The sequence below is a fragment of the Clostridium sp. UBA1056 genome (genome assembly GCA_002316385.1).
GTDB lineage: Bacteria > Bacillota > Clostridia > Clostridiales > Clostridiaceae > Clostridium_J.
Genome location: DCDL01000060.1, coordinates 57,672 through 109,426, shown reverse-complemented (window position 1 = coordinate 109,426; position 51,755 = coordinate 57,672). Strand labels below are relative to the sequence as shown.

Here is a 51,755-nt window from a genome sequence, read left to right as displayed (position 1 = left end):
ATAACACAAAATAGACGAGCATTCTGGCTTATTAATTTTTTGAAGATGCCTAAATTAATTTCAACTATAGACCTTGCACAAAACTGTACAAGGTCCACATTTTTTATTAGTCTATATTACCTGCTTTTTTATGAATTTCTATAAACTCATCAGCATTATCCTTTGTGATTAATGGACAATCTACCATTATAGTATCACGCTCTATTTTACCAGTCATAACATCATATGTTAGCTTAACAGCTTTTTCTGCAAGCTCGTAAGCACTTTGAAGAGTTGTTGATGTCATTTCACCATTTTTTATAGCTAAGCAAGCTTCAGCTGTTCCATCAACACCATAAGATAATATATTTGTCTTTCCAGCTGCTTTAGCTGCTTCAAGAGCTCCTACACACATGTTATCATTCATAGATATTATTGCATCAATTTCTCCATGAGTTTGAATCCAGTCTTCCATTAATCTCATTGCTTCATCTTTGTTCCAGTTTGCAATTTGTTCATCTAAGATTTTAACGTCTGGTCTCTTAGCAAAGAACTCTTTTTCCCATCCTTCACGTCTCTTATCAGAATGCATGTTACCTGCTGGTCCCATAAGAACTACAACTTTTCCATTTTGAGGAACTTGCTCTAAAGCAAGCTTTGCATTTTTAGCAGCCTGATCAACTGGATCTGCATCTACTGCTGCTGCTCTATCATTATCATTAATACGATTATTTACGGTAATAACCTTAACACCTTTATCCATAGCTGCCATAGCTGGTGCTACTTGTGCTTCAGAATCAAATGGTTGAAGAAGAATTGCATCATATTTCTTTGTAACTGCATTCTCAATATGAGCTGCTATAACTTCATTCTTACTATCTCCATCAAATATATCTACCTTTACATCTTTATAGTTTTCACCTACTTCATCCTTTACTGCATTTGCAAGCCAAGCAGCAAAAGAATCTCCTTGAGCTCTTGCAATATATGCAATTTTATAAGTCTTTTCACCTTCTGCAGATGAATCCTCCTTTGAAGTATTAGAACATCCTACAGTAAGTGATAATGCCAATATTGATGACATGGCTAAAGCTAGTATTTTTTTTGTTTTCATAGCAATTGTCTCTCCCTAATAATATTATTTTTGATTTTAATTTGATTTTTACTTTAACTTGATTTAGATTAAACAGAAGTTGCTTTGCTTTCTACTACGTTTTTACCTTTGGTTTTATCATCAATACTGCCTAGTTTTCTGCTTTCTCTTTTGTTTTTAGATTTTATATCGTAAATTACTGCAAAAGCAATAATTACTCCCTTTACTACTTGTTGCATATAAGATTGTATTCCTACTAGGTTCATTATATTGTTTAAGAATCCCATAATGAATGCCCCTGCAAGAGTTCCACCTGCAGTTCCTATTCCCCCAGTGAAGCTTGTTCCACCAATTATTGCAGCTGTCATTCCTTCAAATTCTGCTCCTATACCTGCATTAGGAAGTCCAGCATTAACACGAGACATAAATAATACTCCTGCAATTCCAACAAATATACCATTTATAAGATAAGCTTTCATCTTAGTTTTATTTACATCTATTCCTGAAGCTCTTGAAGCCTCTTCACTACCACCTACAGCATAAACACATCTGCCTAGCTTTGTATGTTTTAAAATGTACCAAGTTAAAAGAGTAATTCCAGCCATAAATATTACAGGAATTGGAATAAATCCTATAGAATTTTGTCCTAGGACAATAAAGTCTCCTATTTGATAAATATTTTGTCCATTAGTAAATAACAGAGCTGCACCTCTTGCTACAGTTTGCATAGCTAATGTGGCAATAAATGGAGGTGCTTTAAACTTAGTTACCATTATCCCATTGATAAAGTTACAAAGAACACCTACAAGTACTCCAACTAGCACTGCTATTTCTAATGAACCTGTAGCTTTAAAAGCAGCAACGGAAAGCAGACCTGACAAAGCCAGAACTGAACCTGCTGATAAATCTATAAGACCACATATAATTAGAATTGTTTCACCAAAAGCAATAATAGTTGTTATAGATATTTGTCTTGATATATTTGTTAAGTTTTCTGTTGATAAAAATACAGGACTGATTAAAGAACATGCCATAAACATAGCAAGTAATACAACGTAAATACTATATTTACTTGAGGTTTTTGACCATTTATGTCTAATATCTATCATCTTCATCCTTCTATTCCCCCCTTGTAGCTAATTTCATAATAGCTTCTTGTGTTGCGTTCTCTCTATCTACTTCTCCAGTTATTTTTCCAGATGCCATAACATAGATTCTATCGCACATACCTATAAGTTCTGGCAATTCGGAACTTATTATTAATACTGCTCTATTTTCTTTTGCAAGTTCTGTTATTAGTTTATATATTTCGTACTTTGCTCCTACATCGATTCCTCTTGTTGGTTCATCAAGTATAAGAACATCTGGATTTCTAAGCATCCACTTTGCAAATATTACCTTTTGCTGATTTCCTCCACTTAGAGAATCAATGGAGGTTTCTAAATTAGGACTTTTAACCTTCATTCTTTCACATATATTTGATACACTACTAATCTCTTTTTTACTATGGAGATGACCCTTATAAAAGAATTTCTCTAAATTAGATATGGATACATTTTCTGTTATACTTCTAATTCCTACAATTCCATATCTCTTACGATCTTCTGACAGCATAACAATGCCATTATTAATACTGTCTTTTACATTTTTAACTTTTATTTTCTTACCCTTGACTTTAATCTCACCTGACAGGTATGGATCTAGTCCAAATATTGTTCTAGCCACTTCACTTCTACCTGCTCCCATAAGACCTGCGAAACCTACGATTTCTCCTCTTTTTACATGGAAATTGATATCATCAAAGTGCTTACCATCAGTTAATCCTTTAACCTCTAACATGGTTTCTCCAATTTTAATATCTTCCTTAGGATAAGCATTAGTAATTTTACGACCTACCATAAGAGAAATAACCTTGTCTATATCTAGCTCACTGGCTGGCTTAGTATCAATAACAACTCCATCTCTTATAACTGTTATTTCATCAGCTATTTTAAAGATTTCTTCCATTTTATGGGATATGTATATTATACTAACACCTTTACTTTTTAATTCAGCAATTTTTTCAAACAGAACTCCTACCTCTTTTCTAGTAATTGCAGATGTAGGCTCATCCATAATAATAACCTCTGAATTATAAGACATAGCCTTTAGTATCTCTAGCATCTGTATATCTGACACTGTAAGATCTTTAAACTGAGTTGTTGGAGAATAGGGTAAATTTTCTTGTTTTAGAAGCTCTTCTGTATCTTTTCTAATCTTCTTCCAATTGATTTTCCCTAGTTTATTTACTGGCTCTCTTCCCAAAAATATACTTTCTTCTATGGTGATTTCAGGTATATAATTTAACTCTTGAAATATCATAGAAATACCATGCTTACGAGCTTCAATAGGATTCTGTATCTTAACTTCTTTACCATCTATATGAATGCTTCCACCATCAGGCTGGTGCATTCCATTTATTATCTTCATAAGTGTAGATTTTCCTGCTCCATTTTCTCCACAAAGCACATGAACTGTTCCCTTTTTAACAGAAAAACTTACATCAGCTAATGCAGTTACCCCTGGGAAAAATTTTTGTATACCTTTTAATTCTAGCTTTGGTATATTGCTCTCCACCTTTATCCCCCCTTGTGAACTTTTAATTTCAATCTATGGCTTAATTATAATAAAAAAGTTATTAACCCATAATGGAAAATAACCTTGGTTTTGTGTAAATTATTCTTACCTAATTTTTCACAAAGTTTTTTGTGTAATATATTAATTTTTTTGTGTAATATATTAATATATTTGTGTAACATATTTATATATTTTTCAACATTTTTCTCACCAATACTAATATTTTATAAAAAAAATACTACTTAACATAGTTAAATAGTATTTATGTGCTACACTTTATTTATTTTTGTATGCTGTCTTTGTATTGACCTACAGTTAATCCTGTTACCTTTTTAAAAGTCTTATAAAAATATTGTTGATCCGTAAATCCTACTCTTTGATAAATCACTTTCATACTATCTTCACCTTTAATAATCATTTCCTTTGCCTTATCTATACGAAGATTGATAATATAAGAAGAAATATTTACCCCTGTCTCCTTTTTAAATAAAAATGATATATATTGTTTAGATAGATTAATATGAACAGCTATATCTTCTAATGTAACTTTGCTTGAATAATTTTTCTCAATATACTCAACAACTTTATTTATTATATATTTAGAGTTCTGATCATCCCTTATTCGTAAAACTAACTGAGATATCTCATCTATAAACTTACACATTAATTCTGATATAAACATAATTTTAGTAGAATTCATAATTTTATTGTAATACCCCTGATATAAAGTCTCATAATCATTTCCTTCAAAGTACTCCTCATACTTCTCTAGTATACTAATAACAATATTACAGTACATAAGCTTGCATGATAACTCTGATATTTTACAACCTTTTATTTCCTTCTCTATATAAAAAATATAACTTTTACCTTCCTCTATGTTTCCTTCTTCTATAAAATTTATAAGAACACTCTTGGAATGCTTTTCGAATTTTAACATATTTATATCCTTTAGTTCTCTATTTGGTCTTGCTTCTAGTGTAGAACTTAAGGGTAAATAGAATATGTCTTTACTTCTTTCCACAGATTCCTTAAATTTATTTGGAAATTCCCTAAGATTATCAAATATAGGTGTATAGATTACATCTAACTTAATATTAAAGTATTGAATTACAGTGGCTTTTATATATTTAATTACCTCCTGTACCTCACTATTTTTAATATTTTCCTTAGAAATAAAATATAAAAGCCCATCTCCCTGTCCCTTCACAAGACATTGTATTTTCTCTTTAGAAAATATCCATGCTATAATCTCTACCATAGCATTTTTCACATTTTTACTTTCTTTTCCTTCAATAGAAATAGCCATATCCGTTGATTCGGGAAACAAACCTAAAATAGAATATTTCCCTCCATTAATACTAAAATCTACCTGTTTAAACCCCTCAAGGTCTATCTCTTCAAAGGAACTTGAACCATCTATAAGATAATCTATAAGCTGATTTTTAGTCTTCATTAAAGTTTCACTAGCCTTATCCTTACCTAACTCTTCCTTATCCATATCATCTAAATTTCTCTTTACCTCTAGCATGGTACTTATTAGTTCCTCATCCTCTACCTCTGACTTAAGAATATAATTATTAGCTCCGCACTTTAATGCTTGTCTTACATTTGTAAAATCATCATAGCAGGTCAACACAAGTATTTGAGTTAAGCTATCTTCTTTCCTTACTTCTTTGGTTAACCATAAACCATCCTTCTTAGGCATTTTTATATCTGTTATAATTACATCTGGGTTATATAGCTTATACATCTCATAGGCCTTTTCACCATTTGGAGCCTCACCTATAACTGTAAAGCCTATGCTATTCCAATCTATTGTGGATTTTAACCCTACTCTCACAAGAACCTCATCATCTACAATTAAAACCTTATATACTTTCATCACCCTCTTTATCTATTAAAAAGTCATCAGCAGGTTTACTCATTATAATTCTAGGAACCTCTACCTTAACGTAAGTACCTAGTTTACTTCTATTTCCTATGTTAATTCCATATTCTTCGCCACAATAGAGCTTTATTCTTTGATTTACATTATTTAATCCAACTTTACTAAATTTGTTTACATCCTTTTCTTTACTAAAAATTTTTTCTATATCCTCATCACTAATTCCTGGTCCATTATCTTTTACAAGAATAATTAAATTATCCTCTTCTATACATGCCTTTATAGATATTTCTAATGGTTCCTCTTCTTCATCTTCCCTAATACCATATATCAAGGAATTTTCTACAATGGGCTGTAAAATTAGTTTAGGTATTGTACACTTAAGGCATTCTTCATCAATGTTATAAATAATGTTAACTTTTTCATTAAACCTTAAGTTTTGTATATTTATATAATTTCTAACATAATCTATCTCATCCTCTAAAGTAATCATTTCCTTTCCTAAGTTTATACTTACCCTTAAGAGTTTTATTAGAGAAGTTACTGCATTACTTACAGATTTATCACCCTGTATCTTAGCCATCCATTTTATAGTATTTAAAGTGTTATATAAGAAATGTGGATTAATTTGTGCATGCAATGTCTCAAGTTCTAATTCTTTTTTAAATCTTTCCTCTTCCACTAGCTTATCAACAACTTCATTCATCTTTCCAATCATATTATTAAAACTATTTCCAAGTTCCCCTAGCTCATCAATTCTATCCACATTTATACGTACATCTAGATCTCCCTCTTCAGCCTTCTTCATCATATTTTTCATACTCACCATAGGCCTTGAAATTTGTGACGAAAAGAATAAACAAATTAGTATAGTTATAATTACATAAATTGTTCCACCTATAAACATATATCGCTGCATATTTGTAATTTCTTTGTATAGATATTCCTTAGATACAATCTTTACAATTTTCCAATTAGGCAAAGTAATATTTGAATATATACATACCTTTTCAACATCATCATCGGTAAACTCTATTGAACCCGCATCTTTATTGGATGATAGCACTTCTAATGCATAATTTTTATCTCCTATATTCTTCCCTATGATTTCCTTATTAGAATGACTAATAATCTGACCTTTGGAATTACAAATAAATAATTCGCTACTTTCCTCTGTGATAAGATTTTTATAAGAATCCTCTAATATTGTTTCATCCACATCTATAAATATTGTTCCCATGTCCATTAAGCTATTTAAATCTATTACCTTTCTTCCTAAAGAAAAATAATTCTTAGTAATTTCTCCTGACAATATCTTAACCTTAACAGGAATTGTGTCAATCCAAACTAACTCTCCATGGGTTTTATTAATATTTCTAATATCCCTTCCTTCTTCCACATAAGTTTTAATAGTTCCCACATCATAAATCTTACCTTTAGCTATAAGGGACATACTGTCTACCTGCTCATTTGTAGTAGAAAAATTTCTCAGTATATTATTTAATTCCTCATGACTTTCCAATGATGAATCTTTCAAGTTTTCTATAAAATCTCTATTAGTTACAACCATATCTGATAGGTCTGCAATGCTATCAATTATGAAATCAATATTATTTCCTGCTTCGTATACAGATTGCTTTGCAGATTCACTATATTTTGTAGTAATAATAGATTTCATCACATTGTTGTAAATAATATATATAAATCCAATAGGTATAAATACTAACAAAATAAAAGTAACTAACAACTTATTTTTAAAGCTCTTTCTAATCCATGTAGCTTTCATTTTATCCCCACTATTCATTGTAGCAAATTCAATTCTTCAAAGATTTTATCTGATACCACCTTAGGATCTAAATCATTGTTCATCATATCTCTTACATTATTAATAATTATTTGTTCTACAAAATAAAAGTTACTTATCTTAGATCTAAAATATACATTATCTACTTCCCAAACCTCTAACAATGTAGGTAAGTGGTTTAAATTGTTTATTTCATTTGTATTGTTTTCTACATTTTCTATGATATTTTGTACCTCCATACTATTGTACACAGATTTTCTCGGTGGCATACTTCCACCCTCTGGTTCCCCTAAAACCATAATTTGTGTCTGAGGTGCTGTAGCCCAAACTATGAATAACCAGGCAGCCTTCTTTTCAATTTCTGTAGCATCGCTATTAATTCCTATGCCTGCCCCTCCATATATATTGGCACTTCTCGCATCCCCATATGGTAATATGCTATACCCTACATTACCTACAACCTTAGATATATTAGGATTTTCTACTACAGCCACATTCTCATCCCAGTTTGCCATCATTGCAATTTCACCATTTTTAAATGCTTCTGCAGTATCTGTCCAATTCCAATTAATGCTATCCGGCGCTCCCACCTCTACCATCTTCTTGTACATACTTAATCCATCTTCAAATTTATCATTTTGTACTGAAATCATCTTAGGTTCTTCTACGCCTAATGTATTGACATAAGAATCATCAAAATAATTTCCCCCATAGGATGCAAGAACATTTGAAAAATCACAATATAATGAATTATGCAATTGAGCCATTTGTGCGCTTCCATATTTAACTTCTTCATCTGGAACATTTTCATCAATCCACTTGGAAACAATACAATACCTTTCCCAAGTGAAATTCTTATCTCCTGGAGTCCAATCAAATCCATTGTCCGCCATAAACTGTTCCTTATATTTTTCAAAAATATCTTTTCTATAGAAAAAAATCATAGTTGTAGTATCAAAAGGTATTGTACATAGCTTAGTTTTATCTCCAAAATAGGATAGAATATTTACCTGATCATCAAAGAAGTCATCAATTCCACCCGGTATATGGGGCATATTAGGATCATTATTATATAAATTTAAATCTTCTAGACTGTTATAAAATCTGTTAAGAGTTTGGTATGGATCTACATAAACAAGTTGAAACTTCCCTCTTTCAGATATAAAATCATTGTTTATCTTATTTATCATTGTAGTGTAATCCATTGGTCTAATATTTACTCTAATACCTGTTTTCTCTGTAAACTTTCTACATTCCCTAGAAAGAATATTAGCATTTATATTATTTTCTACTACAAAATTAAGGGTAGTGCCTTGAAATTCTCTCCAATCAAATCCCTCTGGTGTCTCTATATTAGGCAATTCATTATCCCATGGATAAAAAGGTGCTTTAAGCTTATTATTAATTAATTCATTATCTTCAGCCTTAGCCACTATTATATTTTCGCTATATGTAGCTAAACAAATTATTGTTGCAACCACAATTATAATTAAAGTATATATCCATTTAGTTCTAATAATAATCACCTTCTCCTTCATTTTTATATGAAATATTATTTCATTTAGCTACATTATACATAATAATTCTACATATTTAAATGATTAAATCATTATTTTTCGATAAAAATGCTACTCTATTAAAAAATATTAAGAAAAATAATTATTGCTTAAATAGAATTTATTTGTTAATATAATCTCCAATTGGAATATTATTTATTTTTATGTAAATGTGTACATCCAAAATAAAAAATTCCCTCACACCATAGTCTGAGGGAACATTAAAATAGTTTTAGTGTTTAATAATTAAATCTCCTTATCCATTGGGATGGAGTGCAATTAAGTTTCTCTATTAATAACTTAGTAGAAAAAAATACGTATAACTCTATTAATTTAGTTATCATACAAAACTATAGGAGCTACTGAATAAGCTTAATATAATACATTCCTTTAGTAAAAGTAGTGCACTTATGTTAATACCTATATAATATATTTGTGTTTAACTTAAATAAAAATGTAGGATTTTATCCTACATTTTTATACTATGAATAAGTATTATTTTATACCATCATCTTGATTTCATTGAACTTATCAAGGTCAGTGTAGAGTTCTTCCTTATATGGATTTCTCTTTGTTTTATTTACTTTATATATCATATAAATAAATACAGCTATATTACCTCCAAGCGATAGAGCACTTAAAGCTGTGTAAATAGTAGGGTTGTAGGTTGATTTAACTACAAACATTCCTGCATCTTGGAAATTCGTAAAAGTCTGAGCAAACATACACCATATAGCCAAGGTCTGAGCTCTATGCTGTAGCCAAGCCCCCTTTCCAACAGTAAAAGCACAAATGGTTGGTGCAAGAAGCAATGCAAAACCTGCGTACCATGAATGAGTAGGTATGCAATTATAAGTGTATACAAAATTCCATAAATCATATGCAATGATCCAGAACCAAAGCATATCTGGCCATAACATATCTCTGCTTCTATCCTTTTTAGTTTCTTTTCTAATTACTATTCCAAACCAACCAGTTATGGCAATTATATTTAGTATCCCTGCAGCTGCATTCATATAGTTCCAAGGACCGCCCATTACACCTATTACTTCCCCTTCAATGGCACCTGAATTCATCATCCAATATGTGGATCCTACCTCAATATCCCTTACAACTGCCTCTAGGATATTAATGGCAAGAATCAGTGGTGGAAAACATAGTGCAATTTTATTATCAGCTAGTCTCCAAACCACCTCCCCAGTGATTTTGTCCTTTTTCTCAATATGACGAATGCACCAAAAACCAATACATCCTGCTGTTGCAGAATAAACTTTAGCTAAGTGAAACCAGTCAGTATACGTAACATCCTTTAAAACAGTAAACCAAATAATTGTTAAAATAATTGGTAAAATAACAAAGCTAAAAAATCCTGCCCATTTCTGTCTTCTAGAAAATTCATTAAATAGAAACAACCCTGCAAAAACAACAAACCACATTCCCCACGCAGTGAACATTGTTGCCCCTTCAACATAATTAAATTCAAACATTTTATTCACCCTCTACCCCTTTTTAAATCTTAAAATTACTTTATAAAATTTTCATTTATTTTAATAAGCAACTATTTCCTTAATTAAAAACTCTTTTCCACATAATAATTCCCAGCTTTTATTTTTACAATAAGGACATTCCTTGCTATTTTGAATAAGATTATAGACCTTATTACAGTTTTTACATATTACATTCCCTGGAAGTATCTCAACCTTCAATTTTGTAGCTTCTAGCATTGTACCGTCAATTGCTACCGGATAACACGCTTCTATATATTTAGGAACCATGGAGGATAGCTCTCCAATTTGCAAAACAACTGTATCAATTTTTGTCAGCTTGTTTTTTCGAGCGAAATTTTCCACAGTCTTCACTACTTCAATTACAACTCCAAGTTCATGCAAAGAAACACACCTCCAATAGTACAATTCAAAATATAAAACTACCTACTTCTAATACCCCTAAATTATTTAAAGAGTTTTTTTACCTTTTTAGTTGTAATTTTCACCTTACGTTTAAGAATTTGTTTTATAACTACTGGTTTTATATCCTCATAGGCTACACCCTCACCGTCATATTTTCTTACAAGAGAAATAGCATCAAACTTACATTTAGTTGTACATTGACCACATCCTACACAGAGAAATTCATCTACAACCGTTGCACCACAGCTAAGACAGCGTTCTGTTTCCTTTTTAATCTGCTCTTCAGTAAAAGTTCCACGTAAGTCTTTGAAGGTTTTTCTTGATTTACTTCCATCCACATGACCAATACTTTGTCTTGAACTACAATCATATCCTTGAAGTTCTAAGTTTCCCTTATCTAAAGCATGATACTCTTTTCTGTCACGACCAATAATCAAACTTTGTCCTGGTTGGACATAACGATGAATTGAAATTGCACCTTCTTTACCTAAGGCAATAGCATCAATGGCAAATTTAGGACCTGTTAATGCATCACCACCAGCAAAAACATCAGCTTCCCCTGTCTGTAATGTAACTAGATCTGCCTTAATGGTGTTATTTCTATTAAGCTCAATTTTGCTATCTGCTAAAAGTTTACCCCAATCCATTCCCTGACCTATTGAAAGCAATATAGTATCTGCCTTAACTATTACTGTATTATTTTCGTCATATGTTGGATTAAATTTTCCGTTCTCATTAAATACAGAAAGACATTTCTTAAACTCTACCCCTGTAGCACGTCCATTTTCAACAATAATTCTCTTTGGTCCCCAAGAATTATTAATTTCAATATCCTCTGATAATGCTTCTTCAATTTCCTCTGGAAGCGCAGGCATTTGTTCACAACTTTCTAGGCAGTACATTTTAACTTGTGTATCCCCAATTCTTGTAGCTGTTCTTGCAACATCTATAGCAACGTTACCTCCACCGATTACGATTACATTACCTTCAAGTTTTAAATCCTTACCCAAGTTTACATCTCTCATGAAATCGATACCTGTAATAACATTTTCTACATTTTCACCTTCTATACCAAGCTTCCTTCCTGTGCAAGCACCAATTGCAATATAAAAGGCTTTAAATCCTTGGCCTCTTAACTCTTTAAGAGGCACATCTTTCCCTACCTCAATACCTGTCTTAAATTCAACACCTAATTCTTTCAATATGTTGATTTCCGCATTTATAACTTCTTTTTCAAGTCTAAAAGCAGGTATTCCCAAGGTCAACATTCCACCAAGAACATCTTCTTTCTCAAACACTGTTACTTTATAACCGTCGATGGCTAAGAAATAAGCACAGCTAAGACCTGAAGGACCAGCTCCTACAACAGCAATTTTTTTACCGTATTCATGTCTACGCTTAGGCACATATCGGTGATTAACATTTAAATCTTGTTCAGCAATAAATTTTTTGATTTCATCAATAGCAACCGGCTCATCGATATCCCCTCTAGTACAATCTGATTCACATTTTCTTGGACAAATACGTCCACATACTGCAGGAAATGGATTTTCATGTTTGATAAGCTCAAGAGCTTCCCTATACCTTCTCTGAGATGCAAGTTTAATATAACCTTGAACAGCAATATGAGCTGGACAATTGGTTTTACAAGGACTTGTACCAGTATCAACTACATCTTTTCTATTTGTTCGATAATCAGGATTCCATTTATCAGGACCCCACTCTGTATCCCTTGGAGTTTCTGTTCTTTTTATCTCAGTAGTAACTGGTGTTTTTGAACATAATTTTTGGCCTAATTGTAATGCATTAACAGGGCAATTTTGAACGCATTCACCACAAGCAACACATTTATCTTTGTCAACTTTAGAAACATAGTTTGAGCGTACCATATCTGCATTAATGAACATACTAGCAGTTCTTAAAGATAGACAGGAACATCCACAGCAGTTACAAATAGCATGAGTTTTACCTGAACCATCCAAATTAGGTATCTGATGCATTAAACCATTTTCTTCTGCTCTTTTAATAATTTCAAAGGCTTCTTCCCGAGTAATCTGCCTACCTCTCTTTGTACGTATATAATATTCTGCAGCATGCCCCATCTGAATACAGATATCTTCCTTCAGGTGACCACACCCTTCTCCCATGGCTTCTCTTGCTGTACGGCAAGAACAATCTGAAACTGAGAAAATATCATTGTCATTAAGATACTTAGAAACTTCTTCATAGGATGCTCTTCTTGTTTCACCTTCAATAGCATGTTCTATAGGAATAACACGCATAAGACCTACACCTACAGGAAAGCTACCTGCTGTCTTAGGTCCTCTTACTCTTCCATAAGCTTCAAAAGCTCTAGGAATTTGGGGATACTTTTTAACATTCTTCTTATTATTAACCATCATTTCCATGATACCAGGAACCCAGGTCTCATACCAAAATGTATCCACTCCATCAATTTCATTTACAAAACAAACACCTGCATCTGCTAATTCTAACAAGAGTTTTGTTGTTATTTCCACAGATTTACCGCATAAAGGAGCAACCTCTTTAGCTGTAACCTTCTTACGTATTTCCATACAAAGTACTACTTCGGCCATTTCCTCTGTAACAACAGGTTCAAGAATCATATACTCCGGATCTGTCGCTTTGATTTCATTTTTCGAGCCACGTTTCTTATTGCTGATGTGATTTGCAAGATCAAGTACCTTTTCCTTAACCATATATTATCCCCCCAAAAATAATTATATGTTAGATATAAGTAAATCCATAAATTTTAATGTATATTTATAGTAGGTTATAAAAACAGTAAACTCTTTACTAATAGATAAAACATAAAAAATAATCAGCACTTTAGGATATATTAAGTTATTAAAACAAAAATAACCGAAAGAAGCTGATTATTATATACGTCAATTTTATATAAAACTATTTTAATCAGCTATTACTTTTAGAATCTTCTAATTATTTTACATGTTATTCTTCTTATTTTACTTTCCATAAGTTTACTTCTGTACGTATCCAATCAATCCATTCTTTAATTCCTTCTCCAGTTTTCGCTGAAATTGGAATAACTTTAATATTAGGATTCAATTTTTTTACTCGCTCTTTTACTGCCTCCAGATCAAATTCAAAATAGTCTGCTGCATCTATTTTATTAACAAGTAAAACATCAACTATTGAAAACATTAAAGGATATTTTAAAGGTTTGTCATCTCCCTCTGGTATGCTTAAAATCATAGCATTCTTTGATGCACCAGTATCAAACTCCGCAGGACACACCAAATTTCCAACGTTCTCTAGTATTGCAAAATCAACATTTTCAGTTCCAAGCCCCTCTAAACCTTGTCTTGTCATATCTGCATCCAGATGACACATTCCTCCTGTATGCAGCTGAATTACTTTGACACCAGACTGTGAAACCTTATGTGCATCCACCTCTGAATCAATATCTGCTTCCAAAACACCAATATTCATTTCATTTTTCAAGGCTTCAATTGTTCTTAAAACAGTTGTTGTTTTTCCTGAACCAGGTGATGACATAAGATTTAATAAAAAGACTCCTTCCTTTTTTAAATCCCCTCTAAGTAGTTCTGCCTGACGGTCATTGTTTTCGAAAACACTTTGCTTAATCTCTAAAACTTTGTATGCCTCCATATATCCCCTCTCCCATTTCATATATAATTTTAATCATGTTACATAATTAGTATATTATATGCAACCAAACCATAATATAACATAACAACTGTTATGTTTATGATATAACACTTAATTTTCTTTGTCAATAGATTAACACTCTAAATAGTATTTATATTCTGAAAACAAATAATAATATGGTTTTTAACTTCTCATCTCTTAACAATTCACCTCCACTACTGTAAAAATATGATATACTATCTATAAATGAGGTGAATAATATGACCGCTATTCAACAAAATCAAAAAAAACAACGTATTTTAGACGCCGCGATTAGCGTATTTATAGAAAATGGCTTTGAAGAAACAAGCATGCGCCAAATAGCATCAGCTGCAGGTCTTACTACTGGTGCCATCTATCATCATTTTAAGAACAAGGATGAGCTATTCTACCATGCAGTAAGGGAGGCTATGTACTTTGCTCAAAAGCTTTCTGAAAGAGATGAATGCAGTAATCTTAAGAGCACTGAAAATATGTTAAATGAGATTAGCACTAAAATTAGAGAACGTATGTCAAAGGTTAATGAGCAACGTCTTTTAGTTTTATTGATAGGTTATGTTTTATCAAAGGGTGGATCACTTAGTGAAAGTCTTAAACAAGATTATAATGAAATAATCAACAAAGTAGCAGACATGTACTTTTTTGCATTTGGCATTGAAAATGAAGACTGTAAAAAAAGCCTTGCTTCTATTTTAATAGCCGCCCTAGATGGCGTTGCAATGCAATATTCTCTTGGAGTTTTAAAACAAGAAGACCAAAAATTTAAAGATATCTTTGTTAATTTTTTTGCAGAAAGTATTCCTGCATTTATGCAGAAAAATAAGCTCTAGGTTAAATTATGTAACTACTTCCAAGTAAATTTAGAAGTGGTAATACTATAGTATAATATTTTTTGTAGCTGGTATCATAAAATGAATTCAAAATCAACGTTAATGACAGAAGGTCCAATCTATAAACAAATTACTGTTGTTTTATATAATACAGCAAGTGGTATATTTCAAGCAGTTGGTAACAGTAAATCTCCTCTGTATTATCTCATAACATCTTCTATAATAAATGTTATTCTCGATTTATTATTTGTTGTTGTATTTAAAATGGGAGTAGCTGGAGCTGCCATTGCCACTGTTATAGCTCAAGGAGTAAGTGTATGTCTTGCCTTCTCACATTGTCTAGCATGTATTTTAAGAGGAGCAGGAAAATCTACTGTACCAATGTTAGTTATGTTATCTTGTTGGTGTATTATACGAGTACTCTACATAACTATAGTTACACACTTAATACCAGAAATATATGTGATTTTCTGGGCTTATCCTTTAACTTGGTCACTAATCTCAATAATCTTTTTAATATATTATCTTAAATCTAACTGGCTTTACGGCTTTGAGAAATAGGATAAATATAAATGATGCATTATAGGCTTACAAACTTTACAAGTATGCATTATCATTATCTTTAAATTATACTCCAAATACAATCCAGTATGAGCTGAATAATTATTTTATTCAGCGACCTCTCACACCACCGTGTATACCGTTCGATACACTGCGGTTCAATAAGAATTACCTAACTCTTAAATAACTTTCAGTTAATGTTATAAACCCTTGTTCTTTAAGGTGATTATTAGATAATGTTGTTGCTAAAATAGGGCTATTGGAAATTTAAAATGGAATCTATTATAAATTTTAAAGCCTCCTAAGGTAGCTTATGAACTGCCCTAGGAGGCCTTAAAACTTTATAAACAATTTAAAAATATAAAATTTCACTTTACAAATCATTGATATACAAAAGGTGATGAAAATATTCATCACCTAAATATTACTTCTTAAATATTCCAAAAGGTTTTCCAACAGGTAAAAATACTCTTCCAAAATGAGTATTTAATACTGCAGCTGCTGAACCATAGAATGATACTATAGCTATTCCTAACTCAGAATAAGCAGCTAGCATATGTGTTCCATGCTCCATTATTCCAAAAGTTGTTAGTGTCAATCCTAAGAATAGGAAATCTATCAGCATAAATATTGTAAATAATACCTTATGAGTTTCCATAGCTCCTATAGTCATAAATATTGTAAATATTAAATATCCTAAATAAGCAACTCCTAATTGATTTATGTCAGCTTTAGCTGCTAGCTCTGGTCCAAATACTCCATTTTGAATTAACCAAGTAAACCCTACTGCATACCAAAAAAATGCATAAGCTCCAAAAGCTGTTGCTCCAAAAGTATTGTTATGCTTAAAATCATTTATACAAGCAAATAATTGTGCTGTTGCTCCTAAAAATATTGCCCATGGTAATACTAAAGATACTCCCTCTGTTAATCCTAACTTTTGAGATGATGCTACTAATGTTACCATAGCTAGTCCAAATAAACCTAATGCCGACGGATCAGCTACTACTACTTTAACCTTTGTTTCCTGCATAATGCCCTCCTAATTAATGTTCACGCAAATTTCATACTTTAAAACAATAGCAAATATATTGCATATTGTCAATAAAAATAATTGATTACCGATAGTTTTTCAATTAAAATTGTTTTATTTGCTCTTACTTGTGTAATGGCATTATGAGGAACTAAAATCTGTACATACTTATTTTCTATTCATTTAAGCTTAAATTAATTCTTCATAATAATAGTATTTCTATTTAATAGCAACGGCTTCAAAGGTAATGATCTGTTCAGAATTTGATGGATACTGACCAAATTTATAATCTGAAGAAATTACTATATTTTTAAATCCTATACTTTCAAGTATTAGTCTAAACTCTTCTACCCCATACCATCTTAGTGGAAAACGCTCTAATTCAGTTTGTAAAAGTACACCTTCACGCCACTTTTCATATCTCCCATGAGAAATAGTATATTGATTTATATAGTCAATCTCTACAATTTTGTTTTCTAATGTAATTATATCTCCATTAGAACATTCCCAGGTTCTTGTAGTTACTGTACCTATTGAAATATCTGTTTGCAAAAATATATCAACAATTAATCTACCACCATTAGATAAATGATTATAAAAGTTTTGTAATGCTTTTATTGAATATTCTCTTTTATGCAGTAGAAGGAACGTTCCTGTTGGCACTATAATAGCATCATATTTTGTATCTTGTGAAAAAGACTCCATCTTTGCCTCAAAAAGTTTAGGATTCAAAACTCTTTTTTTACAATTATTCTCACATATATTTAACATATCTTTTGAACTGTCAAATCCATCAACATTTAATCCTTTTTCTAAAAGAGGAATTAATATACGACCAGTTCCTGTTCCTGGTTCAAGAATAGGTCCTCTGCATGACTCTAATCTATTCATATAAAATTCTACATCTCCAAAAGAATGACCTATAGGCTTATCCATATCATATACTTCTGAAGATAATCTACTATAATAACTTAGCATCCTTTATCACCTTTCTTCCTTTATTTATTCTAAATATTTATTTTAGGCTATATCATACATCTGTCTTTCACTGATATATGCCTCAACATATTTCCTATAATTCAATGTAACCTCCACCTCCCTTCCTCCATATGGTAATTTTATTATAACAACAACTTTAAGAGGAAGCTGTTCCTGTTTTGCTAAATATTGATAATATAACCCCTCTTTAATTTTATTCCCATTTGAAAAATCTAAGGGCTACCCCTGTACCTATTACTGCAATAGCACTGATTACAATAATAGGTATCATCACACTATCTATCATCAAGTTAAGAGAAGCCGACTTTAGAAGTTTTATTCCCTGTGTTAAGGGTAAAATATCTGCAATTTTTTGAAGTTCTGTTGGCATAATCTCATAAGGTAGCGTTGCTCCTGAAAAAATCAACATAGGAAAATATAATACACTTGCTACAATACTTGCTGTCTTTATATTTGGAGCAATGCCGCCTACCATCATACCTATGCTAAACATTGATACCATTACTAAGAAGTATGAACTTAAAAACTGAAGCCACGAACCTTTAAATTGAAAATCAAAGAAAATCCTTGCTGTAGCATAAACAAGTATAAGGGAAGCAATAGAGTAAAGTGCATAAATAACTACCTGCACCACTAAAATCATAGCAGGACTTATAGGTGTTACCTGAAATCTCTTTAGAATTTTTTTGTGACGATAATCAGATACTACTAAAGGTAATCCCATCACGCCCTCTGCACATATTGCAATGATGGTAATGGCTCCGAATGACTGCTCTAAAAATGTATATTCAGCACCATGAAATGCAGGCTTATTTCCATAAATAATACCACGTAGAATTGTTACAACTATGGGCATACAAGTTACAAATATAAACATCTCCATACCTCGCAGTGACAATTTCAACTCAGTTTTTAGCATTGTTCTAAATACTTTTATCATGAACTTCCTCCTCATCTGCATACCCCAAAAGGGACTGCCTTTAATTGCTTCCTGTACTGTTCCACAGAAAATGCATGTTCCCTTTTTTAGAATACAAATCCTATCCCATAATGTTTCTACCTCATCCATAAAATGAGAGGTCAAAAAAATTGTAAGCCCTTTTTCTTTTAAGTCTAATAAACACTTCCATACATCTCTCCTTGCTTTTGCATCCAACCCTGTTGTCAGTTCATCTAAGAACACAACTTCTGGATTAGAAATTAAAGCAAGTATAATGAATAATCGTTGTTTTTGTCCTCCTGAAAGCTCACTCACTTGGCTTTTACATTTATCCGAAATACCAAATTGTTTTAATAATTCTGTGTACTCTAAAGGGTGTTTGTAAAGAGCCTGTGTAACTTCACAAAGTTCTTCCACTGTTATCTTGTCTTGATAATTTGATTCTTGAAATTGAACTCCAACTCGCTGAAATAATTCTTTTCGATCCCTTTGAGGATTCATTCCTAAAATCGAAATGGATCCATAATCAAATTTCTTTGTACCTAAAATACATTCAATAGTTGTGCTTTTCCCAGCTCCATTTGCACCAAGCAATCCAAACACTTCGCCACGTTTCACTGATAAGCTCACATTATTTATAGCTTGCACATTTCCATATGCTTTGCATAAAGCATCAATTTTAATTGTTTCCATGTCTATAAACCTCCTATTCTTTACTACACAAAAAGAATAACACCAGAAAAAAGTCTGGTGTTAAACTGTAGAGTTCATATTAAGTTTTTCTTGCATTACTTTTAATTGACTTAGAATGCAATTTGCATTTGATTCTGCATTACTTAGTGAAGTAAGAAGCTTATCGCAGGCTGTTACAATATCTTCATCTCTTTGGGGCGTATTAATAACTTCTCGTATATCAATTTCTGAGTTACTGTATGTTGCATTTATCATACGTAAAATTGCTGCAAGTGAGTAATTGGCACATCGCAAAGAACGTATTATCTTCAATATTTGAATATGATTTTTCGTATATATCCTATATCCATTCTGTTTTCTTTTTACAGAAAGTAGTCCATTCATTTCCCAGTTTCTTAACGTATCCATGGTAACTTGAAGATACTCTGCTGTTTGCTTTCTTGTCATAAAAATATCATTTTCTTCACTTTCTATGCCTAAAAGTAGTTTTTTGTAATTTCAATAGCTTATTCTGCGCTTTTATAAATTTATTTAAATATTAAGAGCCGATACTTTGTTTGTATCTGCTCTCTTCTATAGTGTTACACAATATTTTTCTTCTAATTTATTTAGTATTATGTAAATTATGATAGTTTAAGCTATTAAAAATGCCTTAAATCCATAGTGTGTCTTTGAAAAAAGGCACTACAAATTAAGACGCTTTTCTTTTCATTTTTTCTATCCTATTAACCTAAAAATTCAGGGTTTTCTATATAGTCTGAACGAATTGCCTTTTGTAGAATAGTAAAGTCAATTTCATTCTTCAACTCATCCAGGGACAGTGGATATTTTATTCCACAGGTTTCACATTCTATATATTCCTTGGATATCTCTTTTTCTCGATTATCAAATAAAAAGGGCACTGTTTTCGCCCTTTTAGTAGTTTCATCGAAATTTTGCGAATTAATTTTATAGGTATATAAATAAGTTGCTTCCCGTTTAATAATGAAGTTTTCCCCATTACATTTCGGACAAGTTAACGATTTTTTTAAATCCATTAAAAAACTTCCTTCCATATGGTTATCTAAATTCATCTAACTATTTAATAGTATTTGAAATAATATGATAACTATTCATAAAAGGTATATAAAAAAGCAAAGGGGTTATTTTTTAAATGGTAAAGGAAAAATCTTAAGGATGTTGTCCAAGCTAATAGTGGACAAGTAACAAGTATTGTTATGCAATTTAAAGAACACACTGACGATTATGTATGAAACTTAATGCTTTATTTAATTTATCAGGCAAGTCTTGTGGAACAGCATGTCCTATTCCTTTATTAACATAGAATTCATATGGGAGATCAACTTCTTCAAATACTTTAATCATTTCTTCTTGCTCTTCCAATGGTATTAAAATTTCTCCTTCCATAAATATACCCCTAACCCCTCTTTCAGCTGCAAGCTTAACATTCTCCTTCGTAAATGATTCTGGAAAATCTGGACCCATGGCAATAAATCCTTTTATAGGAATAACATTAGCAAATGTAATATCTAAAGATGTTATTGCTCCCCCAGAAAATCCTCCAATTATTACACACTCCTCATCAATGGAATATTCTTGTAATACAATATAACACCAAATCAACAACACCTCTACACTTCCAAAAATATCCTTGTCTTATTGTCCCTTCCTCTATAAAATTGTTTCTTAAAAGTACATTGCGAGATTTCACATTTTCTGGTATTACAAAAGCCTGAATTCTATTTACGTCAATTTCATTAAAAAGAAAATTCAAAAGCAACTTTGTAGTTTTAGTTGCTATACCTTTCCCCCAATAATTATAATTCAATGTATATCCTATAGTAACATAACTAACTTTTGAATCAAAATCAAAAATTTCAGCTACACCAATCATTTTATTATTCTCTTCTTTAGAATATATTCCAAGATTAATTATTTGTCTTTTTAAAAAATCTCTTTCATGATGTCCTATTATGTTTTTAACTGCAGAAGCCGTTTTTCTAGGCTCTCCTGGTTTATATTGGTACAGTCTCTCATCCATATTTATTTCTACATAATCATTTAAATCATATTTTTCAATTTGCTTTAGTAGAATTTCTTCGCTTTCGATTTTGGGATAACGTTCAAACAACTTATTAAAATTCACCTTGTGTTCCTCCTTGTATAATCGTTTATCCAATAACTCCATCTATTTAATAACAATACATGGAAGTATTTCTTTAACAATCATATCTCCAAAGATATCATCACAACTTAATTCTTTATCTCTCATTCCTATTAATCCAAACAAAAGTAACTAAACTATTTTCTAAATCACCATCTATTTTCTCTATTAACGGAGCATTATCTTTCTCAATGTTATTCCAAAACACTTGTACAACTTCAGTGTTTCCTAATTCAATCTTTTCTTTGAATCTCATAATTACTGAACTTTCTAGCATTGTTCTTTCCGTATTCTTACACTCATCTACTTCTTATAACTCTCTATATATAAATAGCTCCCTTTTCATCTATATATAAACCAAAGTACATGTTAAACTTATTAGCCATCAAAGCTACTCCATTGCCTATAACATCAGTTGTATGCATGCTTAAAATCCTCTTGATATATGTTTCTATAGCTTACTTATTGCTCAATATGCACATGCTATAGTACCACAATATATTACCCGAGTTGTAGAGCCAACCTTATGCTATTTCAGATCAATAAAATTATATCTTCAAAAGCATTTCATACTGACCAACACTATATTCAAAACCTAATTTGAGTAAAAAATCTTTAGTAAATTTAGATTCATCATCTACATTAAGAACGCTGATTTTATATGATTCTGTATTTTTTATCATATCTGTCATTATACTTCTTGCAATTCCATTTCCTCTATAATCCTTATTTACTGCTATTTGGGGAATATCTCCTGTTCTTTTATCAATAATGCCATAGCCAACAATGGTATTATCAAAACGTACAATAGAATATAGGAATGCTTCTGGTATAGCGCTAATAGAATCAATAGAATTCTGCCAAGATGGCTTAAAATCCCAAAATTCTGTTAATTGTCTTAAGTTAATTCTGTCAACATGTTCAACCTTATAGGTTGTTATTGGGTTATATTTATTTTTATCTAGTTGAAAACATTGGAACTCTCTTTGAATCTCAAAGCCTTGTTTTTTATAAAGTTCAACTGCAGATGTATTAGATTTAATTACTTCAAGCAAATATTGCTCCACTTGCTTTTGTTTAAGTGCTTCTTTGATATTTAGAAGCATATTGCTTGTGATACCTTGTCTTCTATATTCAGCTGTAACGCCTGTACCAAGGTCATATACTGTTGATTTTTCATTCCAATTTCGAAATCCATTTAAAACGAATCCAACTAACATTTCATTTTTAAATGCACCTATGGACATTTCGGGGTTATACCCTCTTCTTTGAAGCATTTGTTTAAACTTCCAAATGGGCAAATCCATCTTAACTTGATAATCAGAAAATGCATCTAAAAATGTTTTATGAAGTGTTTCAGTACTTGTTTTATCTAATATTTTATAACTAAACATTTATTATCTTCTCCTTTCCATTACATCATCTTTTAGTTCGCGATAAATTTGTCAATATTCTTCAAAATATATTCCCCTTTCTCCTAAGACTTATTTAAAAGCTTCTATCTTATCATTATTGCTTTTATTTTTAATAAATTCCCTTAAGTAATTTGTATTGTAAAATAAATATTCTATAAACTTATAAACAGCCTCCACTAAAACTAACCCAGCTAACAAATCTATAATTACATGTTGTTTTACAAATTGAGTTGAGACTATAACTAACCTTCCAACTACATTAAATCCAATCTTATATTTTACTGGCATATTTTTAAGCTTATTTATCCCCTTTAAAGCTGAAAAGGTTGCTGCTACATGAATACTAGGAAAACAATTATAAGGGTTGTCCCTACAATAAATAAACTTAACAAAATTGCACAGCAAATCATCATGAACTATTATCGGCCTTGAAACATAGGTTTGAAAATTCAAATAAATTATAAGACAAATACAATTAACTATATTTAAAGTTAAAAGTGAAATGAAATATCTTTCCTCATCACAATAACACATTATTATAAGTGAGATTATTAAATTTGGCATATACATCATATATGGAATAATGAATACACTTACAAAAGGAATTAAATCATCTATTTCTGTATATAACGAATGTAATTTTTGATTCTGAGAATGGTTTATAAGAAAATAGCATATACTAATTATTCCAATGGAAAATATCCATAAATATGGTTTTATAGTTTTGACATTATATTTTTCTAGTAACCACTTCACAAATTTCACCTTCCATACGAAAATATTATATATTAATATTATAATATTTGTATTTTTTTCTTTTGTCTACCATAATCTTTCGCAATCTATCAGATATTTAACTATAAAATCTTCCCTTTTATTGCATTCATAAACAGATTTCTTAGCTTCTTCGAAGCTTAGAAATCGTTATCCAGGGACGTAGCAGCTCTTTGCTCCCACTTTGAAGAAGATGGGAGTATTAGAGCTGGTAATCATTGGATAAAATTGACAAAAACCTTCAAACCCGCATGAACAGAACAACTAGTTTACTAGTTTTATAGTTTTATAGTTAAATATATCCCTATTTCTCTATGTAAATATTTATATAGAGAAATAGGGATATTTATCTTTTAAATTGGTCATATTATAACTTTTTATCATCGTCTATGCATTACCATCACTATGATTTCATTTTAATGAAAGTTAGATTTTTAGATTAAATGCTATTATAATTATGGCAAGCCACTAAGTGATTTGGTGAAACCTCTACAAGCTCTGGTATTTCTTCCTTACATCTATCCGTTGCATATTTGCATCTAGTGTTAAATTTACAACCTGAAGGAATTTTTCCTTCACTAGGTATACTCCCTTTTAGTAGAACCCTGTTATTCTCTTGAAGTGGATGACTAATGGGCATTGAAGATATTAATACTTTTGTATAAGGATGAAGAGGATGATTATAAATCTCCCCGGAAGATCCCCTCTCTACTATTACTCCTAAATACATTACACATATTTCATCACAAAAATATCTTACAACACTTAAATTATGAGATATAAATAAATAGGTTAAAGAAAGGTCTTCTTTTAAATCTAACATTAAATTTAGAATTTGTGATTGAATTGACACATCTAAAGCTGCTGTAGGCTCATCACAAACAATAAATTGTGGACTTAGAGATAGTGCTCTTGCAATACCAATCCTTTGTCTTTGTCCTCCACTAAATTCATGGGGATATCTATTTAAACAAGTTTTATCCATTCCGCAAAGATTTAAAAGACTTTCACACCTTTCCTTTATTTCTGCCTTACTTCCCATTTTATGTTTCACCATTCCCTCAGAAACAATTGATTCTATGTTCTTCCTTGGATTTAATGATGAGTATGGATCTTGAAATATTAACTGCATATCTTTTCTTATTTCATTCATTCTTTTTTTAGGTATATAAGTATTTTTCTCTACATTAAATATAGTTTCATCATTAAACTTAACACTTCCCCCTGTGGGTTCTATCAAGTTTAATATGGTTTTTCCTACCGTTGATTTACCACAGCCTGATTCTCCAACTAAGCCCATTATTTTAGTTTTATGTATTTTAAAGGACACTCCATCCACTGATTTTGTATAGGATTTAATATTAGAAAAAAGTTCATTTTTTAATGGAAAGTACTTTTTCAGATCCTTTACCTCTAATAAAATATCTTTATTATTTTCCTTCATCAGCTATAGTCCTCCTTTAACATCATTAAATAACCAACAGCAAACCTTATGGCCATCTTTTAATTCTTTTGTACAAGGCTCTTTTTCTCTACATATATCCATAGCCTGTGAACATCTAGATACATAAGGACAACCTTCAATATTTTCATATAAACTTGGTACATTTCCACTAATAGTATTAAACCTTCCATTAAAATTATCAGGCATTGAGTTAATTAATCCCTTAGAATATGGATGCATAGGGTTATCAAAAAACTCTAATACAGTACATTCTTCTAATATTTTTCCTCTGTACATGACAACAACTCTTTGGGCAAGTTCTGCTATAATTCCTAAATCATGAGTAATAAACATAATTGAAGTTTCACTTCTCTTAGTAATATCCTTTAGTAGTGATAATATTTCCCCTTGGGTTGTAACATCAAGGGCAGTGGTTGGTTCATCAGCAATAATAATCTTAGGATTATTTGCAATTGCCATAGCTATCATAATTCTTTGGCGCATACCCCCACTTAGTTGGAAGGGATATTTATTAATAACTTCTTCAGGGCTTGCAATATTTAGCTGTTCTAAAATCTTAATAATTTCTTTTTTATTGTCCTTTTTGGGCTCTTTACTATGTATCTTATAAACTTCATTTATTTGTTTATAAACCGTAAATACAGGATTTAAAGATGTCATTGGTTCCTGAAAAATCATAGAAATTTTACTTCCTCTAATTTTACACATTTCTTTATCCTTAAGTTTAAGAATATCCTTATCTTCAAAAATAATCTCTCCTGACTCAATCTTTCCATGAGGACCTTCAATTAAATTCATAACGGATAAGGAGGTAACACTCTTTCCACTTCCTGACTCTCCAACAATCCCTAAGACCTCACCTTTTTTAAGGGAAAAACTAACATTGTCTACTGCATTAACCTTTCCAAACATAGTTTTAAAGCTTACTTTTAAATTTTTTACTTGTAATATGTCCATGGAATCCTCCTTCACTAAGCCTTAATCTTTGGGTCTAAGGCATCTCTAAGTCCATCCCCTACAAAGTTAATAGATAATACTATTAGTATCACCATAACTCCTGCTGGAATCCACAGCCACCATTCCTTCTGTAAAACGGCCATGTTCTGTGCTGAAACAAGCATATTTCCCCAACTAGGCTGAGGTAGTTTTACTCCCATTCCCAAGAAACTTAAGGAAGCTTCTGTTAAAATCCCATTTGCAATGGAAAGAGTAGCTGCCACCAGTATTGGAGACATAACATTAGGTAATAAATGCTTAACTATTATCTCTCTCCTATTTAAACCTAGTAACCTAGCAGCCATGATATACTCCTCTTCCTTTAAAGATAATATCTCAGCTCGAACAATTCTTGCAATGTTTGGCCACATTAAAACTCCAATGATAAATATTAAATTATAGACACTTGGACCTACAATTGCAGCTATGGATATTGCAATAACAAAGAATGGGAAACACATTATAATATCAATAATTCTCATAATTATTTTATCTATAATTCCTCCATAAAAACCTGCAATTGCTCCTAATGTAACTCCAATGACAAGCTGAACTACCATGGATGTAACTCCAACTAAAATTGATACCCTTCCACCATATAATAATCTAGCAAATACATCTCTTCCCACCTCATCTGTTCCTAGTATATGCTCAGTACTAGGTGCAGAACGTATATTATATAAATCCGTTGCACTTATATCATATTTAGTTAAGAAAGGAGCTAAAATAGAGATTAGTATTAGAGTTATAATTATAATAAGACCCATTAGGGCTAATTTATTCTTCATAAATTTCTTCATTGATATATTGTTTAAAGAGTTTAAGTTTTTTAACCTATCTTCATCTTTTTTTAAAAACATTTATTTTTTCTCCTTTCAATTAATCTACTACCCTTATTCTTGGATCTACCACAGCATATAAAAGGTCTGCAAGTAAGTTAGATAAAACTATAATTACAGCCAATAGCATAGTTATCCCCATAATTAAAGGATAATCTCTATTTAGTATAGCTTCATAATTTAACATCCCAATTCCCGGCCATACAAAAACTGTTTCTGTAATTAATGCTCCAGAAAACATGGCAGGAATTTGCATACATATAACAGTAACAATGGATATTAATGAATTTCTAAATCCATGGGTCCAGATAGTTTTATTTCTACTTAAACCCTTTGCTCTTGCCGTTCTTATATAATCTTTGCTCATAACCTCTAGCATAGATGATCTTGTGTATCTAAGTAAGGATGCTGCTTGAGTTATCGACAGTACTATGACAAGCATAATCATATGTTTTCCTACATCCATAATTTTTTTAATACCTGTATAATTTTCTCCCAATGTCATCATTCCTGAGGCTGGAAGAACCCCTAAATCAAAAGCTAACCACTTTACCAGTAATAATCCTAGAAAGAATGTTGGTACAGAAACTCCAACAAAGGATACAAAAGTGAAACCATAATCTAGAATGGATTTAGGCTTAGATGCAGACAAAACTCCAATGAGTATTGCAATAAAAGTACTTATAACCAGGGAAATAACTGAAATTAAAAGTGTATTTCCAAGACGTGACATAATTATATTAAAAACAGGGGTTTTATAATTAATAGAATATCCAAAATCTCCAGTAATAGCTCTCCCTACCCACTTAACATATTTAACTGGAATAGGATCATAATATCCTAACTTTTCTAGCTTCTGTTCAATTACTTGTGGAGAAACCGATGGATCAATCATTGTTGAATAAGGATTTCCAGGTTGCATATGAACCAATGTGAAAACAATTATAGAAACCCCAAATAGAACAGTTATAGCAGATCCAATTCTTTTTAGCATAAACTTCAACATAAGTATTTTCTCCTTTTTATCTATAAGCATTTTAAAGGGGCTGCATCAAAAATATTGACCTATGTTTTATCCTAATGTTGAATTAACCTTAAATACTATTGATTCACTGCAATAATATAATGGCTATTTCAACGTGGGTTTAAAACATACTCTACTTTGAGGCATCCCCTTGAATCATATTTTACTATAACTTGATTATTCTATAACCCAGTTATGTATGTTATTAAAGTTATTAAAAGTAGATGGCTCATATCCCTTTAATTTTCCATTGTACATCATTTCATTTTTTTGTAAAAATAGATATACTTGAGCCACATCTTCATTTAGAATTTTACCAATTTCTTCATAGTAACCTTGACGTTCTTCCTGATTTAAAGTACTAAGACCTTTTTCAATTAATTCATCAACTTTATCATTTTTATAAGATACTATGTTATATCCTTCAACACCCTTCTCATCTGTAGCTGCACTTGAATGCCAGAATGGTTTTGGATCTGGATCTAGAGATAAAGTATTACCCATCATATATAAATCAAATTCATGATTTGAAACAACTTCATCCATTAATGTAGAGAATTCCATAGTTAATATCTCTATTTCTACACCAATTTGTTTTAAGCTTTCTTGGATAATAACAGCACTTTGCTCTCTTGTTTTAGATCCTACAGGACATTTTAATGTAAGATGCATTTTTTCTCTAGCTGCATTTTCAACAACACCATCATTATTTCTATCTTCCCAACCTGCTTCTTTTAATAAGTTCTTAGCAGTATCTATATTAAAAGCATAATCCTTTATATCAGAAGCTTTTGGATATCCCCAACGATTTGGAAGCATTGGAGTATTTACAACTTCTCCTCTTCCTTCTAACAATTTATCAACCATTAAGTTTCTATCTATAGCATACATAAATGCTTGTCTTACTTTTACATCTTGGAATATAGGTAATCTTAAGTTTATACCCATATATTGGAACATAAAATCTGAGAACTCTACACTTTTAAGTCCTTCTGTCTTTAACCCTTCAATATCACTTTTTCTCATATCCTTCACACTAGCAATATCAATATTACCACTTTTTAACTCAGCTTGAATTGTATCTGGATTTACAACTTTAAAGATTAATTTAGAAGTCTTAGGTTTACCTTCAAAGAAATCCTCTGCTGCTTCAAATTCTACATATTGGCCTGATTCAAACTTAGTTACTTTATATGGTCCACATCCTACAGGATTATTAAGAGCTGCTGTTTCTTTCTCCCAATTCTCAATAGGAATTTGTGACCAAATATGTTTAGGAATGATTCCTAAAGTACTTAAATTTGTTAGTGCTGGTGCATAAGTTTCTTCAAACTCAATGGTAATAGTTGTATCATCCTCAACCTTAATACCTTCTATTGAATCTGATTTTCCCTCATGATAAGCTTTAGCACCTTTAATTTTTTCAACGTCATCATAGTTGTTACCAGTGTATTTTCCATTAGCCATGGATTGTAAAGTGAATGCCATATCTTCTGCTGTAACAGGTTTTCCATCATGCCATTTTGCATTAGATTTCAATTTGAAAGTTATTATTTTTTGATCTTCAGAAATTAAATAGTCCTCTGCTAAATAATTCTTTAAATCACCTTTATCATCAACGTTCATTAAAGATGCATATACAACACTATTAACATTTCCATCATATCTAGTGCTAGATAACAAAGGATTAAATACTCCTGTAGGTGCAGTATCTAATGCATAAACAATCTTATCCTTAGATGTGCTTTGTTCTTGTGCTCCACTTGAGCTTTCATTTGAACTACCTTTAGCACCACACCCAACCAGCATGGTTAAAGTCAAAACTGCTGCTGTGATAATACTAATTATTTTTTTCTTCATAATTTATTTTCCCCTATCTATATGTATTTTTTAACATACATGTATTTTAAAAAATATATATGTTTTAATTGATCATTGAAATTGTTTTCAATTCTATATGCATTTTACTTAACTATATCTGTCATAGTTAAAATATCTATTTCCGATAAAATTAGTCCGAGGTTATTACTTGTTGAAATGTGTATTTTTATGAACTTTAATGTAACTTTAAGTTAAAAACCTATTTCAGTTTATCATGAAACAAAATTTTACACACCATATATTTAAATTTTCCATGAATACTCCTTCATGTATTATTTTTTCTAATAGACTCTTTTCTGTTTATTTCAGTTGTCACTATATAAGAAGTAAAAACTATTCTATACACTTGATACATTTATATATAATTTTTTATATCATCTACACAAAACCTATACTTTTGCGTATTTGTTCAACCCCCTAAAAAAACTGTTCCTGTTTTGCTAAGTATTTATAATAAAATATGATTGCATCTCGTAAACTAAGCTTTTATCATATACTTCTATGATGACATTGACTGTCAGTATGAATTATAAAACTAATTTATCCTATAAAAAAAGCCTAAGGTTTACCTTAAGCTTATTTCTATAATTATAAAAATATTGTATTATTGATGTCTTTATAAATTTATACATTCAACAATATATTCATCACTAGCATAAAATCTAGCCATTAATCAGTGATATTTTCAAATTTTAATACTTTTATAGCTTCTGTTTGATTTTTAGTTTTAAGTAAGGTATAAATACAATTGCTATAAGTGCACTTATCCCCATTAAATATGGGTAATAAAGATATTTCATTATGCTAAATGGTGACAATTTAGCTAATGCTGATGCTGATAAAAGCTGAGCACCATAAGGAATAATTCCTTGAGCCACACAAGAAAACATATCTAATATACCCGCTACTCTTTTAGGTTCAATATCATATTGATTCGATATATCTTTAGCAATAGGTCCTACAGTAACTATAGCTATAGTGTTGTTAGCTGTACATATATCAACTAAACTAACTAATGTGGCAATTCCAACTTCTGCTCCTATTTTACTGTTAACTCTTTTTTTAATAAATCCTAGTATAAACTCAATTCCCCCATTGAATTTTATAATTTCAACCATTCCCCCAATTATGATTGAAATTATTACAAGCTCAGACATTCCACCAATTCCTTTGCCTATAGCCTGCAATAGACCTATTATATCAAATGCCCCCGTAAATATTCCTATGCTTCCTGCAAATAAGATTCCACCAACTAGCACCACTAACACATTAACCCCTAAAAGAGCCCCTAGTAATACTCCTACATAAGGTAAAACTTTAACTAAACTATATGAATAATCTGCTACTACCTTAGAGTCTTGTCCCAGTGTTATAAAAGTAAATATTAAAGTTGTTATTATTGCTGCTGGCAATACAACTATAAAATTCATTCTAAATTTATCTCTCATCTCACAGCCTTGAGTCCTCGTAGCTGCTATAGTGGTATCAGAGATCATAGAAAGGTTGTCCCCAAACATTGCTCCACTAACAACAGCTCCAACCACTAAAGCTATAGGTATACCTGTCTTAGCCGCAATTCCAGTAGCTATAGGAACTAATGCTACTATTGTTCCCATGGATGTACCTATAGATATTGCTATAAAACATGCAATTATAAAAACCCCTGATACTAGTATGTTACTTGGTAAAAATGTTAGTCCTAAATTAACAGTAGATTCTACAGCCCCCATAGTTTTAGCAACTTCTGCAAAAGCCCCTGCCAGTATAAATATAAGACACATTAAAATAATGTTGGGTTCTCCTGCTCCCTTGCAGAATACATCTAACTTTTTATCTAGTGATACTTCTCTATTCATAAATAATGCTACCAATGCCGCTAATAAAAATGGTACAGTTACAGGCATAGCATAAAAATCCTTTGTAACTAAAGATATCCCCATAAAAACTACTATAAAAATAAATAATGGTAACAAAGCAATAGCACTGCCCTTTTTCAAGTTATCTTTCATTTCTTCCTCCTTAGTTTAATTAATACTTTAATTCTTTATATAAGATTTAGTGATCTTAGGCATCTAAAAATAAATAATAAGTCAAAGANNAAGTATATTTTGAGTTAGACAAGGAAACAGGTTCCTTAGATAGTAGCACTATCTAAGGGTTTTGTTGACGCAGTGTAACACAAAATTGACGAGTATTCTGACTTATTTATTTTTTGAAGATACCTTAAATGGATTATCTGGAAATAAAAAAACTTCCTGCCTTACCTAAAAGATAATGCAAGAAGTTATGTTCTTCCGATTCTTATCTTCCAGGTTAATCCTGCTGGATTTAGCACCATAAAGTTTAAAATAACTACCTTTGGTTGCCGGGCTTCATAGGGCCAGTCCCTCAGCCTCTCTTGATAAGATACTATATTCTATTATTAAATTCTTAATAAGAATAGCATTTGTTTATTATTATGTCAATATAATTTATCAAAAGCATTTTAACCCATATTTTATCAAGTAAATGCTCAATTTCTTTTTCTCTTTATTTTTGAACCTCTTCTTTATTATTAATTAACCCAAATTATTCATCAAATTTATTTATTAGTGCCTATTTTGAAGATTATGGCATTCTAAGTAGGCTTGGTGACTATTTTTTGTTTCAATTCAGAATTTCTATATACAAATAGTTTGATATATAACTATTTCTCTTTGTAAATATTTATATATCAAGCTAGATCATCTATACTTTTCCTTTTTCATTATTAAAAAGCTCACAGACAAAGTCTGTGAGCCGTGAAATCAAAACTTTATTTAACCTAAGTCAATTCTTTTTTATAAAAGGTAGAGGTTTATTGTTTAGTTACATTTACTAGCCTCACAACAGTTTCGATATGAGGCTTATCCTGTAATTTGAAATTAAAATATATTAATATAAATAAAGATGGATACTTATGATACATCCTGGACTTGGCTAACTTATTGTTTCTTTTCAATAATATATATTGTTTCGATAGCTTCTATGAATATCTCTACACCTCTTTATTTGCATTGTAGAAATAAAACTATCATATTTATCAAATATTTGCTTAGAATTTAACCGCGTTGCAGAGTCTGTTAAAAAAGCCGATTCTGTAGCTCCTCTTTTCCTATTCTCATTTAATGCTCTTATTATTCCATTAGCACTTTTTATACCTATACCATGACCAAAATAAGTTCCATTACCTAAATTAATAACATTTTCTCCCTGCCATTCAGGTGTTGCCGGGTTTACATCAGGATTTTTAAAATATTGACAATCTCCAGGGAGGAACTCTGTTACATTGTCATATTGTTCTATATAAAGGTTTTCATTTATATATTGCCAATCTAATAAATATATACTTGGAAACATTTCATTAAAAAGTTCTTCAGGAAGTATGTTAACAAGTGCCCTATAATAAATAATAACTATTGCAGTGGCACATTCAGTGCCATATTCTGAACTATTAATAAAGATATCCTTTATAGCATCAGATGGCTTTACACCTTCTTTTAATAAAAAACCACCTTCATCAGTACGCTGCCAGTAATCTGTATTACATTTTGATTCACGGAAGGTTGTAAAGCTCATATCATTTCCATCTAATTCCCTAGCTGCTCCAACAATATTTGCTCGTAGTTTTATGGCAAAATTTAATTGATTTAATGAGTCATATCTATAAACATCTTTACTTGATGCTAACTGCTCGACAATCTTTCTTTCAAGGCTATTTGGTGGATACTCAGCAACAATTTTATCTCTGGTAACTATATTACCTGAAATTATACTCATCGTATTCCTCCTATTCTAGCAAATTTTATTTGTTCCTCTATTGGATACTCTAGCCACTCCTGCCACTTACATATGTTATTATGATGTAACATAACAGAAAACTCTGAAAGTAATTTTTGAGTATTCTTATCTAAACTTTTAAACTCATCTATCAATTTAAACTCTTTTTCGCTTAAAGTTCTTAATATTTTCCCTGTGTCAATTGATATCGGTTCACATAAATACTTTGCTTCTAAAACTACCCTATAAATTACAGGGTTTTTGGTTTGTTGAAAGCTTTCCCCTGTGAAGCGCAGAAACAGATTATTTTTTCCGAACCAATCAAGAAAAGACAGGTATTGTTTTTTGATATCTACGTTTTCTCGTATACCTATGCCTGGCACAAAACTCAAAAGCTCCTGTGCTAATTCAACATCTTTCAACTCTTTTGATTGTAATCTTTCTGAAATAATGCTTAAACTTCTAGGATCGCGTGATTCAAAAAAAGCCCAAGCTAAATCATGTATTAGTAATCCTTGTTTATATCTCCTAAAAATCATTTCTGATATTATCGGCAGTACCGTTTTATCCCTATATATTTTTATTAGGAATATTGCAGTTATATCTAAAACTTCATCATATTGATCATTCAATCCATCTTTATTGCACCCTGTTTCTAGCATCCACTTTAAAACAGAATGAACTGCTTGTATATCGCCGAAGGAAAGATATTCAACATCTGAAATATTCTTTTTACTTAATAATATTTCACTTGTAATTCTCAAAGCAATTCTATTTCGTATATTTAACTTCTGAAAAAGCTTTAGTTCTTCAATTTCATGTTTAAGCACAAAAAGTGAAGTAAAATGCAAGTTTTCATCATTAATTAAGTTTAGAGCTTCTTTCTCATTGGCTTTGGATAGTTGATAAAAAAAGGATTTAATACTATCCTCTCCACTATCATCCATTCTTTTATCTAAGAGATTTATGGTGTTTAAATCATAGATATACACATATTCTCCTCCTTCATTTTTATAGTGCTAAACCATATCACTATTTACACTTGCTAGAAATTATAATTTACTAGCTGAAATGATTCTTATATCTTACCACTTACAAAACATTTGAATATCTAGGTCTGAGAATCTTATGATGTGCTCCATTTTTATTACATACATAAATATATATGCCACCATTTTAAGAAAAATCACTGTTTTACTTATTTTCAACAAACCTTACCAAACTAGGCATAACAAACCGCAGTATTTTTTACTTTTTTCTTAATATCTTTCTTTACCACTACTCATGACTATAAGCCTTCTGCATTATAGTCCATCGAGATTCTCCAACAAAGTATCCCTTTAAGCGGCTTTTTGTCTTTTTTACATCCTCAAAACCAAATCTACAATAAAGGTGTTTTGCAGGATTCGCCCCCGCAACTGCCAATGTATAGGATGTATATCCTCTATCTAATAATGCCTGCTCTCCATACTGAAGAAGTAACATGCCAATTCCTTTTCCACGACATGTTCCATCAACCGCAATATGTTCTATATAGCATTCTCCTTCATTTAGTTTGTGAGCTTCTAACAGTGCCATTTTGGTACACATCATTATAATATTGTAGACACCATATCGTTTACATAGCGATATAATAGGAATGTTTTCATTTGTATTTTCTGTTTTTCTACGACGTATTAGAATTACGCCAACTACCTTTTCATTTTGTTTAGCTACAAAATGAAGATACGCGGGATCATCCGCTTTGAGATGCCAAGAGGTGTATAAAATATTTTCTATATCATTATTGCTTAGCTTTTGATGTTGGCAAAACTTGCTTTTAAAAGATTGTACTAATAAAGCAATTACATCTCTGAAATCGGTATTTTGATACTTCTCAATATAAACATTGTCCATAAGCATATTGCCCCTTTACAAATTAGATTTTTTCAGTTACTATACTTAAAATAAACCATTGAGTTGCTCAATGGTCAATGGCTGTTGTTAAATTTTTTTAAGGAGGATAAAATGCAGGGATTACTACGGATTGGACAAGTAAGTAAATTGTATGGTGTATCACTTGATACTTTACGTCACTACGACCGAAAGGGATTGTTAAAGCCAATTGTTGATTCTCAAAATGATTATCGCTACTATTCCTTAGAACATCTTGATATCCTAGAAATGATTTTAGTTGGAAAATATATAAAAATACCCCTAGATCAAATGAAAGAAAAAATAGATTCGGAAAGTATTGATGGATATCTATCAATGGTAAAAGAACAAAAGGAACGTATAAACGAAGAAAAAAGGTTATTAAATCAACTTGATCAATATGCTAAGGATATGTTAGAGATGCTTACGACTATTTCTAGATTTAAAAACGATCACACATTTTCTACTGCTTCAGTTTGTAAAGAAATTGATATTACCATCTATAGAATAGATTTGGGAACATTACTGCAGGAAGACGCTAAATCACAGCAAACAGAAGGGATAGAATCTTTGGAGCAATGGGCTTTCTATCATGGTAATCTGGATGGAAAAATAGTAGAGAATGATGAGGTAATTGGTTTCTCATTTCCTAGCGGTACAATAAATACAACTATACTTCAAAAGCAATTTATGTTTGCAGCTGAACATAACGTTGTGGCTCAACATCATGTAACAGGCCATTATGCCAATATTATGTTCTGGGGTATAAAAAAGAATTTAATGGAATATCTGTATAAATTATGCCGTCATTTTGGCTTGCATGGTTCTACCCTATTAGTAAAATACAAGTTTGCGCTACTTCATAAAAGTATGGAACACGAATATTTTGTAGAAATATATTTTCCCCAAAACCCAGTTTGAGAACCAACCCATTCTCTAGACCAGAGAGAGTAAACATATAGACACAGAAAAGAGGCTGTGTTTGGAACTGTCAACAAAAAGTAGACACAAAGTTAAGTTTTTCTCTTAAATTTGTGTCTAATTTATTTTACCATGTCCAAAATTGTTCGGTAAAAATATGTTCCCAAAAGTGACTTTGGAGATATTATCTCTTATAAATTGATGGATTAACATGCGAGTTGGATTTTACGCTTGCTCAACTAATTATTAAAAATAGACTGCATATTTTTTCTTACTGCCTTTATCAGTTCTTCTGGTAGTTTTTCTACTTGTTCTCCAATCATTACTCCATGTGGTTGTTTATATCCTTCATTCCATACGAAGTTAAAGATTTTTTCATTTGTTTCGCTATTTTTTCCTATTTGAAATGCATAGACCTCAACATTTTTAGATAATAATTCTTGTACAGCTTCTTTTGATGATCCTGGAAAACTTGATGCACCATCTGTAACTTCAAAGACTATCTTTATTTGTTTCCCTTTCTTAAGTTGACTTTCCTGTATGGGCGTAATTTTATTAGATATTTCCCTAAGGCAGCTTGCATCATCTGTTGCCCCATCTGTTGCATTTAGCTTTACGATTGAGCGAATTATATCGCTTTTCTCTTTTTCACTCACATTTTTATCATTAAATTCTTTAACATTATAATACTTACTGCCAAAAAACCAAGTTTCGCTTAAAACTTCTACTTTCTGATTCAATTGCTCTGCATTACTTTTCAAATATCTATTAAAATCATCTATAGACAGCAAGGTCACTGCCAAAGCTTTTCTAGCTGCCTCAATTTTTGACGGATTCATTGATCCTGAATTATCTATCACAAAGGAAATCTCTATTCTTTCAGGCAATATATCTGCTCGAGTCTCTAGTAAGTATCTATTGAAAATTGGAAGATTTTTATAATTTGCCTTTTTTTCAGCTTCTACAAAATCTGGATAAAAACTAATAAAACTATCCACATCTAGTTTTCCCTTTATTTGGCCATCTTTTTTTACGCTTACTTCTTTTTTTGCGTCCCCTATTAACTTTTTCCAAAATTGACGCATTTGTTCTCTTTCTAATTTCATTTTATTTGAATAAAATTCAAACAATTCTTGATCTGATTGGCTAATCCCATAGGTCTCTAAATCTACCTTGCCTTGCATGGCATTTTGTATACTCTCACTTATTTGATCTTGCTGATGCATCATTTCTTCTAAAATCTTTTCTACTTCTTCTTGAGTAGATTCTAGTGAATCTGGCATCTCATCTGACTTTGACTGTTCAAAATGATTTTCACTTCCTTTAACCTGCTCTTCTTTCTGTCCTTTTGATTTATAAAACATCATTTCATCAATTTCTTGTTTCCATAACTGCTCAAAAGTTGGATAGATAAAGGAACGAATGAATGGATCTCTCTCTCTAATTCCTTGATCATTATTTATCTGTCTAATTAATTGATAATGAATAAAATCAAAAAAAGGCTGATTAAAAATTTTTCTATCAAAGGGATTTTCAACACATTCTTCAATTTTAGGCTCTATTTTATATAATTCAATAATAAAAAAGCTATTTGAAAAAGCTCTATGCCTAGGCATTTGAGAAATTGACTCAATAGTCTTACCTGTTTTTTTCATATATGAAACAATTTTTTTAAAGTTTTCTTCATCCCTATATATAGGGCACATCTGCAAAACTCTTAGAAATGATGCCTGTTTATCCAATAGATGTAACAAATCAAAAATTTCTTTTCTTACATAATTAGAAATAATTTTAGGCTTATATGCACGGTCATTTTCCAATCCTTCTTTTTTTATCCTAGCCATAATATAACTTGTCATGTGATCAGTTTCTTTCTGCCAATCTTTTTTTCTATTCAAATATTTTTTAGTTTGTTTTTTCCAATCAGAATATAAAGCTAGCTCATAATAGATATGCCACATGATTTGATTGTCATCTAACTTTCTATCTAGAAAACTTTCCAAGGGTAAGTACAAAACTCCTTTGGAAGGATTTAATATAAATCTTTGTAGTTTTGAATCAGGAATATACATCAAACTAGAATCCCCTGTAAATGTGGCTAATGAGCGTTGTTCTTTTTGTAGAAATTCTTCGCAATGTTTTTTAGATTCTTCAATTAGTGTTTGTTCATCAAAGTTAAACATACTCATTCCTCCTATTAATACAGCGGCAGATTCCACAAGTCTTTTGGTGTATCAATTCGATCAATGTGTAGCAGATTTAATTTACCTTCTATATCCATCAGCAGATATTTTGAAACATCTAATTTAAGGACATTAGTAAAAAATATATCTTTAATCGTTACATCTTCATTCAGATACCAATTTCCAAAATTTTCTTCAAGTAAGTATATGATTCCATCTTCACTTAAAACTATAGCTGTACCACTTTTAGATTGAACATCAAACAAATTACCTTTTAAATCATTCAATTCTATTTTTATATTTTTTGAGTCTTCATATAAAGGAAATATCTTAAGATGCCCTTTATTGCCTGCCACTATAAGGGAATCCTTATTACCATTTTCATCCTCTAACCATCTAATTTGCCTTATCTCATCATTTAGAAAATTAATTTTTTCTGTAATAGTAAATTGTTTGTTATCATATTTAATAAAATATAATTCTCCCGTCTTTGTTCCAACTACAAAATAATCGTCATTCATTTTTTCTAGTACAGTCCAATTTGGAATAGTGCAATATATATCTTTATGAAAAAGCAAACAATATTCATCATTTTCTTTTATTATTTCAAATAAATTTAGCTTTTCATCTCCATTTTCCACTACAAGTAAACCATCTCTAATTGCTAAACATCTTCCAAATCCATTAAAATCATGATTTGTTTGAACCCTTTTAACTTTAATCTCTCCATTAACATTAGGCAGCTTATCAAAATTATCACTTGAAATTAAATAGCATCCTCCTCTTACTCCTAAGAGCAAAATTTCTTTGTCATTTAATTTGTACATAAATGAAATTGTCTCTTTTATTTCTTTAATAGGATGACTCCACTCTCCTTCAATTTGATTATGATCAGAAAAATCATCTACAACATCTATATAAAAAAATTGAACTTTTCTATCTATATTACTTGTAATAAAAAGGTTTTTATTAATCCTCAATTCAGTTTGTAAAAAACTATCAAAACTAAAAGCTCCCAATTGCTTTATCGGATTTATACTCATTGAAGTCTTCTTAATATCATTTGCATAAACCCGATAATATGGAATTAAATTAGTCAATAACTCTTCTTCTATTTTTAAAAGTTTGTTTAATTGTTCTTTAAAGCCATCATCTAAAATTCCATTTCTTTGGCATTCATTCAGCTTTTCTCTTAGCTCTTTAACTTGGCTCCTAAAATCCTTTTCGTCTACCGACAAATTTATTTTCATTTTTCTTCTCCATTACCTTCTAAGTATTCGAGTAAATCTTTTGAATGCTCTAAGTGAGATAATTGTTGGTCTAGCTTTTGATACTCTGCCGCATCAATTCGCGATGAATCATCAATAGCAGCTTCAAAAGTTTCTTTTAGTCCTTTTGGTAAAGTTTTTCTCCGAGTTCCTTTCCCAAATATCAGATGAACTACATCTAGATAGCTTAAAGTTTCTGTTAATGGTCGGACATAGTTATATGGACGAGTACGAATTTCGTCATATGTTGTAGTTGCTTCTCCTATACCTTTTGACTCAACCTTCCATCCTTCTCCCATAGGAAAAAACCCAAAACGTACTGCCTGTGAGAGAATATAGTTTTGGTCATCAGGATAAGTGATTGAACTAATAAAGCCATCCCACAAAGCTTTGCTTAGGTCTTTTTCTTCTCCTCCATTCCAATTATTTAAAACGTGCAAAATATTACGAATTGATAATACAGACTCCCTTAGCTCTAGTTCATCCATTCCGCAATCTTTTTGAGCTTCGTCATCTTTCCATTTACCTATAAAAACATTTTGAGTAACTCTGCACAATTGAGAAAATCTAAACAATTCTTCTAATGCTCTTTTGGAATTAGGAAGATGGATATTTCCATTTTTATCAGCTAATCGTGCTATTATTATTCTAAAAAGTTCATTTCTTTCTGGGAACTCTTGGTCTTCTAAGGAACCAATTGTCTTTTGAGGTACATAGTTATATTCAATGGTCACGAAACGTGATTTAAATGCTGGATTTAACTCGTTGGTTCCTTCATAATTGACCATTTGACTTGACAGGTTTCCTGTACCAATAAATCCAAATCCAGGCTTAATCAAAACAGGACCAACTCCTGTGACATAAGCTGTATCTCCCGCATGACGTTGCAGAATATCATTTAAAGCAATTAAGTTTTGCATGGCAATTGTATTTAATTCATCTACGATTACAGGGCGGCCTTCTTTTACTGCAATCAAAATTTCTCTTTCTATTTTTTTGATTTCAGTACCAAAAGCACTATTACTTGCTACCAATAAATCAGAAAAACTTTTCCATATTTGAATCTTAAGTTGTAACTGTTCTTCATCAGTCATCTTCTCTAGTCTAGTTCTGTGCTCATCCATCCACTCATAAAAATCTCCTATAATCATGTTCAGATAATCCGCAAAAGATCCTTGGGAGAAACTGTGTTTGAGAGACAAAGTTTTCTCTACAAACATATCTTCATAAGTTAAATTGTGAGAGCCAGATATAAATAGTGGTTGTAAAGATTCTATTTCCTCTTTACTTCCATTAGTTAAAATATTTTTATAGTGTAGTTTTCTTTCTTCATTAAATTCTCCAAATTTTTCAATAGCATCACTTTCTGTGGCATTTGGATTTCTAGAAAACCAATCCTCCATCTTATCTTCTAATTCTATTTGTATTCTATTTTGAATAGTAAAATCTAAGGCTGCTTCAGTTGCTAATTGTGTTTTTCCACTTCCCAAATGTCCTACAATATACACAGGAGCACCTAAATTCAACGAATCTATTACTTTTTGTTTTGCTTCAACTACATAAGGTACAGTTACCAAACGCTGCTGATGTTGGGTTTCTATATCACTTATCAATTGGCGTTTATGATAAAATTCCCATGCTTCTGGAGAATTTTCTAGAATTGTCTCTAACTCTTTTTCCAATTTTTCTATGCAATCAACTCGATATCTTGTAGCTGAATTACTGCCATAATGACTATAATTATTACTCTCGCTGTTGACCCTTCTTTCCCAACGAAGAAAAAACTTTTCATATTCAATTAAATTTTCAATTTCTTGTATCTTTTTGCCCTTGTTTTCCGTTTCTTCTTCCACATAAGTTTTATATTTTTCGTAATAAACATTGTTTCTTTTAGAATCTAGAGGAATTTCATAATCCCTCTCTTCAAGTCTTCGAAAAGCTTTAAAAAACGTCCCTTGCTCTTCTATTTTTTTATTATCTTCGTATTCCGATGATTTTAAGGCTTCTTTTCGTAAATCATCTTCATACCAGCTTTGCATTTCTCCTATAGTAGGAATATAACCTTGCTTTAGATCTGTTTTTTCTTTCACAGAAGTTTCCTCCTTTGCATGATGTTCTATTATATTATTAATATACCAAGCAGCCATATAAATAATAACTATATATAAATTAAAATCCCGATTTTTTTAAAATTCGGGATTTCAATCAAATTATCTAACTATAAATGTCATTAAATAATTCCATATTCTTTTAATAATTTTTCAACGTCTGTTCCTGCTACTTGTTTTAAAACTTTACGTTTAGCCATTGGTGGTAAATCAAGTTTTGGTTTTTCTCCATCTAATAAGCATACACCTGCGCTTAATAAATAACGGATGTCATATCTTGAACCAAATACCTCAGGAACTCCTTTTTCAACTCCAGTTAAAACATATACTGCTTCCATAGCTGTACGTCCTGAATATTCTATAGTAAATACAGTATCACGGCCTGGATCATCTAATGTTTCAGCAAATTGCCCAAGGAAAGCAAAGTTTACTCCATTCTTTGGTACAACATATGGACGATCTCCAGCTGCACGAGGCATAAACATAGATGTAATAAATGGCATCATAACAGGAACTGCAGTACATGATCCTGCTAATTCTTCAATTTCATCTGTAGGAACGCCTATATGATATAACCATTCTTTTGTGATTTCCTTACCAGTACAATCTCTCATAGGTTTCTTAATATAATCTCCTGGAACATCAGAGAATAAACCATATACCCAAACAACAACGTCTTTTTCAGGCTGTCCATAATATTGTTCTTGACGGTTTATCGTCCAACTCATCAGCCATGAAGAGTCAAGAGCTGAAACTATTCCTCCTGTTACAGTACGTCCGCCATATGGTGAACGTTTTGTGATTTTTTCAATGTACTCAGGAACACGTTCATCATGACAAGTTACTGTACAAGATTCCCAATTAGATTTTTCTGTATGTGTACAGAATTTATCTGGTCTTCCAAATTCATCTGATTGAGATGCTATATTTCTCCATAACTTCCAGCATCCTTCTGGCTCTCTATTAAATGGTGCAGGAGTATTGTCATCACCATATCCTGAACTTTCAGTCATAGAACCATTAGTGATAAACACTAAGTCGTTTTCTGTTAAATCAATAGATATATCTTTTCCAGTTTTATCTGTTGCAACTATTTTCTTTGCAACCTTTTTATCATTTGAAATTGAGAATTCAACATTATCAACAGTAACTCCATATTCGAATTTAGCACCATGGTCTTCTAAATATTTAACCATAGGTTTTACAAATGAAGTGTATTGATCATGTTTTGAAAATTGTAGTGCAGAAAGATTTGGCAATCCGTCAACATGGTGAATGAAACGATTCATATATAATTTCATCTCTAAAGCACTATGCCAGTTTTCAAAAGCGAACATTGTTCTCCAATATGTCCAGAAATCAGTGTTTAAAAGCTCTTCAGAAAAAATATCTTCAATAGCTTTATCTTCAAGTTCTTCATCTGGCATATTTACAAAAGCAGCTAATTCTTTTGCTAAGTCTTGACCCAAATTGAATTTTCCATTGTCATAACGCTCACCTTGATTTTTAGTAATACGACAATTGCTAAAGTTTGGATCATCGTAGTTTGTATAATAAAAATGATCTAAAACAGTCATATTAGGATCTTCTGTAGATGGTAATGAACTAAATAAGCTCCATAAAACTTCAAAACAATGACCCATTTCACGTCCGCCACGTGCTACATATCCAGCATTCTGACGAACTTGACCGTCTAAAGATCCACCAGGAATATCTAATTGTTCTAAGAAAGTAATCTTGCTACCATCCATATGAGCATCACGAATTAAAAAGCAACCAGCAGCCAAAGCACCAATTCCAGTACCAATTAAATAAGCTTTTTTATCTTCAATTCCTTCAGGCTTTCTTGCATTTACTAAAGCATGATAACTTCCATTTGTAAGCGTAAGTCTATCATCATGTGTCTTTATTTTCATTTCATATCCCTCTTTCTTATTTTTTTATATTTTCCTAAATCTTGCCATTACATTTAGAGTTTTTCTATGTTCACTCTACTAGTATTAATAAGTCCTCCCTTAATTTTGTAGATACTTATTATCTGTAAGATTTCTATAAATCTATGATATAGTTTTTTTGTGTCTTTTTCATTAGATAAATAAACTGCGGTGTTCGAAATTCGAACACCGCAGTTTATTTGCTTTATTTTTAGGCATTGAGGTTAAAATGTCTGACAAAAAAGGAGTCTCCTATTCCTTTTTACTAAACATGATTTAAACCAGCACTTCGCTTAAGGGATAGCTCAATGTTTCCATCGAAGAGGTATCCGATTCGTCTGATGATAGTATCCGGGTCCTCCTTCATTCCAGCAGCAATCCAGCGTAGTACCATTTCAGTGAGGGCACATTGATAAAAGGAGGCAATCAGCTTTTTATCTCCTGAAGAGGCTGAGATACCATCTCTCACTCTTTCAACATACCGAATCATGACATTTCCTGATACATTATATATATAGTTCACTAATTCTTCCCTCTGCATGGAATTATATACATGATAAATGGCTGTTTTGTTTTCTAAAGCAAATTTAGCAGCCACAATAAAACTCTCCTCCCAGGAAAGTGTATCATTATATTCATCAATGACTGTCTGAAGTTCTGTTTGAAAGATCTCTGACAGAAGTGCATATACATCTGTGTAGTAATAATAAAAAGTATTTCTGTTAATCTCACATGCTGTAGCAATATCCTTAACTGTGATTTTGCTAAGTGGACGCTCATTCAGCATCTTTATGAATACCTCACGAATCATTTTTCTGGTATATTGCTGTGCCAAGTCGCCACCTCCTTAACGCTTTATCTATATTCAAAATTATAACATATGATAAGTTATTTTTAAATAATCCATCATATTTAGCATCTGACGAGAAAGGTGAGTATGAAATAATAATATTAACAGATATTCTTGAAATAACAGTAAACCTTTCAGCCTACTTTTTAGATTCCTCACTATTAGTTATTTTCTTTAGTTCTCTGATTGTTTCATTAGCAGTAATTAAACCTATTAAAGATCTCCCTATTCTTTTAATGAGTTGTTTTAATCTATGCTTATACATTAATTCTATTCTTTTTTTGGTTGCCATAAATCCTTAGCTGTATTTTTTCTTGGTATCATTTTACCACCTCTAAAAATGGGTATAAGAAAAGCACCTACTGCTTAATTTAAAAAGTAAGTGCTTACTATTCCATATCAATTATTACTTCAGTGTTCAAACTGGACATAAATAATATAAATCCCATAACTGGTCATAATCTGTTGAATCCTTTTATTTAGATAGCGATTTATGAAAAATCGCACCTTACACATTTACATCAAACACGGCACCACCACAATGTACCGAGGTACTCTTTAATCCTTCATAGTTTCCAGCCTCATCTGCCGTACAAACTTGCAGCTTATCTTTGCAGTCACTGTCCTCAGAAAGTTGTTTATATTCATGAGGATTGTTCTTGGGGAAACACATCATAATTGACCTGGCATAAAGCGCCGAATCATGTTTTATCAAATACTGATGGTCTGCCTGTGGGACTTTGTCGCCCCCTGAAATCCGTCTTGCAATCTCTAAACAAGTTACCAGAACTTTTAATTTTTCTTTTTCTGCTTTAGCCTGCTTACTAGAAATTTTCAATTGTTGATTCATTGCCTCCAGATAGCCTTCTTTCTCATTTTTCCGTTCTTTCATGGTTTCTTTAGCTGGTTGCTCTTTTTTCATTGCTGAGAGAATAATCTCTCTCTTTGTTTTTTCAGGCTGATTGGCCAAATTCTGGTTAACAATATAGCGATAGGGATTTCCATACTCAATACGCATTTGCTTTGCCCTCCTCATACTCCATAATTTTCCTGTAGCTTTGTTTTAATTTGTCTACAAGAGCGAATGCTCATTCTTTGTAATGCTCTGACTTAATATTGCTGATGTCGATTTCAAAAACTTAAATACTTCATACTCAATTTTATTTAGAGTAACAAATCCTTCCCTTTTGCCAGGATAAAAGTGTCCATTATTAGTTATGTATGATCTACCATTAACAACAAATTCTTCCTTATCATGATTATACAATCCTTTTTTTATATCTTCAATATCTTTGTTATAGTCACCATTAGGTAATATTATAGTATTTTTATCCTTAGCGACTGATTTTAAATCTAGAATCAACATTAACTAATAATATTCTCATTTTCCCTCCTCGTCTGGAGGTACAGCCGTACATTTTATCTAGAATTACTCCGATTTATTTTTCTTTATTTATTAATTTTAGTTGAGTTGTCTAATATTCAGAAATTGATATTAATCTCTGTTATATATTTTAGTCTATTAGTTCTATTCCAAGTTTTTCATAAAATTCTTTATCTATATAATGGCTATTTTCAAGATTATTGTCTTTTCTAAATTTTATTACATATCGTTTCATATCCTCTCCATATATACCATCTAAATCTTTTGGATAATAACCTTTATCTTTCATTTTTCTTTGTACCTCTAAAATATCTGAACCTCTATCTCCAGGCTTTAAAGTTATTAATCCATCCTCGAATGGTCCATTTGGACCTGCATATATTGCTACTATCATTCCAGACTCTACATACTCATATAATTCTTCAATATTTTTATTAAACATTCTGATACAACCATGGGAAGCTTCTGAACCAATTGTTCCTGGTCTATTTGTTCCATGAATTCCAAATTTGCCCCAAGGTACATTCAACTCAATCCATCTAGTTCCAAATCCTCCACTCCATTTGGCCATCCTAACTACTTTCCATGTACCTGTTGGAGAAGGTGTTTCTGGTTTACCACTAGCTATACTGTATTCTTTTAAAATTATATTTTTCTCTTTGTCTATTAAATAAAGTTTTTCTTCACCAATATCCACTAATATTGCAAGATTTTCATCACAATCGTTCTTTGAAGTTGCTTTCACTGTATATACATTTATGATAAATATAAAAATAATTATGCTTACAAAAAAAACATTTCTTAGAAACCTTTTCTTTTTCAATTATTGCACCTCATTTCATGTAATGTCTTTTATAGTATGCCACCTAATCATTTTTATATTAAAATAGTTTTTATACATTATTCTCTTTTCAACGTTTTATGATTTATTTCATGTCTATTATTGAAATTGATAATTTATTTTCGTATCAAAAGATGATCTTAAGTATACCCTTTTATTAAATTATGTATCATTTTCCAATCTCAATTATGATTACATCCGTTTCAGCATTAGGTTTTTCTGCAGATATTCCAAGTCTTCTCTAATCCCTTTTAGCCTTTTTTAGTACAACTCTTAGGTGCTTTGTGAAAAACAATTATATTTGCTTTTATAGTCCCGTTAAGATGCATTCCTTCTTGTTGCTGGTAGCAAAATCCTATCCAATTTTCATAGCTAACACTATCTTGCGATGTCATAGCATGTCCGTTATAAAATCTTGGTCTGGCTTTTCCTTTAATCTTGCCTTCAACTATCATCATAGTAGTTTCCTCTTAAACTATAAACTTTCTATTGCCTTCTACTGTGTATTCATAAACTCTTATACCTTTCACAATGATGATATTAGGAGATGGAAGACTTTCGATAAGGAGTATTTTTTCATCACTCTCCTAAGCTTTTTTCAATTCCACAAGTTTTGCATATCCTTCTAGTCTTAATCAATAATTTCTACCTCCTCAAAGGTGTATATCTCAGCCGAGAAATCTCGAGAATGTAAGTAGCTTTTTAACATGTAATACTTGCAATCTTGCAATTCAGGACTATAGAAAGCTCTATCACCTATGGCCTTAAGCCAGTTTTGACCTGTTCTGATTTTTACCATTCTAATACAACCCCTTTTTCCGCTATATTAATCATCTTTCCTGTGGTTGCTTCAATTTCTCTTTTAAATAGGTCCTTATCTCCATTTCTCTCACTAAGATGTAGCAATGTAATGTCTTTAGTATTAGTTAAATCCCACGTTTTTAAGATTTCTTTTAAGTTTTCTAAAGACATATGGCTCCTAACAACTCTTTCTAAACCTTGCTTATCTTCTGCATTTAGTAAAATATCCTCAGCATAGTTACATTCAATTAAAATATGATCTATATCACTGAACCTATATTTCATTTTGAATGTATCTGTAGCGAATAATATCTTCCCTATACTTGGATGCAATATTAAATATCCAACACAAGGGCAATAATCTCCATTAGATTCACTATGATAATTTTTAAAAGGCATTATTTTAAAGCCTCCGACATTGTTAATAGCTTTAGTTTCTAATACTTTTATTCTTTCTGTATTCCCTCCTAAAGAGGTTTTTATATGATTAGGAGTATAAACATTAACTTCTAATGGTAACCCTTTATAATAAGCCTTTGAGTGGTCTTTGTGATGATGTGAAATTAAACAATAAATGTTATCATAAGGCTCTTTTTCTATTTCCTTTTTAATATTTGTCCATGCCACCCCACATTCTAGGAGTAGGATTTCTTTTCTTATCCTTAGGACGTAGCAGTTACCTCTGCTATTGCTACCTAGCACTGTCAATTTAGCCATATTGTTGAACCTTTCTTTGAGCAACAACTCCATATTTGTAGTTGTTTGTTTTTAGAAAATTACTTAATTCCATAAACTTCTCCTTATCAGCCTCTGCTATAAACTTAATAGCTATTTGTGAAGAATTTTGAATTTCTTCGTGTATTTCAGTTGTTGCATTTTCTACAACCATTTCATTTTTGACCCCATTTTTCATAGCTTCAACTCTTGCCTTTTCCTCTGCAATTGACCTAGCTTTTGCAATTTTTTCTGATTTTATTCTTTCCTCTTATCTTATTCTCTCTTCTTTTTTTCTTCTTTGCTCTGCTATGAGTCTTTCTTTCTCTGCTTTTTCTGTACTTCTAATTAATTCAGCTGACCTATTAATCTCGCTAACAACCTGTGCTACATTGTAACCACTATCTATTACTTAAAAATCCTCTGCTTTCAATTTGGTATTTATAGTAGCATTAGCACCTTCTACAGTGGCAATAATAGTAGCTTTTAAAATTTGTTCCTGTTCCATTGCTTGGTCCTGTTATTCTTTTAACTTCTATATCCTCTTTGATACTTTTTAGAGTAGCCGTTAAATTTGTATAACTATCTAGTACATTTAATTGCCTTGCAAACTTCTCTTCTAATCCATATTCCTTGATAGTTTCTGCAATATTTTTTTCAGCACATTGCAATTTCCTATTTCCAGCCTTATCGTTAAATATTTCTATACCTTCTTTGATAGGAACTTCAACTTTATAAACTAATAAAATTATTCATATGAATTCTAGATTAAATGATATAGATAAGTTTTATACATGTGCACACGAATTATGCCATGCAATATTTCACTATAAATCTAATGTTCTATTTCTTGAAAAAATACTCTTCTATCAACTAATAAATATGAAATTGAGGCTGATACCTTTGCTACTGAGTTACTAATTGACGATAGCCCTTCAAATTGGTATGAAGATTTTTCTCTTCAGGTTGTAGCTAATTGTGAAGGTATTGATTCTAAATATTTAAAACCTAAATTTGACTTAATTTAAATTAAGTATATATTTTTTTAGTTTCACGCGAACATATGTGTGTTAAAGGAGATGTTATTATGCAAGGTGGAACTCGTAAACGTGGCTCTATATGGAGTTACTATTTTAACCTTGGAATGGTTGATTGTAAAAGAAAAAGAAGAGAGAACAGAGGCTTTAAAACTAATAAAGAAGCTCAAGAGGCTTTAAGAATCGCTTTAAATGAATATGAAATATGTGGTAGTGTTGTAGATGAAAGCAATATAACAACCATTGATTATTTTGATTATTGGTACAAAGAATATGTTCTGATAAATTGTAAATACAATACACAAGAACACTATAAAAGAGTAATAAAAAACTACATAAAGCTATACTTAGGTGTATATAAACTTAAGTCACTAACTCCAGCTATATTACAATAATTTATAAACCAAAAAGACCTAAGTGAATTATCTTAATCTAGCATAGATAATTTTCATAGAGTACTTTCTGGAGCATTTAAATCAGCAGTATATCCTTATCAATTTATAAAAGAAAATCCTAAATGAAGATGGTTTCATCAATCTCACCCCCTTTCTGTCGTGAAAGAAAGTAAGCGATGGCTTTTTTGCTCTCTTTCGTACCAAGTCCCGACATAAGAGGGCTTTCAGTTGCATGAATAGTAAAAGCTTTATAAAAAATTTCAGGCAATAAAAAAGCACACAAACAGACTGTTATAGCTGTCCATGTACTTTAGTTGGCTCTATAAAGAATTGGTTATTCGTAAGAACAAGGTAATTTATTATAAAATAAATGAAGCAGATGATTACGTAAAATAAATCATGCTAGCTCCCTTCTTTAGAGTCGCCATTTCATTGTTTCGCTATATACCATCCGTAAATTGTAGGACAAAATAAGACCGCACCTTTGATAATTATTTTCAAAACTGTCGTTAACCTTTAAGGTAATTCTTACCATAGAATATCACTATCAAAAGATTATTTTTAATACATCATTTAGTTGTTTTCACAAAAAACTAAGTGATAAACATCTAAATTATTAGGCAAGAGATGCTTTATATTCATTCTTCAAAATGCTCATAATGACAATATCATGCCAACTTCCATTGCGATAGAGTGCCTGACGTAATTCTCCTTCATGTATAAAACCCATTTTTTCATAAAGCTTTATGCCTCTTTTATTGAACGAAAATACTTGCAAATATACTCGATGCAAATTTAACTCATTAAATGCAAACTCTAGTATCAAAGAAATAGCAGCTGTACCGATTCCTTTTCCCCACATCTCTTTTACTCCGATATCAATAATACACTCAGCAGAGCGATTCTTATAATCTATATTTATCAAAGAAATGATGCCGACTGCTTGATTAGTTTCTTTATACTCAATAATATAACCCTTAGCATTAGATTGAGTGGCTATTGCTGAGACGTATTTTTCTGTTTCTTCCAAAGTATATATATCGAGTTGTGGACTAGTACTTTGCATAACCTCTATATCGTTACGCCAATTATGATAGGTAGAATAATCATTTAAAGAAATTTTTCGTAATCTTATCACTTTATTTTCAAACATTATATGCGCCTCCTTAAGATAGAGAATTCTCTATCGTTTTTTCTATTAGACCTAGTATTTCTAAGAGATTAAAACTAGAAGAATACTGATAGTAATGATGCAACATAACGCCATCAATCAATGCAATAAGTAATTCAGCAAAGGAATTTACATCAATTCGGTTTTTAAATTCACCTGTTTTAATTCCCATCTTAATGACTAGTTGAATGTCTTGTGCAAGTTTTTCATGTCTTTCTCGTAAGTATGGAACTTTTGAAACATCGTGTGAAAGAAAGAATTCTGATTTTGCACGTACTAAGCA

At 31.2% G+C, this 51,755-nt stretch carries 49 protein-coding genes, 2 pseudogenes and 1 riboswitch (1 of these 52 only partly in view); of the genes and pseudogenes, 5 read left to right on the top strand and 46 right to left on the bottom strand.

The annotated features are described in order from the left end of the window. Positions 1–106: 106 nt before the first annotated feature. The 10 genes from B3W71_RS17050 to hypB all read right to left on the bottom strand — a co-directional run bounded on the left by B3W71_RS17050 (position 107) and on the right by hypB (position 14,500). Positions 107–1,093: a sugar ABC transporter substrate-binding protein gene (locus B3W71_RS17050; protein ID WP_346890132.1), complete on the bottom strand. Its 987-nt coding sequence runs from the start codon at positions 1,091–1,093 to the stop codon at positions 107–109. Positions 1,094–1,161: 68 nt separating this feature from the next. Further along, on the bottom strand, positions 1,162–2,178 hold the full coding sequence (locus B3W71_RS17045) for an ABC transporter permease (protein ID WP_414632047.1): 1,017 nt from the start codon (positions 2,176–2,178) through the stop codon (positions 1,162–1,164). Positions 2,179–2,191: 13 nt separating this feature from the next. Next, positions 2,192–3,688: a sugar ABC transporter ATP-binding protein gene (locus B3W71_RS17040; RefSeq protein ID WP_346890130.1), complete on the bottom strand. Its 1,497-nt coding sequence runs from the start codon at positions 3,686–3,688 to the stop codon at positions 2,192–2,194. Between the two features lie 280 nt (positions 3,689–3,968). Next, complete coding sequence (locus B3W71_RS17035; RefSeq protein WP_346890129.1) at positions 3,969–5,573, bottom strand: response regulator transcription factor; 1,605 nt, start codon at positions 5,571–5,573, stop codon at positions 3,969–3,971. Beyond that, positions 5,560–7,362: a sensor histidine kinase gene (locus B3W71_RS17030; RefSeq protein WP_346890128.1), complete on the bottom strand. Its 1,803-nt coding sequence runs from the start codon at positions 7,360–7,362 to the stop codon at positions 5,560–5,562. The genes B3W71_RS17035 and B3W71_RS17030 overlap by 14 nt, the downstream gene beginning before the upstream one ends. Before the next feature lie 14 nt (positions 7,363–7,376). Then, positions 7,377–8,906, bottom strand: a complete 1,530-nt coding sequence (locus B3W71_RS17025; protein WP_346890127.1) for an ABC transporter substrate-binding protein — start codon at positions 8,904–8,906, stop codon at positions 7,377–7,379. A 530-nt stretch (positions 8,907–9,436) separates the two neighbouring features. Beyond that, positions 9,437–10,423, bottom strand: coding sequence for a DUF5692 family protein (locus tag B3W71_RS17020; protein WP_346890126.1), 987 nt, complete (start codon positions 10,421–10,423; stop codon positions 9,437–9,439). Positions 10,424–10,483: 60 nt separating this feature from the next. After that, positions 10,484–10,825 (bottom strand): hydrogenase maturation nickel metallochaperone HypA, encoded by a 342-nt coding sequence (locus B3W71_RS17015; protein WP_346890125.1) that lies wholly within the window; start codon positions 10,823–10,825, stop codon positions 10,484–10,486. A gap of 62 nt (positions 10,826–10,887) precedes the next feature. Then, complete coding sequence (locus B3W71_RS17010) at positions 10,888–13,566, bottom strand: FAD-dependent oxidoreductase (protein ID WP_346890124.1); 2,679 nt, start codon at positions 13,564–13,566, stop codon at positions 10,888–10,890. A gap of 262 nt (positions 13,567–13,828) precedes the next feature. Continuing rightward, a complete protein-coding gene (gene hypB / locus B3W71_RS17005) occupies positions 13,829–14,500 on the bottom strand; it encodes a hydrogenase nickel incorporation protein HypB (RefSeq protein ID WP_346890123.1) in 672 nt (223 codons plus the stop codon). Positions 14,501–14,760: 260 nt separating this feature from the next. Between hypB and B3W71_RS17000 the strand changes: the two genes are divergently transcribed. Both B3W71_RS17000 and B3W71_RS16995 read left to right on the top strand, forming a co-directional pair. Further along, on the top strand, positions 14,761–15,369 hold the full coding sequence (locus tag B3W71_RS17000) for a TetR/AcrR family transcriptional regulator (protein ID WP_346890122.1): 609 nt from the start codon (positions 14,761–14,763) through the stop codon (positions 15,367–15,369). An 81-nt stretch (positions 15,370–15,450) separates the two neighbouring features. Further along, the gene (locus B3W71_RS16995) at positions 15,451–15,930 is read left to right on the top strand and encodes a polysaccharide biosynthesis C-terminal domain-containing protein (protein ID WP_414632046.1); all 480 of its coding nucleotides are present in this window, start codon (positions 15,451–15,453) and stop codon (positions 15,928–15,930) included. A 424-nt stretch (positions 15,931–16,354) separates the two neighbouring features. On the opposite strand, the gene B3W71_RS16990 is transcribed toward B3W71_RS16995, so the two are convergent. The 20 genes and pseudogenes from B3W71_RS16990 to B3W71_RS16895 form a co-directional block, all read right to left on the bottom strand. Continuing rightward, a complete protein-coding gene (locus B3W71_RS16990; RefSeq protein ID WP_346890121.1) occupies positions 16,355–16,963 on the bottom strand; it encodes an acetate uptake transporter in 609 nt (202 codons plus the stop codon). A gap of 219 nt (positions 16,964–17,182) precedes the next feature. Next, positions 17,183–17,941: a class I SAM-dependent methyltransferase gene (locus tag B3W71_RS16985; protein ID WP_346890120.1), complete on the bottom strand. Its 759-nt coding sequence runs from the start codon at positions 17,939–17,941 to the stop codon at positions 17,183–17,185. A 214-nt stretch (positions 17,942–18,155) separates the two neighbouring features. Continuing rightward, positions 18,156–18,899: an ABC transporter permease gene (locus tag B3W71_RS16980; RefSeq protein ID WP_346890151.1), complete on the bottom strand. Its 744-nt coding sequence runs from the start codon at positions 18,897–18,899 to the stop codon at positions 18,156–18,158. After that, a pseudogene (locus tag B3W71_RS16975) lies at positions 18,886–19,595 on the bottom strand (ABC transporter ATP-binding protein). The gene B3W71_RS16980 and the pseudogene B3W71_RS16975 overlap by 14 nt, the downstream one beginning before the upstream one ends. A 60-nt stretch (positions 19,596–19,655) precedes the next feature. Continuing rightward, positions 19,656–20,087, bottom strand: a pseudogene (locus B3W71_RS16970) (MerR family transcriptional regulator); the annotation flags it as partial. A gap of 233 nt (positions 20,088–20,320) precedes the next feature. Then, the gene (locus B3W71_RS16965) at positions 20,321–20,632 is read right to left on the bottom strand and encodes a hypothetical protein (RefSeq protein WP_346886006.1); all 312 of its coding nucleotides are present in this window, start codon (positions 20,630–20,632) and stop codon (positions 20,321–20,323) included. A 187-nt stretch (positions 20,633–20,819) separates the two neighbouring features. Further along, on the bottom strand, positions 20,820–21,218 hold the full coding sequence (locus B3W71_RS16960; RefSeq protein ID WP_346890119.1) for a hypothetical protein: 399 nt from the start codon (positions 21,216–21,218) through the stop codon (positions 20,820–20,822). Beyond that, positions 21,178–21,741, bottom strand: coding sequence for a GNAT family protein (locus B3W71_RS16955; RefSeq protein ID WP_346890118.1), 564 nt, complete (start codon positions 21,739–21,741; stop codon positions 21,178–21,180). Before B3W71_RS16955 ends, B3W71_RS16960 begins: the two co-directional genes overlap by 41 nt. A gap of 115 nt (positions 21,742–21,856) precedes the next feature. Next, positions 21,857–22,036 carry a hypothetical protein gene (locus tag B3W71_RS16950; protein ID WP_346890117.1) on the bottom strand — a complete coding sequence of 60 codons (180 nt, stop codon included), beginning with the start codon at positions 22,034–22,036 and terminating at the stop codon, positions 21,857–21,859. Positions 22,037–22,307: 271 nt separating this feature from the next. Next, entirely contained in the window at positions 22,308–23,153 is an 846-nt protein-coding gene (locus tag B3W71_RS16945; RefSeq protein ID WP_346890116.1) for a GNAT family N-acetyltransferase, read from the bottom strand. Between the two features lie 90 nt (positions 23,154–23,243). Continuing rightward, the gene (locus tag B3W71_RS16940) at positions 23,244–23,930 is read right to left on the bottom strand and encodes an inositol phosphorylceramide synthase (protein ID WP_346890115.1); all 687 of its coding nucleotides are present in this window, start codon (positions 23,928–23,930) and stop codon (positions 23,244–23,246) included. A 457-nt stretch (positions 23,931–24,387) separates the two neighbouring features. Continuing rightward, entirely contained in the window at positions 24,388–25,392 is a 1,005-nt protein-coding gene (locus B3W71_RS16935) for an oligopeptide/dipeptide ABC transporter ATP-binding protein (RefSeq protein ID WP_346890114.1), read from the bottom strand. Between the two features lie 3 nt (positions 25,393–25,395). Then, entirely contained in the window at positions 25,396–26,370 is a 975-nt protein-coding gene (locus tag B3W71_RS16930; protein WP_346890113.1) for an ABC transporter ATP-binding protein, read from the bottom strand. Positions 26,371–26,384: 14 nt separating this feature from the next. Further along, positions 26,385–27,269, bottom strand: a complete 885-nt coding sequence (gene opp4C, locus B3W71_RS16925) for an oligopeptide ABC transporter permease (protein ID WP_346890112.1) — start codon at positions 27,267–27,269, stop codon at positions 26,385–26,387. Between the two features lie 19 nt (positions 27,270–27,288). Next, a complete protein-coding gene (locus B3W71_RS16920) occupies positions 27,289–28,254 on the bottom strand; it encodes an ABC transporter permease (RefSeq protein WP_346890111.1) in 966 nt (321 codons plus the stop codon). A 195-nt stretch (positions 28,255–28,449) separates the two neighbouring features. Next, positions 28,450–30,132: a peptide-binding protein gene (locus B3W71_RS16915; protein WP_346890110.1), complete on the bottom strand. Its 1,683-nt coding sequence runs from the start codon at positions 30,130–30,132 to the stop codon at positions 28,450–28,452. 722 nt (positions 30,133–30,854) lie between these two features. Then, entirely contained in the window at positions 30,855–32,162 is a 1,308-nt protein-coding gene (locus B3W71_RS16910) for a Na+/H+ antiporter NhaC family protein (protein ID WP_346890109.1), read from the bottom strand. A 289-nt stretch (positions 32,163–32,451) separates the two neighbouring features. Beyond that, positions 32,452–32,561: riboswitch (SAM riboswitch) on the bottom strand. A gap of 568 nt (positions 32,562–33,129) precedes the next feature. After that, entirely contained in the window at positions 33,130–33,951 is an 822-nt protein-coding gene (locus B3W71_RS16905) for a protein-glutamine gamma-glutamyltransferase (RefSeq protein ID WP_346890108.1), read from the bottom strand. After that, complete coding sequence (locus tag B3W71_RS16900; RefSeq protein ID WP_346890107.1) at positions 33,948–34,943, bottom strand: hypothetical protein; 996 nt, start codon at positions 34,941–34,943, stop codon at positions 33,948–33,950. Before B3W71_RS16900 ends, B3W71_RS16905 begins: the two co-directional genes overlap by 4 nt. A gap of 286 nt (positions 34,944–35,229) precedes the next feature. Beyond that, complete coding sequence (locus tag B3W71_RS16895) at positions 35,230–35,847, bottom strand: GNAT family N-acetyltransferase (protein WP_346890106.1); 618 nt, start codon at positions 35,845–35,847, stop codon at positions 35,230–35,232. 111 nt (positions 35,848–35,958) lie between these two features. On the opposite strand from B3W71_RS16895, the gene B3W71_RS16890 reads away from it, so the two are divergent. Next, the gene (locus B3W71_RS16890; protein WP_346890105.1) at positions 35,959–36,786 is read left to right on the top strand and encodes a MerR family DNA-binding transcriptional regulator; all 828 of its coding nucleotides are present in this window, start codon (positions 35,959–35,961) and stop codon (positions 36,784–36,786) included. Between the two features lie 239 nt (positions 36,787–37,025). On the opposite strand, the gene B3W71_RS16885 is transcribed toward B3W71_RS16890, so the two are convergent. The 14 genes from B3W71_RS16885 to B3W71_RS16820 all read right to left on the bottom strand — a co-directional run bounded on the left by B3W71_RS16885 (position 37,026) and on the right by B3W71_RS16820 (position 49,588). Continuing rightward, positions 37,026–38,969, bottom strand: coding sequence for a vWA domain-containing protein (locus B3W71_RS16885; RefSeq protein WP_346890104.1), 1,944 nt, complete (start codon positions 38,967–38,969; stop codon positions 37,026–37,028). Positions 38,970–38,983: 14 nt separating this feature from the next. Then, a complete protein-coding gene (locus B3W71_RS16880; RefSeq protein ID WP_346890103.1) occupies positions 38,984–40,219 on the bottom strand; it encodes a hypothetical protein in 1,236 nt (411 codons plus the stop codon). Then, the gene (locus B3W71_RS16875; protein ID WP_346890102.1) at positions 40,216–42,327 is read right to left on the bottom strand and encodes a hypothetical protein; all 2,112 of its coding nucleotides are present in this window, start codon (positions 42,325–42,327) and stop codon (positions 40,216–40,218) included. Before B3W71_RS16875 ends, B3W71_RS16880 begins: the two co-directional genes overlap by 4 nt. 140 nt (positions 42,328–42,467) lie before the next feature. Further along, a complete protein-coding gene (locus B3W71_RS16870) occupies positions 42,468–44,261 on the bottom strand; it encodes an oleate hydratase (protein WP_346890101.1) in 1,794 nt (597 codons plus the stop codon). Positions 44,262–44,544: 283 nt separating this feature from the next. Then, the gene (locus B3W71_RS16865) at positions 44,545–45,114 is read right to left on the bottom strand and encodes a TetR/AcrR family transcriptional regulator C-terminal domain-containing protein (protein WP_346890100.1); all 570 of its coding nucleotides are present in this window, start codon (positions 45,112–45,114) and stop codon (positions 44,545–44,547) included. 154 nt (positions 45,115–45,268) lie between these two features. Further along, positions 45,269–45,421, bottom strand: a complete 153-nt coding sequence (locus tag B3W71_RS16860) for a hypothetical protein (protein ID WP_346890099.1) — start codon at positions 45,419–45,421, stop codon at positions 45,269–45,271. Between the two features lie 216 nt (positions 45,422–45,637). Next, entirely contained in the window at positions 45,638–46,147 is a 510-nt protein-coding gene (locus tag B3W71_RS16855; RefSeq protein WP_346890098.1) for a hypothetical protein, read from the bottom strand. A gap of 54 nt (positions 46,148–46,201) precedes the next feature. Beyond that, complete coding sequence (locus B3W71_RS16850; RefSeq protein ID WP_346890097.1) at positions 46,202–46,495, bottom strand: hypothetical protein; 294 nt, start codon at positions 46,493–46,495, stop codon at positions 46,202–46,204. 148 nt (positions 46,496–46,643) lie between these two features. Further along, complete coding sequence (locus B3W71_RS16845) at positions 46,644–47,336, bottom strand: L,D-transpeptidase family protein (RefSeq protein ID WP_346890096.1); 693 nt, start codon at positions 47,334–47,336, stop codon at positions 46,644–46,646. A 269-nt stretch (positions 47,337–47,605) separates the two neighbouring features. Beyond that, the gene (locus tag B3W71_RS16840) at positions 47,606–47,809 is read right to left on the bottom strand and encodes a RusA family crossover junction endodeoxyribonuclease (RefSeq protein ID WP_346890095.1); all 204 of its coding nucleotides are present in this window, start codon (positions 47,807–47,809) and stop codon (positions 47,606–47,608) included. A gap of 176 nt (positions 47,810–47,985) precedes the next feature. Further along, a complete protein-coding gene (locus tag B3W71_RS16835; RefSeq protein WP_346890094.1) occupies positions 47,986–48,153 on the bottom strand; it encodes a hypothetical protein in 168 nt (55 codons plus the stop codon). After that, entirely contained in the window at positions 48,147–48,872 is a 726-nt protein-coding gene (locus B3W71_RS16830; RefSeq protein ID WP_346890093.1) for an MBL fold metallo-hydrolase, read from the bottom strand. The genes B3W71_RS16835 and B3W71_RS16830 overlap by 7 nt, the downstream gene beginning before the upstream one ends. After that, entirely contained in the window at positions 48,865–49,068 is a 204-nt protein-coding gene (locus tag B3W71_RS16825; protein WP_346890092.1) for a hypothetical protein, read from the bottom strand. The genes B3W71_RS16830 and B3W71_RS16825 overlap by 8 nt, the downstream gene beginning before the upstream one ends. Before the next feature lie 253 nt (positions 49,069–49,321). Further along, positions 49,322–49,588 carry a DUF1351 domain-containing protein gene (locus tag B3W71_RS16820; RefSeq protein ID WP_346890150.1) on the bottom strand — a complete coding sequence of 89 codons (267 nt, stop codon included), beginning with the start codon at positions 49,586–49,588 and terminating at the stop codon, positions 49,322–49,324. Positions 49,589–49,625: 37 nt separating this feature from the next. On the opposite strand from B3W71_RS16820, the gene B3W71_RS19325 reads away from it, so the two are divergent. Both B3W71_RS19325 and B3W71_RS16815 read left to right on the top strand, forming a co-directional pair. Next, complete coding sequence (locus tag B3W71_RS19325; protein WP_414632045.1) at positions 49,626–49,790, top strand: hypothetical protein; 165 nt, start codon at positions 49,626–49,628, stop codon at positions 49,788–49,790. Positions 49,791–49,956: 166 nt separating this feature from the next. After that, positions 49,957–50,301, top strand: a complete 345-nt coding sequence (locus B3W71_RS16815; RefSeq protein ID WP_346890091.1) for an Arm DNA-binding domain-containing protein — start codon at positions 49,957–49,959, stop codon at positions 50,299–50,301. 616 nt (positions 50,302–50,917) lie between these two features. On the opposite strand, the gene B3W71_RS16810 is transcribed toward B3W71_RS16815, so the two are convergent. Both B3W71_RS16810 and B3W71_RS16805 read right to left on the bottom strand, forming a co-directional pair. Then, positions 50,918–51,454, bottom strand: a complete 537-nt coding sequence (locus tag B3W71_RS16810; protein ID WP_346890090.1) for a GNAT family protein — start codon at positions 51,452–51,454, stop codon at positions 50,918–50,920. A gap of 13 nt (positions 51,455–51,467) precedes the next feature. Then, positions 51,468–51,755 carry the end of a TetR/AcrR family transcriptional regulator gene (locus B3W71_RS16805; RefSeq protein ID WP_346890089.1) on the bottom strand. 309 nt of this gene lie beyond the right edge of the window, so 288 of the gene's 597 nt are visible here — the last part of the coding sequence; its start codon lies off the right edge, out of view — the gene reads right to left on this strand; it ends in the stop codon at positions 51,468–51,470.

Excerpts from the sequence above, each read along its gene's own strand:
- B3W71_RS17035 (WP_346890129.1), bottom strand. The coding sequence starts at position 5,573 with ATGAAAGTATATAAGGTTTTAATTGTAGATGATGAGGTTCTTGTGAGA.
- B3W71_RS16995 (WP_414632046.1), top strand. The coding sequence starts at position 15,451 with ATGAATTCAAAATCAACGTTAATGACAGAAGGTCCAATCTATAAACAA.
- B3W71_RS17020 (WP_346890126.1), bottom strand. The coding sequence starts at position 10,423 with ATGTTTGAATTTAATTATGTTGAAGGGGCAACAATGTTCACTGCGTGG.
- B3W71_RS16950 (WP_346890117.1), bottom strand. The coding sequence starts at position 22,036 with ATGCTAGAAAGTTCAGTAATTATGAGATTCAAAGAAAAGATTGAATTA.
- B3W71_RS16905 (WP_346890108.1), bottom strand. The coding sequence starts at position 33,951 with ATGAGTATAATTTCAGGTAATATAGTTACCAGAGATAAAATTGTTGCT.
- B3W71_RS16835 (WP_346890094.1), bottom strand. The coding sequence starts at position 48,153 with ATGGTAAAAATCAGAACAGGTCAAAACTGGCTTAAGGCCATAGGTGAT.
- B3W71_RS16985 (WP_346890120.1), bottom strand. The coding sequence starts at position 17,941 with ATGCTAAGTTATTATAGTAGATTATCTTCAGAAGTATATGATATGGAT.
- B3W71_RS16935 (WP_346890114.1), bottom strand. The coding sequence starts at position 25,392 with ATGAAGGAAAATAATAAAGATATTTTATTAGAGGTAAAGGATCTGAAA.
- B3W71_RS19325 (WP_414632045.1), top strand. The coding sequence starts at position 49,626 with ATGAATTCTAGATTAAATGATATAGATAAGTTTTATACATGTGCACAC.
- B3W71_RS16880 (WP_346890103.1), bottom strand. The coding sequence starts at position 40,219 with ATGAAAATAAATTTGTCGGTAGACGAAAAGGATTTTAGGAGCCAAGTT.
- hypB (WP_346890123.1), bottom strand. The coding sequence starts at position 14,500 with ATGGAGGCATACAAAGTTTTAGAGATTAAGCAAAGTGTTTTCGAAAAC.
- B3W71_RS16990 (WP_346890121.1), bottom strand. The coding sequence starts at position 16,963 with ATGCAGGAAACAAAGGTTAAAGTAGTAGTAGCTGATCCGTCGGCATTA.
- B3W71_RS16895 (WP_346890106.1), bottom strand. The coding sequence starts at position 35,847 with ATGGACAATGTTTATATTGAGAAGTATCAAAATACCGATTTCAGAGAT.
- B3W71_RS16810 (WP_346890090.1), bottom strand. The coding sequence starts at position 51,454 with ATGTTTGAAAATAAAGTGATAAGATTACGAAAAATTTCTTTAAATGAT.
- B3W71_RS16855 (WP_346890098.1), bottom strand. The coding sequence starts at position 46,147 with ATGCGTATTGAGTATGGAAATCCCTATCGCTATATTGTTAACCAGAAT.
- B3W71_RS17000 (WP_346890122.1), top strand. The coding sequence starts at position 14,761 with ATGACCGCTATTCAACAAAATCAAAAAAAACAACGTATTTTAGACGCC.
- B3W71_RS16825 (WP_346890092.1), bottom strand. The coding sequence starts at position 49,068 with ATGAAAAATGGGGTCAAAAATGAAATGGTTGTAGAAAATGCAACAACT.
- B3W71_RS16840 (WP_346890095.1), bottom strand. The coding sequence starts at position 47,809 with ATGATAGTTGAAGGCAAGATTAAAGGAAAAGCCAGACCAAGATTTTAT.
- B3W71_RS16910 (WP_346890109.1), bottom strand. The coding sequence starts at position 32,162 with ATGAAAGATAACTTGAAAAAGGGCAGTGCTATTGCTTTGTTACCATTA.
- B3W71_RS16920 (WP_346890111.1), bottom strand. The coding sequence starts at position 28,254 with ATGTTGAAGTTTATGCTAAAAAGAATTGGATCTGCTATAACTGTTCTA.
- B3W71_RS16930 (WP_346890113.1), bottom strand. The coding sequence starts at position 26,370 with ATGGACATATTACAAGTAAAAAATTTAAAAGTAAGCTTTAAAACTATG.
- B3W71_RS16870 (WP_346890101.1), bottom strand. The coding sequence starts at position 44,261 with ATGAAAATAAAGACACATGATGATAGACTTACGCTTACAAATGGAAGT.
- B3W71_RS16850 (WP_346890097.1), bottom strand. The coding sequence starts at position 46,495 with ATGTTGATTCTAGATTTAAAATCAGTCGCTAAGGATAAAAATACTATA.
- B3W71_RS16965 (WP_346886006.1), bottom strand. The coding sequence starts at position 20,632 with ATGGATTTAAAAAAATCGTTAACTTGTCCGAAATGTAATGGGGAAAAC.
- B3W71_RS16915 (WP_346890110.1), bottom strand. The coding sequence starts at position 30,132 with ATGAAGAAAAAAATAATTAGTATTATCACAGCAGCAGTTTTGACTTTA.
- B3W71_RS16945 (WP_346890116.1), bottom strand. The coding sequence starts at position 23,153 with ATGTTTAGTTATAAAATATTAGATAAAACAAGTACTGAAACACTTCAT.
- B3W71_RS16830 (WP_346890093.1), bottom strand. The coding sequence starts at position 48,872 with ATGGCTAAATTGACAGTGCTAGGTAGCAATAGCAGAGGTAACTGCTAC.
- B3W71_RS16860 (WP_346890099.1), bottom strand. The coding sequence starts at position 45,421 with ATGGCAACCAAAAAAAGAATAGAATTAATGTATAAGCATAGATTAAAA.
- B3W71_RS17050 (WP_346890132.1), bottom strand. The coding sequence starts at position 1,093 with ATGAAAACAAAAAAAATACTAGCTTTAGCCATGTCATCAATATTGGCA.
- B3W71_RS16890 (WP_346890105.1), top strand. The coding sequence starts at position 35,959 with ATGCAGGGATTACTACGGATTGGACAAGTAAGTAAATTGTATGGTGTA.
- B3W71_RS16815 (WP_346890091.1), top strand. The coding sequence starts at position 49,957 with ATGCAAGGTGGAACTCGTAAACGTGGCTCTATATGGAGTTACTATTTT.
- B3W71_RS17030 (WP_346890128.1), bottom strand. The coding sequence starts at position 7,362 with ATGAAAGCTACATGGATTAGAAAGAGCTTTAAAAATAAGTTGTTAGTT.
- B3W71_RS17010 (WP_346890124.1), bottom strand. The coding sequence starts at position 13,566 with ATGGTTAAGGAAAAGGTACTTGATCTTGCAAATCACATCAGCAATAAG.
- B3W71_RS16885 (WP_346890104.1), bottom strand. The coding sequence starts at position 38,969 with ATGTTTAACTTTGATGAACAAACACTAATTGAAGAATCTAAAAAACAT.
- opp4C (WP_346890112.1), bottom strand. The coding sequence starts at position 27,269 with ATGTTTTTAAAAAAAGATGAAGATAGGTTAAAAAACTTAAACTCTTTA.